The organism is Flavobacterium sp. JLP, from assembly GCF_015350755.1.
In the GTDB taxonomy this organism is placed as follows: Bacteria; Bacteroidota; Bacteroidia; order Flavobacteriales; family Flavobacteriaceae; genus Flavobacterium.
Map to the genome: position 1 here is coordinate 346,029 of NZ_JADKPS010000004.1, position 42,544 is coordinate 388,572.

The following is a 42,544-nucleotide window of genomic DNA, read 5'->3' on the forward strand; positions in this document are numbered from 1 at the left end:
ATGTGGATTTCGAATGCAGGTTTCTGCAGCGTTTTCATCGTTTTTGCCCGTATTGGAGATGATAAAAACATTACAGGTTTCATCGTAGAAAATGATCCGTCAAACGGAATTTCTATGAATGAAGAAGAACATAAATTAGGAATTCGTGCTTCTTCTACTCGTCAGGTTTTCTTCAACGATACAAAAGTTCCTGTCGAAAACATGTTATCTGAAAGAGGAAACGGTTTCAAAATTGCAATGAATGCCTTGAACGTAGGTCGTATTAAATTGGCTGCTGCTTGTTTAGATGCACAACGTAGAGTTACTTCAAATGCAGTAAAATATGCTAATGAAAGAATTCAGTTTAACACTGCAATTTCATCTTTTGGAGCTATACGTTCTAAATTAGCTGAAATGGCAACGAATGCTTACGCTGGAGAAAGCGCTTCTTACAGAGCTGCAAAAGATATCGAGGACAGAATTGCTGCTCGTGAAGCTGAAGGAACTTCTCACCAAGAAGCTGAATTAAAAGGTGTTGAAGAATACGCTATCGAATGTTCTATCTTGAAAGTAGCTGTCTCTGAAGACGTTCAATCTTGTGCTGACGAAGGAATTCAGATTTTTGGTGGAATGGGATTCTCTGAAGATACTCCAATGGAAAGTGCTTGGAGAGATGCCCGTATCGCTCGTATTTACGAAGGAACAAACGAAATCAACAGAATGCTTTCTGTAGGTATGCTGATTAAAAAAGCAATGAAAGGTCACGTTGATTTACTTGGACCAGCTATGAAAGTTCAAGAAGAATTAATGGGAATTCCATCTTTTGATACTCCAGATTTTTCTGAATTATTTGCTGAAGAAAAAGGAATCATCGCAAACTTGAAAAAAGTTTTCTTAATGGTTGCTGGAAGTGCTGTTCAAAAATACGGTGCAGATTTAGATGCTCACCAACAATTGTTAATGGCGGCTTCTGATATCTTAATCGAAATCTACATGGCTGAAAGTACTATTTTAAGAACTGAAAAATTAGCGAAAAATCAAGGAGAAGCTAAAGTACAAGAGCAAATTGCTATGGCAAAATTATACTTATACAAAGCTGTAGATATCGTGAACCAAAAAGGAAAAGAAGGAATTGTTTCTTTTGCTGAAGGTGACGAACAACGTATGATGTTAATGGGATTAAAACGTTTTACAAAATACACAAACATGCCAAATGTAGTGGCATTAAGAGAAACGATTACTTCTAAATTAGTTGCAGAAAACGAATACTGCTACTAATACAAAAATAGTTTTTAGCTTTTAATTTGTTTAAACCCGCACATGTCCGAAACTGTGCGGGTTTATTTTTTGCTTTTTTTTGAACCATATAAGTTCATTTAAATAAAGGCATTAGATATAAATTACTTTTATGATCTTATATAACTTATATGGTTTAAAAAAACATTTCACAAATCTTTATTAAAATTGCGTTTTTGATACAAGATTGATAGCAAAATTTAAATTCTAATGTTTTATATTTAGCGTTCTAAAACTTCAAAAAACATATAATGAAACAGATTACCGTAATTACCCTTTTATTCTGCTGCATATTTTCTACAGCTACATTTGCGCAGAAAAACAAAAAAATGGACATTATCGCTTATTATACAGGTGATTCGAAACTAATTGACGAATACGAAATCAATAAATTAGATCAAATTATTTTTAGTTTCTGCCACTTAAAAGACGGAAAACTAAGTGTTGATTCTCCAAAAGATTCTATTACAATTAAGCATTTAGTTTCTTTGAAAGCTAAAAATCCACAATTAAAAATCGTATTATCACTTGGTGGCTGGGGAGGCTGTGAACCTTGTTCTGCTGCATTTTCAACTGCAGAAGGAAGATTAAAGTTTGCAAAATCAGTAAAAGAAGTAAGCGATTATTTTAAAGTTGACGGTCTAGATTTAGACTGGGAATATCCGGCAATTGAGGGACTGCCTGGACATCTATTTCAACCAGCTGACAAACCTAACTTTACTGAATTAATTAAAATATTACGTTCTACTTTAGGCAAAAAATACGAATTGAGTTTCGCTGCAGGTGGTTTTCAAAAATATTTAGATGAATCTATTGATTGGAAAACTGTTTCACCGTTAGTTAATCGCATTAATATTATGAGCTATGATTTAGTAAATGGATATTCTAAAGTTACAGGTCATCATACGCCTTTATATAGTACAAATCCAAAAGAAGAATCTACAGACAGAGCTGTTACTTATTTGATAAAACACGGAGTACCTGCTGAAAAATTGATTATTGGCGGTGCTTTTTATTCTAGAACATGGAAAAATGTGGAAAACACAAACAACGGTCTTTATCAGCCTGGAGAACATATTCAAGGTGCTGATTTTAAAAACTTTGCTTCAACTTATACAGAAGCTAATGGCTGGAAATATTTTTATGACGAAAAGGCACAAGCGCCATACTGGTATAATGCCGGGACAAAAACATTTGCAACATCTGACGACCTGAAATCTATAAAAGCAAAAACAGAATATGTGAAGTCTAAAAAATTAGGTGGTATCATGTTTTGGGAACTTACACTAGACAGTCCGAAAAACGGAATGGTTAATGCTATTTACGAAGTAAAAACAGGAAAATAAATTACTTGAAGATCAATAATAAAAACGGCTGTCATTGTAAAATGACAGCCGTTTCTATTAAAGCTGAAACTAAATTTTTACTTTTGATTTGTCTAATTCTCCAATAAATGGAATTGAATTTTGAATTTCATTACGAATTGTAGTCTGTAGATACACTTCTAATTGAATAAATTTTGCTGCATTTATTGCTCCCACAGCTTTTTTTGCCTTGCCATACGTTTTGGTATATAACTTTTCATAAGCCATATTGTTTTTTAAAGTTGCTTTTGCAAGTTCATCGGCTTTAGCATCAGTAAGCGTATTATAATTGGCTGCATAATCATTGATCAATTGAAACTTTTTCTGTCCCAGCGCTTTACGTTCGGCTTCGTAATTTTCGTAGACTTTTGTAAAAGCCGTTGCCTGCGCATCAGACAGATTCATGTATTCTTTTACCAGATCACTTTTAGATTTTCCATAAACACTTTGCACAATTTCTACATCTTCTTTAAACGTAGATTGAGCATATGATGAAAACGAGGCTACAGCCAGAACTAGAACAACAATTACTTTTTTCATAGTTTTAATTTTAAATTAGTTAATCTTCTAAAAAACAAATTGATTCTTTATTGCTTTTTAACTTCTTCTGCTTTTGGTGCTTCAATTTCACCGTCATACGAAATCGCAGCTCTGTTGTTGCTATTTACGGAAAGCGTGGCATTACCATTAAAAAATATTGAAAATAAAAGATTATATACATCATTTTTTCCTTTAACAGTAGCTCGAACAATGTAGTTTTTCTTATTTTTTTCAATTTTGATATTTTCCGGCACGCCTTCAAACTTAATACCGCCGTCTCCGCCATAAGCAACATTATATGCCCTGCCAAAAAAAGGAAGATCGCAGGTTGTTTTTACTTCATTAAATTTTAGAAAATAAGTATTGTAATCTAAATTAAGAAATCTTCCTCCCTGTGGTGTGGCTTTCTGGGCTTCAAAAACAAAATTTTTCGAATCAATTAATGCTTCTATTTCTTTTTGTTTCTGCAGTTCTCTTTCGGTTTTAAGTTCTTTTTTTGTTTTTTCCTGTGCCAAAACTGGAAAACTTAAAAGCAATACTAACACTAATAAAATGGATATTTTAGTTTTCATAAATTATAATTTAATAGAGTTAAAATAATTTCTATTTTTTGGTAAATCGCATCATTGCAATATCTCCAGAAATAAGATTTAATGTTTTTCCGTCATCTGTAATATTATACGATGTTATTTTTTGAAGTGCAGCCATAAAAACCTGTTCTCCCTGTCCGTCCATACACATCATTTTTGTTACGGCCATGGGTTGCTTAAAATCTATTTTATTTTGAGTTACACTCAATTTTCCGGTAAACGAATTACAGCTGTTGTTTCCTGAAACTTGATTTTCCTTGATATTGAAATTAATGGCAGGCTTTTTATTTGGATATAAACCATCAAAAGCAATTCTTGGACCTGTAATATAATTAAGTTCCCAGCTTCCTTCAAGCTTAGAAACTGAATCGCTTTTTTTGCATTTAAAAATAGCACAAGATAACAGCATCGTACTTAGAAAAACAAGGATAAAAAACTTCTTCATCATAACTTTAAGTATTAAAATATTAATGAATTAGAAAAATGTATTCGGAAATTTTTCGTTAAAAACGTATACGAATTTAAGCAATATTTTCGTCTTTACATGGCAAGCAGCTATTAAATTATGGGTAATAGTTTTAGATTTTTTTAACTTTTAGCTTCCAGTATATCGGTTTTTTTATGTTAAATTTACTTAATCTTTAATTTAAAAGCCATACATATGAAAAAAGCAATTATTTCTTTCGCTATAATTACAGCCTTAATTATTGGCTGTAAGACTAATACAAAATCAAATGACGCCAAAACTTTAACCGTTAATTTAGAACCAAAAAGCAACAGTACCGTTAGTGGTACTGCAACTTTTACTGAGAAAAATGGAAAAGTAACTTTTGTAGCAAAAGTGGCAGGTTTACAGCCTGGAGTTCATGCAATTCACATTCATGAGAAATCAGATTGTACAGCTGCCGATGGAAGTTCAGCCGGCGGACACTGGAATCCTACTTTTAAAAAACACGGAAAATGGGGTTCAGCTGAATATCACAAAGGTGATATAGGAAACTTTACTGCTGATGCAAAAGGAAACGGAACCATCACATTAACGACTGACGAATGGTGTGTTGGCTGTGGAGACGAAACCAAAGATGTTCTAGGAAAAGGTTTAATCGTGCATCAAGGAACAGATGACTTTACGACACAGCCTACTGGAAATGCAGGAGGTCGAGTTGCCTGTGCGGGAATCATCAAATAAAAAAAAGCAATAACCACTATTTTTATAAAATCTAGTGGTTATTTCATTTAAAATGAATACTAAAACAATAAAAAAAATTAGCTTTGTATCCTCAAATAAAAGTTAATGATTAACCCATCGGCATCAGGCTGGATAGATAAGTTTTTTAGTGAACAAAAGTTTTCAGAAGCGATTCCTTTTGAGACTACAGATTCTTTTTACTATAAAGTAAGAGAAACTGGTTTTATTTACGGTCATATTATCTCTATTGATTCTCAAGTTCCAATTCCGATAAAAGGATGGTTTAAAACAGAAATCTCTAAAGTTGCTTTACTAAATACATTATATCATGTTTTTTGTTTAGAAAAAAGAAGTTCTGAACCTAATAACTTTATTTCAGAAGTTTTAAAATTCTACAACCAAATGAATCCTGAAGGATTTAATTTGTTCAAAATCTTACTTCCAAAAGACAGTCCGTCATTTTCTTTAGAAAATATAATCGATCAGCGAGTACAGACGAATGACAGTATTATCAGTAAAAACTTTTCGCATTTAGTAACTAATGCCTTGTTGTTTATTGATGTTTTAGCTTTTAGACAATATTTAGAACACGGTGCAATTCCGGATAAATATTTGAAAAGAATTGAAGAAACTGTTTTGGGTATTGTAGGTTTAGCACTAAAAACTAAAACTGTAAAATCGCAGCATGACGATTTACTAATCAAACTTTTTGAAGCTTCAATAAGATATTCAAAATTCTCTAAAGTTACGGTTGAAACTTTAGAAACCTTGCAATTAGACTATTTCAAAAATACGCTCGAACATTATTATTTGATCGATATGGCCGGAATGGCTTTATGGAGTGATGGTGTTGTAGAAAATGAAGAAGCTTATTTTCTATATTCATTAGGATCTTCTATGAATGTTTCTGATGCTTTTGTAGCTAAAAGCATTGCAACAACAAATACTTTTATTACAACTCATAAAAAGAAAATTCCATACTTTAATTATTCTAATCCTGTAAAACACTTTTACGATCAGATGACGCATACGGTCGTAAAACTAATTGTAAGAAATAAAAACAGACTGGTTAAGGAAATAGTTCAAAGTAAAGAATTAATGATTCTTTTGGCTTATTCTACAACCAGAGATCTGGACGCCAAAGAAAAAAAGAAAGTTAAAAAACAGCTCTTAGATATTTGTAAAACGATTCCGTCCCTGACAATATTTTTGCTTCCCGGCGGAAGTTTACTGTTGCCGATTTTAATAAAGTTTATTCCAACCTTATTGCCATCTGCTTTTAATGAAAATTTAGACGAAAACGAATAAAAAAAATCGCCCTTTTGAGGCGATTTTTTTTTATTATAGATTACTCAGCTGGTAAACATCATCAAGTTCATCATTCGAAGCAATTGTTACATTTAAATCGGTTACAAAACCAGAATTTAAACCGTAAACCCATCCGTGAAGCATTAAATCCTGACCATTTTTCCAAGCACTTTGTACAATAGAAGTTTTAGCTAAATTGTAAACTTGCTCTTTAGCATTGATTTCAACGAAAGCATTAAAACGCTCTGTTTCATCTTCAATTGAATTTAGATATTTATCATGCAAGCGGTATTCATCTTTAATGTGACGAATCCAGTTGTCGATAATTCCAACAGATAAATTCCCCATTGCCGCTTTTACACCACCACAACCATAGTGTCCGCAAACAATAACGTGTTTTACTTTCAAAACATTAACAGCATAATCAAGAACACTCAACATATTCATATCAGAGTGAACCACCATGTTGGCAATATTTCTGTGAACAAAAACTTCTCCTGGCTTAGCTCCAATAATTTCGTTTGCCGGAACACGGCTGTCAGAACATCCAATCCATAATAATGGCGGTGTTTGTCCTTTAGCTAAATCTGCAAAATAATTAGGGTCTTTTGCTAATGACTGTTCAACCCACTGTTTATTGTTTTCTAATATTTGCTTATAAAACTCTTTCATTATTTTTTATTTTTTTTGATTGATATTACTAGGTGATTAAAGATATCAAAAAGAAACTCATGTAAAGTTACCTAAATTTTGATATTTCATCATCGTTAGAAATACCTTTAATTTATATAATTTGTTTAAAAATTTTCTTTTGTTATTTCTTTTTTTACCAATGCTCTCTTTGCTACATCATAATAATGCTCTATCGAAACGTGATTATTGTTATCTGGAGTATTTTCTAACTCGTAAGCCTTTTTGAAACCTTTTAGTTTTACTTTGATATTTGCATCAACAGCCCGTGTTTCTTTAAACTCACGAATCAAATCTAAAACATCATGAGCAATATACTCAGTATCATGCGCATTGATAATCACTTTTGAATTTTCTGGAATATCATTCAAAGTCTGTTTAATTGCGGCTTTATTCAAAAACGAAACTTCTTGTGCTAAATCGATATGAATTACATCTCCATCTTCATATTCTTCTTTTTTGAAAACATAGGCTCTTTTTAAGTTACCTCTTAATACAAAAATAATACTGATGATGATTCCTAATGCAACTCCTTTAAGTAAATCTGTTGCTACAACAAATACTAAGGTTGCGATAAAAGGCACGAATTGGTATTTTCCTTTTTCCCAAAAATGAAAGAAAGTCGCTGGTTTGGCTAATTTATATCCAACTAAAATTAAAACAGTAGCTAGAGTTGCTAATGGAATTTTATTTAAAACTGCTGGTATAGCCAAAACGCTTATCAGCAAAAGTACGCCGTGAATAATTGCCGACATTTTAGATTTTGCACCTGCATTGTTATTAGCAGATGATCGAACGACAACTGATGTCATTGGCAAACCTCCTAAAAGTGAACTTACAATATTTCCAATACCTTGTGCTCTAAGTTCAACATTTGTATCTGTATAACGTTTTTGAACATCCATTCTATCAGAAGCTTCAATACACAATAACGTTTCAATAGAAGCTACAATAGCAATGGTAAGGGCAACTACCCAAACTTTCGGATTTGCAACTGCTGTAAAATCTGGGACAATCACAATAGATTTTAATTCCTCAAAGGATTTTGGAACTGGCAGAGAAACCAAATGGTCCTTTGCAATTGCCAATGAACTTCCTGAAGAAACAAAAATTTCATTTAAAACTATTCCAACAATAACCGCAACTAGTGCACCCGGAATTAATTTTAAGCGTTTTAAAAACGGTACTTTTTCCCAAGAAATTAAGATCACAAGTGAAACTAATGAAATTACTACCGCTCCTAATTTTATATGATTGATAACATCGAATAAAAATGAAAATGAATTGCTTCCGTCATTTTGAATGAATGCCTGATCGCCTTCAAAATCTGCATCGTAACCAAAAGCGTGAGGCAATTGTTTTAAGATGATAATGATTCCGATACCGGCTAACATTCCCTCAATTACATTGGTAGGAAAATAATTTGATATACTTCCGGCTTTTAAAAATCCTAATGCTAATTGAATTAATCCAGCGATAAAAACAGACAGCAAAAAAACATCAAAAGCACCCAAATCACTAATAGCGGTTAAAATAATCGCTGTTAATCCAGCGGCAGGACCTGAAACGCTAATATGCGACTGGCTCAAGTATCCTACTACTATACCACCAATAACACCCGCGATAATTCCAGAAAATAAAGGAGCTCCAGAAGCCATTGCAATACCTAAACACAATGGAAGAGCCACCAAGAAAACCACCAAACCTGAAGCAAAATCAGATTTAAGGTTAGCAAAAAGATTGATTTTTTTTGTCATAACACAATACTAAAAAAATTATTCATTAAAGATTAACCGCACTTATTCTAAATGCAGTATAGTTCAAAATAATCGGAAGTATTATGCCAAGTTGGGAGGTGGAGCAAATATGCTCGGTGAAATATTGTCTAACTTTACAATATTTTCAGACAGAATGGTCTTTTTTTCAATATAGACTGGCAATATAACTTCATGCTGAAGTATTGCCGGATAAACAGCAGCCTTAAGTTCTTTATGCGAATGCTCTTCTTCAGAAAAACTGAAAAACATAGAAGTATCATTGCTTTTCTTCATCAACGTTACAACAGTAGGCGTTGCCAAGAAAGCAATAAATATGAATAATAATATGCGAGCGATTAATTTCATTGGAGCAAAAATAGTGTTAAAGAAATAAAATCAAAGAGATTTTTATAGAAATTTAACAATAACAAAAAAGCAGTATAATCTAAAGAGATCATTCTGCTTTTAAATCTTTTATAACCAATACATTAAAGCTCTTCTTCAAGCCATGCATTCATCATCCAGATTGTTTTTTCCTGCTCAGCGATAAAGTCACTCATCATAGAATTTGTTCCTTCATCATTAATTTCTGCTGCTTTATTCAAGATTTCTCTTTCAATTTTTAATAAATCAGATAATGAATGAACAATCAATTGAACTGCTTTTTCATCATTCGAAATATTTTTGCCAACAGTTAATTTATTGTTTTTAAGATAATCTTCAAATGTATGCAAAGGAGTACCTCCAATTGTCAAAACTCTTTCGGCTATCATGTCTATTTTTAGCTGAGAATCTGTATATAATTCTTCAAATTTTACATGCAGGTCAAAGAAACGCTTTCCGCGGATATTCCAATGAATTCCTCTTAAATTTTGATAATATACCTGAAAATTGGATAATAAAATATTCAATTCTTTTACTACTAAGGCTGATTCTTTTACAGGCAATCCTAAAATATTTGTTTTCATGGTTTTCTTTTTTTACACTAAGTTTACTACAAATCTAAAGGAAGTTCTCGAAAAAAGTTATAAAAAAAAATTATATTTACTTATTTTTGCATCAAAAAATACTATCAAAATGACGATAACTCAATTACAATATGTGTTAGCTGTTGCCGAACATAAAAATTTTACACTCGCTGCTGAAAAATGTTTTGTAACACAGCCGACATTAAGCATGCAGATTCAAAAAATTGAAGAAGAACTTAATATATTAATATTCGACAGAAGCAAAAAACCTATTCAGCTTACCGATATTGGCCAGAAGATTGTAAATCAAGCCAAAAACATTGTTAATGAAGCCGACAGAATAAAAGATATTGTAGAGCAACAGAAAGGTTTTATTGGAGGAGAATTTCGTTTGGGAATTATCCCTACTATTATGCCAACGCTTTTACCAATGTTCCTTAATAATTTCATCAAAAAATATCCAAAAGTTAAGCTTTTAATTGAGGAACTGAACACAGATGAAATTATCTTAAAATTAAAAAACGGTCATTTAGATGCTGCAATTGCTGCTACCCCTTTAGAAGATGAAAAAATAAAAGAGATTGTTTTATATTTTGAGCCATTTGTAGCTTATATACCAGAACATCACGCTAGTTTTCAAAAAGAAGAAATTGAAGTTGCTGATTTAAATATCAACGAAATTTTACTTTTACAAGATGGACATTGTTTTAGAGACGGAATTCTGAACTTGTGCAAAAACGGTTCGGATATTGATCAAAACAATTTTCAGATTCAGAGCGGCAGTTTTGAAACACTTATAAAATTAGCAGATGAAGGCCTTGGTACAACGTTACTTCCGTACTTGCACACCTTGGATTTAAAAGATTCCGATAAGCTGAAACTGCGCAATTTTAAGGAACCAAAACCTGCTCGTGAGGTAAGTTTAATTTACCCAAAAAGCGAATTAAAAATGCAAATCATTGACGCATTGCGATCTACAATCGCCGGAGTTGTAAAAGGAGCAATTGTTTTTCAAAATGTTCAAATCATTAGTCCGCTGCAAAAGAAATAAAAATAAAAAAGGAGCCAATTGGCTCCTTTTTTTATACTTTAATTAGCAGTAAACTTTGTTTTAATTCTGGTTTTTCAATAATGAAATTTAATAACCATTCTTGCAATTGTTCCATTTCGTACGGTAACAGCGTTTTGATAGCTTTTTCTAACTCTTTGCAGAAAAGTATCGGATCGAAACTTACTCTCTCAAGTATTGATTTCGTGTAATCAAACATCATTTTTGACATAATAAAATAAGATTTTGGGGGGTTATCTATATTTTTAAACTCGCACCAAATTTAAACAAATAACCCATATAACGACTAATTTTAACTAATTTTTTTAAAATATTTATCAACGAAACCGTTTTCTTAGTAAATATAAATCAATTAAGAATTATTCTAAATTAATAATTTATACCTTTTTAAAGGCGCGAAACATCTCACGTTTTCCCGGAGGACCTGCTAATTTTTCGACTGTAAAGCCAACTGAAATCATGCTTCTTTTAACAACGCCACGAGCGGCATATGTTACCAAAACTCCATTTGGTTTTAAACAATTATACATTTTCTGAAAGATTTCAGTACTCCAAAGCTCCGGCTGTACGCGATATCCGAAGGCATCAAAGTAAATCAAATCAAAAATTTCATAATCGTTTATTTCATCAAAAAATTGTTTCCTTTTGGTTAACGAAAAGAGAGTGCTAATTTCGGTTTTCTTATTCCATTCAGATTTATGCATTTTCTGAAAAATGTTCTCAAATTCCAATGCCTTTAACTCCGCAACATAATTCATTGCTAAAACTTCTTCTGCATTTACAGGATAAGCCTCTACTCCTACATAATCAATCTTGTGCTGTTTTTCTTCAGACTCTAAAAAAGTGATAAAGGCATTTAAGCCAGTTCCGAAACCAATTTCAAGAACAGAAACAGGATTATTTTCAAACAACGAAAGTCCATTTTTTATAAAGACATGTTTTGCTTCTTGTATGGCACCGTGTTTTGAATGATAACTTTCATTCCATTCTTCTAAATGAATTGTAGTAGAACCATCTAGCGTTTTTATTATTTCTCTTTTCACTTTTTCGTAATTTATAGTCTGATAGTCTTGGCATTTCAGCCTTTTCATGAGTCAAATTTAGTCAAAACAAATGCGTAAAGCCTTAAAAATCGGCAGTTTTTTCATAAATTCTTTATAAAACAAAGCCTATTTTTTGAGTTTATTATAAGATAAATAAATCTCAGTTAAAGGCAGTAAATAATGCAGTTTTACTAAGTATTTTATATATTTTTATTTAATTTTGCATTTAATAAATTCTATTTTATACTATATCATTACTTTAGATATTTTCTATTGAGATGAAAATTACCTAAAAACTTACATTATTATGAGTACAACTCAAACCAGCAAAATTGAAATCAGAAAAGCCACTTCGTCTAAAATAAGCGGAGTAGACTTCGAAAACTTAAGCTTTGGTGCTGTTTTTACAGACCATTTATTTGAATGTGATTATAAAAACGGACAATGGCAGACTCCGGTCATTAAGCCTTATGCACCGATTTTAATGGATCCTTCATCAAAAGTCTTTCATTATGGACAAGCTATTTTTGAAGGTATGAAAGCTTATAAAGATGAAAATAATGATGTTTGGTTGTTTAGACCTGATGAAAACTACAAACGTTTTAACAATTCTGCTGTGCGTATGGCAATGCCAGAAATTCCAGAAGATATTTTCATGGAAGGTTTAAATGAATTATTAAAAATAGATCAAGAATGGATTCAGAGAGGAAACGGAAGCAGTATGTACATTCGTCCTTTTATGATAGCGACTGGTCCTGGTGTTATTGCAAATCCATCTGACGAATATAAATTCATGATTTTACTTTCTCCTGCAAAATCATATTATGGCGGTGAAGTAAAAGTTATTATTGCTGAACATTACAGTAGAGCTGCAAATGGCGGGATTGGTGCTGCAAAAGCGGCTGGAAACTACGCTGCGCAATTCTACCCAACTAATCTTGCAAACAAAGACGGCTTTCAACAAGTTATTTGGACAGATGATGCAACGCATACAAAACTAGAAGAGGCAGGAACAATGAACGTTTTCTTCAGAATCAATGATACTTTATTAACGGCACCAACAAGCGAGAGAATTTTAGATGGTGTTACCAGAAAAAGTTTAATTGCCATGGCAGAAAAAGAAGGATTAGATGTAGAAGTACGTCCTGTGATTGTTTCTGAATTAGTTGAAGCTGCTAAAAACGGATCTCTAAAAGAAATTTTTGGAGCTGGAACTGCTGCAGTTATCAGTGTTATTAAAGGTTTCTCTTATCAAGATGTTTATTACGAAATGGCTCCTATTGAGAACTCATATGCCTCATTCTTAAAAGAAAAACTGACAAGTCTTCAAAATAAACTTTCTGAAGACACTTATGGATGGACTGTTAAAGTTCAATAATCCAAAACCATATTAAAAAGCAAACCCGATAAATTTAATTTTATCGGGTTTTTTATTTGTAATAAAAATTATCAAATTTGCATTATGGTAAATTTAAAATATAACTTATTATATTTATGTTCGCGTATCTGGATTGAAGAAGACAATGAAAATCCAATCTACTTAAATATTCAGATTGATATTCTTGAAATTGCTCATTATTAAAAAGATGAAATAAACACAACTTTTAAAAAATCTTATAATGTCATTTTTGACACTATTTATTAGGAACAAAAATTAACGCAACTGATAAAAGAATTAGAAAATAAGTAAATTCAATTTGAAATTTTATCTTACAAAAGCTTCGAAAAATCAGGTTTAAAATAATTCGGGCCTTTCATTACTTTTCCGTCTTCACGATAAATTGGCTGGCCGTCTTCTCCTAATTTACTCATATTACTGCGCTGAATTTCATCAAAAACAGCTTCAATTTTATCTTGCAATCCATGTTCGATAATGGTACCGCACAAAATATACATCATATCACCAAGCGCATCGGCAATTTCAACCAAATCATTATTCTGAACCGCTTCTAGATATTCTTCATTTTCTTCCTTCATTAAATTATAGCGGAGCATTTTTTTAGTTTCACCCAAATCAGCAATTGGAGTTTGGCTGTGACCTATTTTAAAAGCAGTATGAAATTCAGTCACTGCATCAAGTTGTTTCTTCATGATTTTAATTGATTAAATGAGGTGGCAAATTAGCAACTATTCGTATACAATTCTCTAAATTTGTGAAAAATAATTTAAAGTATGTTTAGTCAAGGACAATTAATATTCGCAGTCTGTTTTTTTATCGCATTTGTAATCGTTATGATATTCGCCTATCGAAAAGATCTTGCTCTTCATAAAATTTTCTACAAAGGAAATTACAAAGTACTGCTTGTGTTTTTACTTTTTATAGCACTACTATTTGTAATTAAATTTTTCTTCAAACGATAGATCAAAAAATTATTTAGTATTTAGAAGTAAAATAAATTTCAAAAAACTACAATTAAACCATTTCAAAATCGTTTTATTTGAACATATTTTTGATCAAAATACAATTAAATACTATACTTTTATTTTTTGAAGCTATTCGTGTGACTAGTAATAAAATTTATAACTTTACGACACCAAACAACCTACTCCAATGAAGATTCTAAAATATTTATTTCTTTTATCGTTATTAAGCTTAGTTGCCCTAACCGTTTTTGTCGCTACCCAAAAAGGGATTTTTTCTGTCGAAAGAAGCAAAGTGATTAATTCGCCAAAAGCTACTGTTTACAGCTATTTAAATGATTTTAGAAACTACGAAGATTTTGAATCTTGGTCTGCAGAAGATCCTTCAATTCAAATGACGTATCCAAATAAAACGATTGGAAGCGGTGGTTCATACTACTGGAATGGTGAAGAAGGTGCAGGAAATGCAATAACACTTAAAACTAAAGAAGGAGAAAGCATTCAGCAAAAAATGAAATATGATGGAACAGAAGCTGATGTAAACTGGACCTTAAAAGATACTTTGAACGGAAAAACAAAAGTAACTTGGAAAGCGAAAGGAACAATGAGCTTTTTGTTTAAAATATACACTGCCTTAAACGGAGGGTCTGATAAAGTAATTGGAACTATTTACGAAAAAAGCCTTGCAAACATTGACAAAAATTTAGATTACGAAACTAAAACTTTTAATATAAAAGTGAACGGCGTTGTAAACAAAGTCGAAACAGCTTATATTAAACAAACCTTTACAAGCGAAATTCAAAAGGTTAATAAAAACGCTAGAATCGTAATACCGAAACTTATTCACTTTAGCGAAACCAATGGTTTAGGCACAAACGGAAAACCTTTTATTATTTATCACACTTACAACACTACAACTGGATTAGCAAAAATCTCTATTTGTCTGCCAACAAACAAAGAAATTACCACAACTCCAGGAAGTGATATTTTAGGCGGGAAGCTAAATGGTTTTGAAGCAGTAAAAACGACTCTAACAGGCGATTATACACACCTGAACGAAGCAATGGCAAAAACAATTGCTTTTATAAATAATCAAAAAATAACTCCAGAATTAAGCTGGTCGCATCTTGAGATTTTAACGCTCAGCAAACTAGATGTAAAAAGTCCGTCAAAATTAGTGACAGAAATATATTATCCAGTTAAACCAAAAATTGTTCCCGTTACTGAACCTATTCAATCATACGGAACTGAAAACCAAGCCGAAACAGAAGCATCGCCTGCTGATCCTGCAGCCGTAAAACCTGCACCGGTAAAACCTGCAGTAAAAAAACCGGTTACACCAAAACCTGTTACAACTCCAGCCAAAACTCCAGAAGAAGAACAGTCTGAATTCTAAAATAGGGCAAATTAAACCTTTTGTTCGAAATTCATTCTAATAATAAATCAAGAAATTTGACAGACGAGAAGGAATTTATACAACAACTATTAGATCCTAAAACGCAAAATACAGCGTTTCAAAAACTCTTGTCTGATTATCAAAAACCGTTGTATTCTCATATTCGAAACATTGTTCTGAATCATGATGATGCTGATGATGTTTTGCAAAATACTTTTGTGAAAGTATTTCAATACTTAAAAAATTTTAAAGGCGAAAGCAAGCTTTTTTCTTGGATGTATCGTATTGCAACCAATGAAGCTTTGACTTTTTTGAATCAAAAAGCAAAATTAAGCGGCTTGACATCAGAAGCTTTACAGAATAAAACTATCGATAATTTAAAAGCCGATGTCTATTTTGATGGAGATGAAATTCAGATAAAACTTCAAAAAGCAATTGTCGCCTTGCCAGAAAAACAGCAATTGGTATTTAAGATGAAGTATTTTGAAGAATTAAAATACGAAGAAATAGCAGAAATTTTAGGTACATCAGTAGGAGCATTAAAAGCATCTTATCATCATGCAGTAAAAAAAATTGAATTATATGTTACATCAAATTAAACCTTTTGTAACAAAACCTATCTTATAGATATTATGAAAGCATTTAAATTAGAAAACGAACCGAAAATCAAATCTGGATTTAAAACTCCAGACCATTATTTTGATGATTTATCGGCAAAAGTTTTACAGCAAATAGACAAAAGAGAAGTTAAAGTAATTCCGTTTTACAAACGTAAAAACGTAATATCGATGCTGGCAGCAGCGGTAGTCGTTATTGCATTAATGATTCCTATAGTAAACAATTATAACGCAACATCAAAAGAACTGGACGAAGATACTTTAGAAACGTATTTATCGTATCAATCGAATTTAAATCAATACGATCTGATTCAGAATTTAGACACTACAGATATTCAGAAACTGAATAAAAATGTTGCTATTGAAGAGGAAACGCTTGAAGATATTTTAGCATCAAACCCAAACATTGAACACTTAATTTCCGAATAAAAAATAAAACTTAAAAGATGAAAATCAAAAACATACTACCGATAATTCTATTCCTAGTAAGTTTTTCATTTTATGCACAAAACGGCAGAATAGATGAAAAGCGCGAAAAGGTTAAAGCTTATAAAGTTTCTTTTTTGACGACTGAATTGGAATTAACTCCAACAGAAGCTGAAAAATTCTGGCCAGTATACAATGCTTATGACGATAAACAATTCGAATTAAGACATTTAAAGATGAAAACGTATTTAAGCAAATTAGATGATGACAATATCAATTCGCTTTCAGAAAAAGAAGCTGGAACACTTCTAAGCCAAATCGAAAGCACTGATAAAGAATTATATCTTTTGAGAGAAAAATATAATACAAGTTTAAAAAAGATACTTTCAGCAAAAAAGATACTTAAGCTTAAAAAATCAGAAGATGATTTTAACCGAAAATTGCTAAAACAATATCGAGATAAAGCTGGCAAAGATTAAAAACAAGAAACAACAGCGATAAGACCCCTATATAATAATGCTTACTTTATTATTTAGGGGTCTTATTATTTTTAAATTACTTAAAGTTAAGTTTTGCCATGATATTGTAACCCGCTGCAATTGCGGTATTCTTATTTATAAAACGGATAGTAAAAAACTTAGGCTCAGGAGATAATTGCACCCAAGAAGCACCATTATCAGTAGAATAATAAATACCTGAAGCTCCTACGCATACTAGCTCTTTTCCTTCACCGCCAGGAACATATTGTACGCATGAAGCATATCCAAAACCTTGTTCTTGTCCTACTAATTTCCAAGTTTTTCCTCCGTCGATTGTAACCGCTTTATTGTCAGATTTTTTATCCGGAAGTTCGTAATCTCCTCCTGCTATAAATCCATTTTTTTCATCAAAAAAGTCAGCTGTAAAAATTCCGGTCATGCTTTTGCCCTGCGTTATTGGAGTATCAATAACTTTCCAAGTTTTAGCTTTGTCTGGAGAATAAAAAACACGTGCTTTTTTTCCGCCAGAAACTAGCCATGTATCATTACCTTTAATTACGATATTGGTGTTACTTGCTGCAAAAGCAGATTCGCCTGTTGCATTTGTAGGCAGTTTGTCTGATAATAATTTTGTCCAAGTCTCTCCTCCATCTCTTGTAACAATAATCGAAAAAGTATCTTCTGTAGGATCACCTATTGCTATTCCTTCTTTATCATTCCAGAATTGCATGCTGTCATAAAAAACTTTTGAATTAATCTCTTTGTAAACTAATTTTACTTTTTGCGTTTTTTTAGAAACTTGATACAGTAATGCAGGGTTTCCTACACTTAATAAAAATACATCATTTGAAGTTTGAGCAATACTTCTAAATTCTAATTTAAGCGTATCACGGTAAATATGCTCTTCGAATTTCTGATTTTTATCTAAATCATAGCTGCCAAAGCGAGAATTATCCCCACCATACCAAACTTTATTTTTATCAATTGAAATGGCGCGAATACTGATTTTATCCTTAAATAAAGTATCTATTTGCACTGTTGAAAACCAATTACCAACATTTGCCTTGTCACTGTTATTCAGTGTTTTAAAAGACATAAATAAAACAACAGCACCAAAAAACAACATTATTTTTCTCATAGTAGGTTAAAATTTATTCGGTGCTAAATTACAATTAATTATAAAATATATGCAAGTTTTGTTCTTTTTTATGGTATGATTTTTGAACAATTGAAATAAATTTTAACAAGTAAAATATGAAAATAATTGTAGGTTTTGTAAGCTTATTTTTCTTAAGTATAATTCAAGCCAATGCTCAAACGAAAGTTGTTGTATCTCCTAAAAATTCATACGTTAAAGAAAATTTAGATTTAGATGCAGTTTCTAATATTTATGAAGAATCATCTAATCTTCAAGATTTTGAAAATAGATTAAATAATCCGGGATATCGAATTTCAAATTTAGATTTAAACAATGACGAAAAAGTCGATTATTTAAGGGTAAGTCAAAAAATGGAAGGCAACATGATTAAAGTTATTATACAATCTGAAATCGAACCCAATACTTATGAAGATGTAGCAAGTATGAATTTGCTGATTCAGCCTAAGAAAAAAAGATCTAATCCTGTTGCCGTCATACCCGTACTATCTTCTATTTTAGACATAATATATAAAATAGTGATAATAAAAAACGAATTACAACCTTTATATCATTGATACACAACAAATTAAAAAATACAGATCATTAGTTATTTTTTGTGGCACAATAATTGGATAATTCAAAATACAAATCTTAATAAAAGATATCATGAAAACGAAATTACTTTTACTCGCACTATTAACATTAGGTATAAGTTCTTCTCAAGCTCAAGCAGGAGCAACAGTATACGCAAAAAATTCAGACATAAGCGATAATTTAGATTTAAGAGCTGTGGCTTCCATTTTTGGAGAATCTGCAAATCTTCAAGATTTTGAAAGACGCTTAAATGATCCAAAATTTCAAATTTCTAACCTTGATTTAAACGGTGATGATCAAGTTGATTATTTACGTGTAATTGAATCTGTAGAAGACAGAACTCACGTAGTAATTATTCAGGCTGTTTTAGATAGAGATGTTTATCAAGACATTGCCACAATCGATGTTGAAAGAGACAATTACAATAAAGTAAATGTTCAGGTTGTAGGAAACACATATTTATACGGAGCTAATTATATCTACGAACCTGTTTACAATGTAACTCCAGTAATTTACACATCATTCTGGATCACCAATTACAGACCCTACTATTCTAGCTGGACTTGGAATTACTATCCGACATATTATTATGCATGGAGACCTTACCCAATTTACAGATATAGAAACAACATTAATGTTTGTATCAATGTAAACAACCGTTACAACTATGTAGATCATAGAAGAAGTTACAGAGCTCCGGCTTTATACGAAACAAGACGTACATATGGTTATGAAAGAATGCGTCCTAACAATAGTTTTGCTCAAAGAAATTCTAGTGTTAACAACAGATACGAATTAGATCAGAGACGTGTTGCCAGCAGAGAATCAAACAGAAATCAAAACAATTATAACGTAAACAGACCTAACAATTCTAGAATTTCTAATACAGAAGGCAGAACATCTAACAGAAATTATGCTGAAAACAGACCTTCTTCTGGCGATAGAAACTATAACACAAATCGTCCTGCAAGCAGAGATAATAGTGTTACAGCAAGTAATCCTGTGAGAGTTGAAAACACTCCTAGAACAGAGCCTAGAAGAGATTACAGCCAAAATAATGGAAATGCTTCAAGAGGAAATTCTGAAAACAGACCAAATACAGAGAGACCTGCTGCAACTAGACAAGAACCATCAAGAACGTATTCTGAAAATAGAGGAAATAGTGAAAACAGAGCTTCTGCTTCGAGACCACAAAGCACTCAGAACACACAAAGATCTGAAGCTCCGAGAGCAAGCCAAGAATCTAGAGGCGGTCAGCCACAAAGAGAAAGCGGTTCTGGTTCAAGAGGTGGTGGAAGAAGAGGTTAATATCAAAATCGCATTTCTTTATAAAAATCGAAAGCAAAATTTAACGATTGTGCTTTTTTTTATCTTTTTAATTATAATTGATGCTAATTTGTTTTAAAACAGTAAATTTGCAACCGTCTTTTATAAAAATATACATGAGCGCATCGCATAAAAACTTACATAGTAAGTTGTCTATAGGGGGTTTATTGATCACATTAGGGATAATTTATGGAGATATAGGTACTTCCCCATTATATGTAATGAAAGCCATACTTGGTGAACATATCATTAATGCTGACATTGTTTTAGGAGGCATTTCGTGTGTTTTCTGGACTTTAACATTACAAACCACTATAAAATATGTTCTTATAACCCTAAGTGCTGATAATCATGGTGAGGGTGGAATTTTTGCTTTATACGCCTTAGTTAAAAAAACTAAGATTCAGTGGCTCATTGTGCCCGCCATTATTGGAGGAAGTGCACTTCTTGCCGACGGAATTATAACACCTCCCATTTCAATATCATCTGCAGTAGAAGGAATCAGAGCTTTTTATCCAACAATGAAAACTGACACAATCGTCGGCATTGTTATCGGAATTCTGTTCGTTTTATTCACTATTCAACAATTTGGAACTAAACTGGTTGGGAAGTTTTTTGCTCCAATGATGTTAATTTGGTTCGCCATGTTAGGAACACTGGGAGCTATACAGATTTCACATCATCCTGAAGTTATCAAGGCGATTAATCCTTACTATGCATATCATTTACTACAAATTCACCCTGAAGGCTTTTTTGTTCTTGGATTAGTATTTTTATGTACTACTGGAGCTGAAGCTTTGTACTCTGATATGGGGCACTGCGGTAGAAAAAACATCAGAATCAGCTGGATATTTGTTAAAGCCACTTTAGTTTTAAACTATTTTGGTCAGGCCGCTTATTTAACACATCACGTAGGAAGCACATTACAGCAATTAGGCGGTGAAAACGGAAATCCATTCTATTTGATTATGCCTCATTGGTTTTTGCCATTCGGAATTGTCGTAGCAACTTTAGCAGCTGTAATTGCTTCTCAAGCACTTATCAGCGGTTCATTTACATTGATTAATGAAGCGATGCGTTTGAATTTCTGGCCGAAAGTAAAAATTAAATATCCTACTGAAGTAAAAGGGCAATTATACATTCCTTCAATCAATTGGTTATTATTTTTTGGTTGTGTTGGGATTGTATTACACTTCAAAGAATCCGGAAATATGGAACATGCCTATGGTCTTGCCATTATTTTGTGTATGATCATGACAACCATTTTGCTGAATTATTATTTGATTATGAAACGCGTGAAATTATATTTCATGGTGCCGCTTATCACTATTTATTTGTTGATTGAATTTAGTTTCCTTATTGCTAATATCACAAAATTTATTGACGGTGGTTTTGTAACCTTAATTATTGCAATGCTTTTAATTTCAATAATGACGATCTGGTATTTGGCTAAGAAAATCAACAAGAGCTATACTAAAATCATCAAAATTGACGACTATAAAAAGGTATTGATGGAATTGAGTGAAGATTTATCGATTCCTAAATACGCAACGCATTTGGTTTATATGACGAATGCAAATCGTGTTGATGAATTAGAGGAAAAAGTAATTTATTCGATTTTACAAAAACGCCCAAAAAGAGCTGATATTTATTGGTTTGTTCACGTAAACATTCTTACTGAACCTTATAAGACACAATATAAAGTTACAGAAATCGCGAAAGACGACATTTATAGAATCGATTTTAATTTAGGTTTTAGAGAACCAACCAAAATCAATTTGATGTTTAGAGAAGTAATTCGCGACATGGTAAAACGTGGCGAAGTAGATATTACCAGCCGTTACGAATCATTAAACAAAAACAATATTATTGGTGACTTTAAATTTGTATTGTCTGAAAAATTCTTATCAAATGATAATGACTTAAGATGGCACGAAAACATCATCATGAACTCTTATTTCTTCATTAAAAAATTAAGCTTATCTGAAGAAAGAGCTTTTGGTTTAGATAGCAGTTCGGTTAAAATCGAGAAATTCCCGATGGTGCTTCACGCTCCTGAAAATATTGGTTTGACCAGAATTATAAAATAAACCTTTACAAAATACATTCAAAAAACACTCTTTTAACTTTATCAGAGTGTTTTTTTTCTTTTTAAACGAAAGTCAAAATAACATTCAAAATTAAAAATTTAACTTTCAATCAATTAATAGTACCTTTGCAACTCAAATATTTAAAATGAGATTACACAGAAATTTAGTTTATACTACCATCGATTCTTTGAACGCAATTTTCAATGAAGGCGAATATGCAGACAAAGTGGTAGCTAGAGCCTTAAAAAAAGACAAACGTTGGGGAAGTTCTGACAGGAAGTTTGTTGCTGAAACCATATACGAAATTGTTCGTTGGAAACGATTATACGCAGAAATTGCTGAAGTTAAAGAACCTTTCGACAGAGATAATTTATGGAGAATGTTCGCAGTTTGGGCAGTTTTAAGAGGATATCCTATTCCGGATTGGAGACAATTGGAAGGAACTCCAGAAAGAAAAATAAAAGGCCGTTTTGACGAGCTTTCAAAAATTAGAGCACTAAAAGAATCTATTCCAGACTGGATGGATGAATTAGGCGTTAAAGAATTAGGAGAAAAAGTTTGGTCTACAGAAATTGCAGCTCAAAACCAGCCTGCAAAAGTTATTTTAAGAACGAATACTCTTAAAGGAACTAAAGAAAGCTTGAGAAACACTTTGATGGATTTGAATATTGAAACAGAATATTTAAAAGATCAGCCTGAAGCTTTAGTTTTAAAAGAAAGAGCAAATGTGTTTTTGACAGATGCTTTTAAACAAGGACTTTTTGAAGTTCAGGATGCAAACTCACAATTGGTTGCAGGTTTTCTTGATGTAAAACCAGGAATGCGTGTTGTAGATACTTGCGCCGGAGCTGGAGGAAAAACATTGCATATTGCTTCTTTAATGGAAAACAAAGGACAATTGATCGCAATGGATTTATACGAAAGCAAGCTGAAACAATTAAAATTAAGAGCGAAAAGAAATGGCGCTTTTAATATTGAATATCGTATTATTGACACAACAAAAGTGATCAAAAAATTACACGAAAAAGCAGACAGAGTTTTAATTGACGCACCATGCAGCGGTTTGGGAGTTCTAAAAAGAAATCCAGATGCTAAATGGAAATTACAGCCTGAGTTTATCGACAACATTCGTAAAGTTCAGTCTGAAGTTTTAGAGAGCTATTCTAAAATTGTAAAACCAGGCGGAAAATTAGTATACGCAACTTGTTCTGTCTTACCATCTGAAAATCAAGAGCAAGTAGAAAAATTCTTAAAAACTGAGATCGGACAACAATTTACTTTTGTAAAAGATCGTAAAATATTAGCTTCTGAATCTGGTTTCGACGGATTTTATATGGCACTTATGGAGAGAAAAGCTTAAAAATAAATTCCAATCCCGAAGTTTCGGGATTAAAATAAAAATTCCAAATTCCAATTTTACAGTTGGAATTTGGATTTTTTATTTTGAGCTTTTGTTAAACTAAACTCGATTTACGGAGTAACTTTCCGTTTTCATTTTCTTTAAATTTAGGAACAAAAACAATTTCTTTTGGCTTTTCGAATTTACCTAAAACGTCAAAAAAATCAGGTGCGAAATCTTGTTTTTCGCCTTCAATAACCAAAATCAGTTTTTCTCCTAAAATAGAATCTGGAACGCCAGTAACAAAAAACCTATTGGTTATTTTGCCTATCAATTTAGATTCTATTTGTTCTGGAATCAGCTTTACCCCTCCACTATTAATCACATTATCGATTCTTCCTAAAAATACAAATTGATTGCCATTAATCAGTTCAACTAAATCATTCGTTACAATTGGCTCTTCTGAAATTGAAGAAACAAAAATTACCAGACAATCGCGGTCGTCTTTCGTAATTCTAACATTTGGCAAAATCGAAAAGGCACGCTCCCCTACTTTTTTAGCGGCGATATGTGTAATAGTTTCAGTCATGCCATACGTTTCGTAAATCTCAGTTTTTAACGGTAAGAGTTTTTCTTCAAGCGCACTATCTATTTTGGCTCCGCCGATAATTAATTTCTTTACATTTTTTAATTTTTCAATCGAATTTTGAACTTGTAAAGGAACCATCGCAACAAAATCATATTGTGTTGTATTTAAAGCTAAAGGTTCTGTGCTAGGCGACACTACATCAATATCTAATCCTAAAATTAAGCTTCGAACCAGCATCATCTTACCAGCGATAAATTGAGTTGGCAAACACAACAAAGCTTTATTGCCAGGCTCTAATCCAAAAAAATCTCCCGTGGCCAGTGCCGACTGGATCATGGCTTTTTTTTCTAACCTGACTAATTTTGGAAGCCCCGTTGTTCCCGAAGTTGTCATTTCAATATAATCTTTCTCATCAAACCAATCTAAGAAAAACTCTCCAATTGCCCTCTCGTAAACATCCCCTTCTTTGATAAAGCTATAGCCTACTCTGCATAAATCATCTGCATTTAAATGATAACCATTTAGCTTAAAATAATTGTGTACATTTTTATGTGTTAATTGAGACATGAGCATATTAATTTAATGGTTCTAAAACTTTTATATCACCAGTTAATTTTTCTTTCCAATTGGTCCAATTGTATTTTTTACTAAAAATAAAAAGTAAAATAGGATAAACGACTACAATAGGCAATATTACATCTAAGCCCGCTGAAGGTTCAGACATATCTTTAAAAATCGAATGTGTTTGAAAAACAGACCAATCTGAAGTAACCAATAGAGCTCCGACCAAATTATTGGCAGCATGAAAACCTAAAGCCAGTTCGAGTCCTTCATCCATAAGGGTAATAACTCCTAAAAACAAGCCTGTTCCGATATAATAAAACATAATGATATAGCCCATTTTAGCAACTTCTGGGTTAAAAATATGCATTGATCCAAATATTAGAGAAGTCATTAACAATGGAAACCATCTGTTTTTAGCCAAATTAGCGAAGCCCTGCATTAAATATCCTCTAAAAATATATTCTTCTGTACTGGTTTGTATCGGAATTAATACTGATCCAATCACGACTAAAATCAAGAATGGGATTAATTTAAAATTCCAAATGAAATTTTCAGGAGATTTAAAATAAACCGCTGCAAAGCTTAAAGCCGAAAAAATAGACCAAAGAACAAATGAAAACAAAATACGATTCCAGTCTACTTTTTTTCTAGACGTAGTAACCGATAGAAGAGTTTGATTATGAAGATATTTTAAAACAAAATAAATACCCGCAAAAGCAAAAGCAAACGAAATCATAACTAAAAACAAAGTTAGATTTGATTCGAACATTTTCATAACAGCTTCGTTATTTGTTGGAATTTCTTTTTTATTTATAAAGCTAGAATAAAGTACAGCGCCGGAAAAAGGAATTTGACCAATAAAAGAAGCAAGTATTATTAAGACAGATCCAACAAGATACAGCCAAAATTTATTTTGAGGTTTAATTCCTTGTTCTAAAAACATAGACATAAAATTTAAAAATGAGAATTCAGTTTAATAAGTAAATCTTACTTTTGGTCTTGCTAAAATACCTAATTTTTATTTTAGCAATCTTATAACACCTTAAATATAATAAAATGATACAAATTTACCATAATCCTCGTTGCGGAAAATCAAGAAATTGTCTGGCTTTTATTGATCAGACCAAACAAGAATATGAAATTATTCCGTATTTGACAGAAACACCAACTTTTGAAGAGTTAAAAACTGTACTTGGTAAATTAAATTTGGAACCAATTCAATTAGTTAGAACTAAAGAAAAAATCTGGATCGAAAAATACAAAGAAAAAACTTTGACTAATGAGCAAATCATTAAGGCTATGATAGATAACCCCATTTTGATAGAGCGCCCTATTGTTTTAAAAGACGGAAAAGCAATCATTGGAAGAGATTTAGATCTTGTTTCTTCCTTCTTAGATTGATTATAAAAAGGTAAATTAACATTTTTTTGTGATTTCATTCTTTAAACCAAAAGCTACATTTGCCGTCTAAAGAGAAATGAAACCAAAAATAACAATGAAAAAAATTAAATTTGCTGTATTGCTTGTACTTTTTTTGACAAGTTTTTACAACTATGCACAACAAGTACCTCCTGCTAAAAACAAGGTTAAAGTTACAGGAAAAGTTTTTGAAAAGGTTACTAAACAACCTCTTGAATACGCTACAATTTCGATAATGGCTCCAAATGACACTAAAGTTATTGCGGGCGGCATCACCAATCCAAAAGGTGAATTTGAAGTAGCTGTTGCTCCAGGAACTTATGATATAAAAGTTGAATTTATTTCTTTTAAGGCAACAGAAATTAAAGGAAAAGCTATTTCTGAAGATACTAATTTAGGAGTTGTAAATTTATCAGAAGATGCTGCACAATTAAACGAAGTTGTAGTTCGTGCAGAAAAATCGACTGTAGAAATAAAACTTGATAAAAAAGTTTACAACGTTGGTCAGGATATGATGGTAAAAGGAGGAACTGTGAGCGATGTTTTAGATAACGTTCCATCTGTTTCTGTTGATACTGAAGGAAATGTTAGTTTAAGAGGAAGTGATAACATCCGAATTTTAATTGACGGAAGACCCTCAAACGCGATTAATGTTGCTGAAGCATTGCGTCAGCTCCCTGCAGATGCAATTGATAAAGTAGAAGTTATTACGAATCCATCAGCTCGTTATGATGCTGAAGGAGGTTCAGGATTAATCAATATTATTCTTAAAAAAGGTAAAAATCAAGGTATTAACGGAACTTTTATTGCTTCGACAGGTATTCCTGAAACTTACGGATTAAGTGCCAATTTGAATTATAAAACTGAAAAGCTAAACTATTTTACGACTGCAGGTTATAATTACAGAACTAATGAAGGCGGTGGAAAAACAAATACTTCATACTTTAATGCAGATGGTTCTCCAAAAGGTTATTTAGATGAAGATCGTGATACAAAAAGAACATCTGACGGATTTAACGGAAGAGCTGGTATAGAGTGGTCCATTACTCCAACTACTTTTTGGACAAATGCGATCAATTACCAAAAAAATTCAGGGAATACTACAGACTTAATTAATTATACTAATTTTGATGCTGCTCATGCTTTAACAGGAACTTCATATCGTTTAAATGATGGAGATACAGGAAGTGAAAATGTAGAATATACATCAAACTTAATTAAAAACTTCAACGATAAAGGGCATAAACTTACTGCTGATTTATCGGTTTCAAGAAATACAGACGACAGCAACAGTATTATTACGGCTTCGCCAAACTTTAATACTACTTTAAACAATCAAGTACAAAAACAAGTACAATTGCAAGCTGATTATGTGTTGCCTTTAGGAAAAGGAAGCCAATTTGAAGCTGGGTATAAAGGAAGTTTTGGAGATTTAAATAACGAATATTTTGTTACTGATGAACAAGGTGCAATAGATCCAAATTTATCTAATACTTTAGAGTACAAAGAAAATATTAATGCACTTTACGCTTCTTACGGTTTTAAAGTAAACAAATTCTCTTACTTATTTGGTTTGCGTTGGGAAGACACTAATATTCAAGTTAATTTATTAGATACTAACGATTTCAATACTAAAAAATACAACAACTTGTTTCCAAGCGCTTTTATTAGTTATGAAATTTCAGATCAAAGCAATTTTACAGCGAGTTACAGCAAGCGTTTAACAAGACCAAGAGGACGTTTTATGAATCCTGCGGTAAACTATTCTAGTAATGTCAATATTTTTCAAGGAAATCCAGACTTAGACCCTTCTTTAACTGATAAATACGATATCGGATACATCAAACGATGGGACAAAGTAACTTTTACAACTTCGGCTTATTTTGAAGATACAAAAGATGTTTTCAGTTTTGTGAGAACTCCAAACGGCCAAGAAGTAAACGGAATTCCGGTTATTTTGAGCAGACCTATTAACTTAGGAAAAGAGCAAAAATTTGGTTTCGAATTTACATTGAACTACACACCGTTTAAATGGTGGAAATTAAACAGTAACTTCAACCTTTACAACGTAAAAACTACCGGAGAAAACACTTACACTGATACGAATGGTAATTTAGTAGTACAAAATCTTGACAACCAAGCTAATTCTTGGTTTGCCAGAATCAGCTCAAAAGTAACTTTACCATACAAAATCGATTGGCAGTTAAGCGGTGTTTATAATGGGGAACAAAAAACCGCACAAGGTAAAAACTTGGGTCAGTTTGGTATGAATACAGCATTAAGCAAAGATGTATTGAAAGACAAAGGAACAATTGCTTTCAACATCAGTGACATTTTCAACTCAAGAATCATGAGATCATATACATATCTTCAAAATGATACAACACTTGAGAGCCAAACTTCTTACGGTGAAATGCAGTTCCGTAAACGTCAATTCAATTTATCGTTTACTTACCGTTTCAATAAAGCTAAAAACGAAAGAGACAAAAATGCACAGCCTAAAAATGATAATGAAGGCGGAGGAGAATTTCCTGGATAATACAATCTAAAAATCAGTTTCAAAAATCCAAATTCTAATTTTTAATCAAATTGGAATTTGGATTTTTTTTATTGGAATTTATGAGATTATAGATTTTGAAATAAAAAAAAGGACTCGTTTTCACGGGTCCTTTTTTTATGAAGTCAATTTAAAATTAAATCGATTGTTCTTCTTGTCTCTTTTTTGCTCTTTTCTCTTTGAACATTTCCCAGCTAGCACCCGTAACCCAATAAGATACGAAACCTACTAAGAAAAACATCAACCAAAACCCTATAGTTAGTATGGTCAAGAAAAGTAAAAAGCCTAAGTACTGTGAAAATTCAAACATGTTTTCCGGAATTTTTGAATGTAAGCACAAATGTATGTTTTATATTTTTTCTTAGCAATAAAATCCAAATCAATTTTCGTTAAATAACATTTATCCGTATATTTATACTCATTTTAAATAAGCTTTTTTTACAAGCTGAAATGCTTTTAAATAAAGAGCTCACAGAAAACAATAATAATTTTCAGGAGCTTATTCCTGCTGTCCGCTGTATCTTTTTGTTTTTAAAGAAAAAACAAAAAGGATGCCGCTTCCATCAGGGCTAGAATTCATTTTCAAAAGAAGTTTCAATTTTAAATAACATTACATTTTACAAATAACATTTTACAAACAACAAAATGAAATACAGAATAGAAAAAGACACCATGGGCGAAGTTCAAGTCCCAGCTGATAAATATTGGGGTGCACAAACAGAACGTTCTAGAAATAATTTTAAAATTGGTGCTTCGGGATCAATGCCGCAAGAAATCATTGAAGGTTTTGCTTATCTAAAAAAAGCAGCTGCTTATGCCAATTATGATTTAGGTGTTTTGCCCATAGAAAAAAGAGATGCTATCGCTGCTGTCTGTGACGAAATTTTAGAAGGAAAGCTAGCAGATCAATTTCCGCTTGTAATCTGGCAAACTGGCTCTGGTACACAAAGCAACATGAATGTAAATGAAGTAATTGCAAATCGCGCTCAAGTTCTTAAAGGTTTTGAAATTGGCGAGGGCGAACAATTTATAAAAGCAAATGACGATGTCAATAAATCACAGTCATCAAATGACACCTTCCCAACCGGAATGCATATTGCGGCTTACAAAATGATTGTTGAAACCACAATTCCTGGAGTCGAAAAACTACACGCAACCTTAACTGCAAAAGCAACTGAATTTGCTTCTGTCGTAAAAATTGGACGTACGCATCTTATGGATGCAACACCTTTGACTTTAGGACAAGAAATTTCAGGTTACGCTGCGCAGTTAGCATACGGATTAAAAGCATTAAAAAATACGTTAGCACATTTATCTGAAATTGCTTTAGGAGGAACTGCTGTTGGAACCGGACTTAATACTCCAAAAGGATATGATGTAAAAGTTGCAGCATATATTGCTCAATTTACCAACCATCCGTTTGTAACGGCTGAAAACAAATTTGAAGCTTTAGCCGCACACGATGCCATCGTAGAAACACACGGTGCTTTAAAACAATTAGCAGTTTCTTTAAATAAAATTGCGAATGACATCAGAATGTTAGCCTCTGGACCGCGTTCTGGAATTGGTGAAATTCACATTCCTGAAAACGAACCAGGATCTTCTATCATGCCCGGAAAAGTAAATCCTACACAATGTGAAGCCTTAACAATGGTTTGCGCGCAGGTAATTGGAAACGATATGGCAATTGCCGTTGGAGGAATGCAGGGACATTATGAACTTAACGTTTTTAAACCTGTTATGGCGGCTAACTTTTTGCAGTCGGCTCGATTGTTGGGTGATGCTTGTGTTTCTTTCGATGAACATTGTGCTCAAGGAATCGAACCAAACTATAAACGCATCAAAGAGTTAGTAGACAATTCGTTAATGCTGGTTACGGCTTTAAACACAAAAATTGGCTATTACAAAGCTGCTGAAATTGCACAAACCGCTCACAAAAACGGAACAACTCTTAAAGAGGAGGCCGTTCGTTTAGGATACGTAACCCCAGAAGATTTTGATGCTTGGGTGAAACCGGAGGAAATGGTTTAGTTTTTTTGTTTCAGGTTTCAGGTTTCAGGTTTCATGTATGAAGTACTGAATGAGTAGAAATGAACTATTATTAAAAAAGGGAAAAAATTTAAACTTTTCTCCCTTTTTTAATAACGTGAAACTTGAAACCTGAAACAAAAACTCTTATTTCCCGTCTACATAGTCCTGTAAATAACTAAATCTTTCCGTTAATTTTCCGTTTTGTGTCATTTTTGCACGTTGCAGAATTCCATCTTTATCGTCGTTAAAGAAAGCTGGAATTACATGTTCCATAAACTGTTCTCCAAAACCTTCGCTGGCATCTTTTGGAATTTCGCATGGTAAATTATCTACTGCCATAACCACAACTGCTGCAGGATGAAAAACATCGACTTCTCTATCTTCTAAAGGAAAATAACCGTATATAGGTTCTGCAATTGTCGAAGCACGCAAAGTACAGGCAATTGGCCCCTTTACATCGCAAGAAATATCAGCAACAACTTTTAGCCTACAGTCGCCCGCATTCAGCATCTCTTTTGTCAAAATCATCGGCGCGCCGTTGGCATGAAAATGACCTGCAAAATAAATATCTGTAACTTTGGTAAACTTTTCAAAATCTGAAACGTATTCTTCAGGATGTGATACAAAATCTTTAAAATCAAGAATTTGTCCGTCAGTTCTTTTGTTGTATTCTAAAACATCCAACTGCACATAAACTGCTTGAGCGTATTTTTTAGTCAGATAATTGTCTACTGTAATTTCTTTTATTTTAATAGCATCAAGAATTTCTTTGGCACCGCTTCCTACTTTTCCAGTACCTGTAATAACAAATTTTAAAGCTGGCATTGTTATGCGTTTTAAGTGCATAATCATAGCATCTTTTCCTGCTAAAGTTTCTGCTTTTGGCAACTTAAACAATTCAAATTTGATTCCGAAAGCACGAATTCCGTTATAAACACCAACCATTCCAGCATATTTTCCAAAACCTATTAAGCGTCGATTTTCAGCATCAACAATAGTTTCATGATCGTATAACTCGATGTTTTTTTCTAAAATTGCCTGAAGTAATTTTCGGTTATAAGGCTGTTCTTTGATCGTATGAGAAAAGAAAAAATAAGCTTTATTTGGAATTAAATTTTCAATTGGCACTTCTTTCACACCAAATAAAACATCACAGTCAGAAACATCTTCGGTAACAGTAATTCCCATACTTTGATATTGTGTGTCCGAAAAAATTCTGATATCTGAACTCTCTACTGCTACAACTGCATCGTTATAAAGTTGTTTCAGTTTTACTAATTCATTTGGAGAAAATACAACGCGTCGATCTGGTGGATTTTTTCTTTCTTTTATAATTCCAAATTTCATTTAAATAAGTTTAAAGCAATTATTAATGTAACTTTTTGAATCGTATTTGTTTCAAATATAACAAATTTTGTTAAATTTTTGTTGTTAAAATTCATTTTAGAATCTTTAAAAACCGTTAAAAGCTGAAAAACAACCAAATAAAAAAAACAGTAGTTAAAATTTTGTTAAAGCAACCCTCTTAAGTCACTAAAAATTGACAAAACAACAAAATTGAATTCGATATATTTGTTTTTAAAGAACGATGCAAATGATTTTCCTTAAAAAAACAAAGATACCACAAATACTTTTTACTCTACTAGTTTTAAGTTCATGTGGCAAAGACAAAACAAAAAAAACAGCTGCTGCTCCTACAGTCGAAGATACTTTACCTAAAATGAAACCTTTAGGTCCTGAAAAGAAAATTTCAGAAGCTTATAAAAATTCAGTGATAGGCAGGATAAATCATTTCTACAATAAAAACTGGCCAAACAACAGCATGAACGGAAGTTTTTTGGTCGCTAGAAACGGACAAATTATTTTTGAACGCTACAATGGTTATGCTAATAAAAATGAAGGCACTAAAATAACACCTGACACTCCAGTGCAAATTGCTTCTGTCAGTAAAGTTTTAACTGCTACGGCAGTTTTAAAATTGGTTAATGCCGGTAAACTAGATTTGGATCAAAAAGTAAACACCATTTTAAAAACATTTCCATACGAAGAATGTACAGTTCGAATGCTGTTAAGCCATCGAAGCGGTATGCGTAATTATGCTTATTTTACAGATCACGACAAATCAGTTTGGGACAGACATAATCAGCTTACGAATAAAGACATCCTAGAAATTCTAGCCACAAAAAATGTTGGATTAGAATCAACAACCGGAACTCGTTTTGGGTACTGCAATACCAATTATGCAATGCTTGCCCTTATCATTGAAAAAATTACGGGTTTGACGTATAAGGAAGCAATGTCTCAAATGATTTTTAAACCATTGGGAATGACGCATACGTATGTTTTTGATGATGATAAAGACAGAAAAAAAATCGTTCCATCATACAAAGGAAATGGCGCAGAAATTGGTTTTGATTATTTGGATAATGTTTACGGCGATAAAAACGTTTTTTCGACTGTTCGAGATCTTTTAAAATTTGACAGAGCCAGAAATTCGCCTGACTTTTTAAAACCGGCTTTGCTAAAACAAGTTTATACAGGTTACAGCAATGAACGCAAGGGAACAAAAAATTACGGTTTAGGAATTAGAATGATCAATTGGGAAACTGGACAAAATTATTATTTCCATAACGGCTGGTGGCACGGCAATACTTCATCTTATATTCCGCTGATGAAAGAACACGTTACCATTATTGCCTTATCAAATAAAATGACTACAAAGACTTATGCAGTTAGAAAATTGGCTCCAATTTTTGGTGATTATCCTTTTAATTTTAAAGATGAGGAATAACAAAATTTTTCTGAAAATTTTATTACCAAACTAACTTCAAATAGTATAAATTTGCAAACTCATTTTTGGGGTCGACTGGTTTTGACAGCAAGTCGAATTGAAAAGTAAGCACGTCGAGCATTGAGACCTTGCTCGTAAATATAAGATCTTACAATTTTACACGGCGAAAATAACTACGCTTTAGCTGCATAATCTGAATTATAGTAAGATTAGCCACGTCCCTATCAGATAGGGAAGCTGGATTCTCCTTGAAAGCCTTGGTTTGTGGCGGTCAGTCCAGGAGAACCGTAAAAATAGACCTAGATTTCCATGAGCTTCGGGTGGATATCGAAATTAAGAAGATAAGTGTTGAGTGGTTGTTCCTGACCTAGCTTAACATCGAAAATCCAATCAGGAAATAAACGCGTAGAAAGCTCTTTAGTTGCTTGTTTGGACCCGGGTTCGATTCCCGGCGACTCCACAAAAAAAAGCCGTAATCACTAATAATAAAGTTGATTACGGTTTTTAATTTTTAATTATATACTATTAGTTAGCATTCAATAAAAGTTTTTTAAATCCTTACAAAGAGTAGTTTTTTAAAGGCTATTTTTAAAACGTTATTGATTGTGTTATATCGATTTTCCTAAACAGAAATTCAATATTTATATCCCCGCCGTTATCATATCCTCTTGACCTACTCTCAAGTATAGTTAAAAATCTACTGCCATCAGGAGATTTATCAGTTAATGAATTAATAAGTAATTTATTTTGTTTAGTATTAGTATCTTCTTCAAAAAGTAGACTTCTATTGGAGCGTGTAAAAACATAATTATTATAATAATGAATCAAATATGCTTCTAAATCGATGATTTCGTAATCAAAGTCGTCTTGACTAATAAAGTTAATAGTAGTCATAAATTCTATCTGCAAATCTTTTAAACTTAATTGTTTAAATTTTATTTTATTATAAAAAGCATTATTAAGAGTTTTAATATAAATCAAGAACAAAAACAAATTAGGAAACACAAAGTTATTATATGGGAATGATCTTAGAACTAAACGAGAATGAGCAAATATTTTTTCTTGTTGACGCAAAGAAACATTAGTGTTCTTAAATAATATTTTTGCTGTTTTAAGAAACGTCATACCATCATAATTCAATTGACTAATTCTTGACCTTAAATCAGAATTAAAAAATTCATTAAGCCCAAAATAATTATACAAATAGTCACAATATTTTTCCGAATCAGGTTCAGGAATTGAATATTCAATATCTATAAAACGTCTTAAATATTCTTCAGCATCAATCTGCTCGCTACCATAAACGCCACGAACAGCATTACCCAATTGTCCTTTATCTATTGATAAAACAAAAACAATATTAGGAACAGAAAAAAAATGCTTTATTTGTTCCAGAATCGCAACTGCATAATCTGGACGACAGCGATCTAATTCATCCACAATAAAAATTAAGGGCTTCCCTTCATTTGTGTCCGCAATAAATTTTGAAAGGCTTGTTCTAAATTCAGTAATACCTTTTTTCTTTTCTGCATAGTCATTTACTTCATTTTCAAAAATATTTGTTACGCCTTCAGTAACCTTCTCAATCGCTTCTTTTATACCATCTGTATTGATATACCGATCTGCAATAGCTTTTACAACTACTGGGGCAATATGTTTGGACAAAATGGCAGCCCTATTTAGTACAGTTTTAAATTTAGGCTCTGTTTCCTCCTTAGTTAATGTTTTCAATTCTCCCATTAAAGCAGTAAGCGGATTGTTTTCAAAATCATTTTCCCAAGCATTAAAATAAACTGTTTGATATTTATTATCTTTTAAATCTTGCTCCCACATTTTTACAAATGTTGTTTTTCCAGTACCCCATTTATTATTTATAGCTAAAACAAAACCATCTGCGTAAGTATCTACAATTGATGTTAAAACTTTAGCATATTGGTGCCTATCAAGTTTACAATTAGCAAAGGGATTTCCAGCAACAATATCAATTTCTTTATGTTTAATCATTTTTCAATAGTGTTTATTATTTTTTTAAAGGCAAAATGTTGTTATCCATGTAAAGCCATATACTAAACTAAAGCTTAAAAACTTTATAATAAAACTTGTAATTATCTCAATTCCACATTTATGTTTAGTTATTTTATATATGTGTTTAAAATATCTCTTATGTGATTAATCAAAATAAAACAATATAACCATTCAAATATAAAAAGAACTTAAGATCTAATGTAATTTACATATATCAGTTTTAAGAAAAAAATACACATATCAATTAGAATTGTTGAAGAAATCAAAATTTACTTTTTTATAGTATTTTTACACTACTTTAAATGTTCAAAAAAGATCCTCTAACTGTAATTTCCAAAATTATAGTCTCGCCAAATTCGAAGTATTAAATTTTTATCACTTAAATAAATAGGTTTAAATATGAAAAAAATTCACTTTGCTTATTTAGTAATAATACTCAACATCTTTACAATATCTGGACAGACTGCGAAAGCCAAATATCATTCTCGCTTGGATCAAATGACAGATTCGATAGTAAATAATTATTACTCCGGAATTCATAGTGTTCTTATTGCAAAAGACAATCAATTGCTGTATGAACATTATTTTAATGGTTACACCAAAGATTCACTTCATGACACCCGTTCTTCTTTTAAATCAATCACCAGTCTTTTGGTTGGAATTGCGGTTGATAAAGGATTTATAAAAGATATTAACCAGAAAGTTTATGAATTCTTTCCAGAATATCCATCGCTGAAAACAGATCCGCTCAAGAAGCTTTTGACTATAAAAAATCTTTTGGAGATGAAATCCGGTTTTGATTGCGAAGAATTTAATGATACTAAAGATTGTGAAGACACGATGAGTTTAAGCAAAGACTGGGTGAAATATGCCCTGAATCTTCCGATGAAAAACAAACCTGGTGAAGTCTGGGCTTACACCTCTGTTAATCCAATGATTTTAAGCGGGATCCTAAAAAAAACCACCAAAATGTCTGTCAAGGATTTTGCGAAAAAATACCTTTTTGAACCTCTTGGTATTTTCTCTTATCGATGGACAGTAGATCCGAGCGGTAACGCTATGACAGCTGGTTCGTTTTATATAAGACCTTTTGATATGCTAAAAATTGGAGAGCTGGTAAATAACAAAGGGGTTTATAATGGAAAACAGATTATTTCAAAAAAATGGATTGAACAATCTACGGTATGCGATATTGCAATTCCTGATTTTTCCTATATGAAATCCAGTAAAAGTAAGATTGGAATTCCACAGCCTGCCTATTATGGTTATTACTGGTATCGCGAAACAATAAAGACAAGGGATTTAGAGGAAAATGTGCTTTTTGCATCAGGCAACGGAGGCCAATATATTTTTATAATAGAAAACTTAAATTTAACCGTTGTTTTTACGCAAGGCAATTACGGCTCTTTTAAGGCGAAACAGGCTTTTGAAATTTTAGCCAAATTCATTTTACCGAATTCTAAAAACTGAAAAAAACTTTTGCATATGACAAAAGCCTGTAAACAATAAAGTCTACAGGCTTTTCAAATTAAATCATTAAGTCATTGCTTAACACGAAGTTTAATTCATGCTAAATGATTTCAGTCATTAAGAAGCAATATTTTATTTCATTGAAACAATTACAAACTCGCTTCTTCTATTTAACTGATGCTCTGCTTCTGTACAATTTACATTATCAGAACATTTATTTACTAATTGGCTTTCACCGTATCCTTTACCTGAAATTCTTTCAGCAGAAATACCTCTTTTTACAAACCATTCGATTGTAGCTTTTGCTCTTTTAGTAGACAAAATCATATTGTAATTTTCGGTCTGTCTGCTATCGGTATGAGAACGGACATCTATTTTCATTTCTGGATATTGTTTCATCACAGCCAAAACTTTCTCTAACTCAAAAGCCGCTTCTTTTTGAATAATCGCTTGATCTAAATCAAAATAAATAATCGGAATATCTAATGTCTTAGCCAAATCTGTTCCAACCTCAATTGGTTTAATCTGTTTTTCTAACTTCACATTCAGCTCCGATTTATCATTTGACGGTGCAACGGTAATCACACTTTCATTAGTTTCATAATCTTGTTTTCCAACTCTTACATGATAGGTTTTCTTGCATTTTACATCAAAAGTATACATTCCGTCTTTATTTGTTAAAGCTTCTGAAATTTGGGCAAACTTATCGTCAAGCAAAATTACTTTTGCATCGCTTAATGCTTCATTCGTTTGAGAATCTGTTACTAAACCTGATAATTTTTTCTCGCAATCCAGTTTTCTGGTTTCAAGAAATCTGTAAATATCATCACTTCCAATGCCGCCTTCTTTGTTTGAAGAGAAAAATCCTTTTCTGGTTGTACTGTTTATTATAAAAGCAAAATCATCGAATTTGGTATTAACCGGCTCTCCAACATTTTGTACATAATCAAAACTGGAATCGTCTTTAATTTTCGCCACAAAAACGTCAAGACCTCCTAATCCCGGACGGCCATCAGTTGCAAAATACAATTCATTATCACCTGAAACAAAAGGAAAAGTTTCTCTTCCTTCGGTATTAATCGCTACACCAAGATTTTCTGGTTTTCCAAATGTTCCGTCAGTATTAATCGTCACGCTGTATAAATCAGATTGTCCTTGACCTCCCGGCATATCTGATGCAAAATATAATTTCTTTTCGTCAATACTCAAAGCAGGATGCGCAACACTGTATTGATTGCTGTTGAAAGGCAATTCGACAACATTTCTCCATTTGCCTTTTACAAATTCTGCTTTGTATAATTTCAGCAAGGTGATTTTGTTATCGTTTTTTCCTTTTTTTCCAGCTAAAAAATTATTTCTGGTAAAGTACATTGTATTTCCGTCTTTAGTAAAAACCGGAGTCGATTCGTTGAATTTTGAATTGATCTTTTTGTCAAATCGTGTTGGGGCTTCTAAACTTCCATCAGACTTTACTACCGCGCTATATAGGTTGGTAAAAGATTTATTTGTCCATCGAAATGTTATTTTATTTACTTTTCCTGTATCTCTTGCAGAGGCGAATACCAATTTATCATTGAGCATTGTACTGCCGTAATCAGATTCTTTAGAGTTAATTCCGGCGCTTGAAATTTCAAATCTCCCCGAATTTAACTTAATCTGTTCTAAATAATTTTTATTATTTTCGAATAAAATACCTCTGCTGTCAGACTTCATTTTTTCATTAAAGATCTCCAGCATTTTATCTGCTTTTGAGTAATCGCCAACAGATTTTAGAGCTTGAGCATATCTATAATAATACTCAGAATCTTGCTGATTGTTTAAAGAAAAAAGTTCATCGTACCATTTTACTGCTTTTGTCAATTCAGCATTAAAATAATAAGCGTTTCCTAATCTTTGAAACATTTTCTCATCCTTATAACCGCTTTCAGCAACCTTCTCATAAATGGAAATTGCATCAATATATGCGTATTTATTATAATCTTTTTCCGCTTTATTTAATACAGCTTTTTGAGCAATTGCATTAAAAAATGAAAGACAAAAAAAGAGGGTATATAGTAAGTTTTTAATTTTCATAGTTAGAAGAATCTTGGTGAAGTGATACGGCTGTATTTGTTTAGGAATTCAAAACGAAGAAATATTTCATGCGATCCTGAACTGTAGTTTACCAACTTGGTTGTTTCACGATCATACGCATAACCAAGATATAAGCCATCAGTTATTTGAAATCCTGCCATTGCACTTACAGAGGCACTCCATCTGTATGCAACTCCCAAAACAAATTTTTCGTTAAACATAAAATTGGCAGAAGCATCAACCTGCAATGGCGAACCATCTACCATTTTTGCCAATAAAGCTGGTTTGAATTTTACCATTTCATAACGATCTAAATTGAATACATAACCTGCAATAAAATAATAATTTATTTGCTCTTTGAAAATAGCAACATCATTATCATCATAACGATTGGTCTGAATAAAATTCGGAACTGATAATCCAACATACGCTTTATCACTATGCCAATAAATTCCGGCACCTACATTGGGTGTGAATTTATTTTCGAAATCCTGAAATTGTGGATCTCCCTGATCTTCTTGAGATAATTTTGTTGGATCCAGTTTAAAAATATTGGCCGATCCTTTTATACCAAAAGAAAGTTGCGCATTTGCAGATGTTGGAATAGAATATGATAAATCGGCAGAGATATTGTTCTCATTTGTGGGTCCGATTTTGTCATTCACTAATGAAACTCCAAGTCCTAAATTACTGTTATTTAAGGGTGTATTTACTGAAAAACTGCTTGTCTCAGGTGCGCCGTCAAGTCCGACCCATTGGGTACGGTACAATCCGAAAACACTCATTACTCCACGTGAACCAGCATAAGCAGGATTTATATTGATAGTGTTATACATGTATTGTGTAAACTGCGCATCTTGCTGAGCAAAACTTGCAGCTGAACAAAACAATAAAACTAAAACTAATTTTCTCATTTCTTTTATTTTTAATAATGGCTTAGCCGTAACTAAGCCATTTTATTAGTGTGGAATATTATTTGGTCAAGTATAAATAACCGGCCTGTTCATGCGGATTAGATTGAGCGTCTTTATATTTAAGAACATAATAATACGTTCCTTCTGGCAATCCGTTCGATTCTTTAATGGTCACTCGGCCTTCTGAAAATCCTCTAAAAGCAACATCATTATTATTGTAATGATCTCTTTCGAAAACTAGAACACCCCAACGATTGTAAATTTGAACCGTATTTTCAGGATAACATTCTAAACCTTGAATATAAAATCTCTCATTTTTACTGTCTCCATTTGCAGAAACAGCGTTAAAGACTTTAATTACACAACCGCTTAATTCTAAAACAGTCGGTTTGTCTCCTCCTAAATCATCAGAATCCGATTTATCAAAAACTATGATACCACTTTTAGATAGTCCAGATGCAGTAGCCTGATTGCTTATACTTCCAGCATTTACATCTGCCTGAGTTAATGTATAATTTCCAGTAAACGAAGAATCATCGTTTTGACCAACCGCTAAATTGATTGAGCTTCCGCTCATCACAATTCCTGGCAAAGGATCTGCAACCAATATGTTTTCGAGGTCAACATTTCCTGTATTTTTGATTGAGAAGCTATATGTTAAAGTCTCTCCTGCTTCTGCATAGCCATTTCCGTTAGTATCGTTTAATACTACTTTTTTAACGATTGCAAGCGCAGGAACTTCAACAAATATTTTCACTGTTGCAGTGCTGCAATTATTTGAATTGGCAACTTCGCAGATTTGATAAGTCAATGTATAATTACCGCCTTTTGTATTTGGTGCTACATCAATTGTTCCATCTGTATTCAAGGTCATTCCTGCTGGAATATTTGTTCCAGTTAAAATAACATCTGAAGATTTAACAGGAACACCATTTAATCTATCATTAGCTAAAACATTTACTATTGCTAATGCGCCATTAATTCCGTCCGCAAGAATCACATCATCTTCATTTCCTGCTGCAATTCCAAATATTGGCATTGCATTACAACCAGCTGTTGGAGCAGGATAATTCACTATTACAGATCGAGTTGGGTTTAGCGTAAACTGCATTGTAACTGCTGGTCTTGTTAACCCAAACCCATCATTACCTTGTGTCCATTGTCCATTTACAAGTACCCATCCTGGCCAATCTGTTGGGTTATTGCTGGCATCAACAGTTGCTCCAGGCCACAATACATTGCCGCTTAATGGCAAATTTGTTTGTGTTGCAACAATATTATTTGCACTGTCAATCCAATTAATTGTCAATAATCCTGTTGGAGTAAAGTTATCTGCAACAACATTATAAGAAACGTAAGGTGTATTGTTAGAGCAATATGCACTTGCAGTAACTGTCATAGTTGGAGCTACAACTGAAACCGAAACTGTAGCAGAACTGCAATTTGAACTATTCGCTTTTTCGCAAATTTCATATGTCAAAGTATAAGTTCCAGCTGGTGCATTTGGTGCTAATTCTATAGTTCCATCAGGTTTTAATGTCAAAACACCTGTCGGGTCTGGCGTCAGTACATTTAAATTAACATCAGAAGGCACAATTGGATTATTATCTAAAGTATCGTTGCTAAATACATTTAGAACACTTACAACCTTATCAATACCCACCACATTGCCAATTTGATCTGCAGCTAGATTAAGAATAGCTTTTTCAACAACAATCGTAATTGTACCTAGAGTAAGATCAGTATCACCAGCATTATCAGTTGCAGTAAAAGTAAAAGTATCATTACCTGAGAATGCGCCGCTAGGGTCATAGGTTAACATACCTGCTTCTAAAGGTGTGAATATTTGATTAACTGATACTGGTACACCAGCTAGTGCTAAAATTCCGTTAGCCGGCAAACTTAAAACAGTATAACTTGCTATACTTCCATCTGTATCCGTTGCTGTTAGAGCATTGATTGCTGTTGCGCCTGATCGTGATGGAATATTACCACCTGTCGCATCATTTACAATTGGAGCATTATTTCCAACTGGAATGGTGAAAGCAGTAGCTAAAGCTGAACTTCCAAGATTATCTGTCGCTGTAAATGTGAAAGTATCGTTTCCTGTGAATGTACCACTTGGAGTATACGTCAACATTGCTGCTTCAGCAACTGTCAATATTTGATTTACTGTTATTGGAGTTCCTGATAAAGCTAGAATTCCATTAGCAGGTAAACTTAAAACTGTAAAACTTACAATAGTCCCGTCTACATCTGTTGCTGTAAGCGCATTTATTGCTGTCGCTCCTGCTGTTGATGGTATATTTGGATTATTTTGATTGTTTACAACCGGAGCATCATTTACCGGAGCAACAGTCAAATTAACCGTTACTGTGTTTCCGTCAGCTGTTCCGTCGTTTACTTTATAAGTGAAGCTGTCCGTCAGGGTCTCGCTTCCATTGTGCGTATAGCTGAATGATCCGTCTGAATTTAATGTAAGGGTTCCGTTTGACGGGCCTGAAACTAAAATCGCTGTAAGCGCATTTCCTTCCGCATCCGTGTCATTTGCC

Annotated in this window: 38 protein-coding genes and 1 other RNA gene (1 of these 39 running past the window's edge); 21 read left to right on the forward strand and 18 right to left on the reverse strand. The window is 32.6% G+C overall.

What is annotated here, in order from left to right; translation table 11 throughout:
- A protein-coding gene (locus tag IRZ83_RS12910) for an acyl-CoA dehydrogenase family protein (RefSeq protein WP_194569306.1) crosses the window boundary here: on the forward strand, positions 1 to 1,257 show its 3' portion. The gene continues 549 nt to the left of window position 1, outside the view; 1,257 of the gene's 1,806 nt are visible here — the last part of the coding sequence; the start codon falls outside the window, past its left edge; the stop codon is at positions 1,255 to 1,257.
- Positions 1,258 to 1,526: 269 nt separating this feature from the next.
- Positions 1,527 to 2,621: a glycoside hydrolase family 18 protein gene (locus IRZ83_RS12915; protein WP_194569308.1), complete on the forward strand. Its 1,095-nt coding sequence runs from the start codon at positions 1,527 to 1,529 to the stop codon at positions 2,619 to 2,621.
- Between the two features lie 69 nt (positions 2,622 to 2,690).
- On the opposite strand, the gene IRZ83_RS12920 is transcribed toward IRZ83_RS12915, so the two are convergent.
- From IRZ83_RS12920 to IRZ83_RS12930, 3 genes are read right to left on the reverse strand one after another with little or no spacing between them, the layout of a single operon-like run.
- Positions 2,691 to 3,179 (reverse strand): hypothetical protein, encoded by a 489-nt coding sequence (locus IRZ83_RS12920; protein WP_194569310.1) that lies wholly within the window; start codon positions 3,177 to 3,179, stop codon positions 2,691 to 2,693.
- A 47-nt stretch (positions 3,180 to 3,226) separates the two neighbouring features.
- Entirely contained in the window at positions 3,227 to 3,751 is a 525-nt protein-coding gene (locus IRZ83_RS12925; protein ID WP_194569311.1) for a DUF4251 domain-containing protein, read from the reverse strand.
- 31 nt (positions 3,752 to 3,782) lie between these two features.
- Complete coding sequence (locus tag IRZ83_RS12930; protein ID WP_317174458.1) at positions 3,783 to 4,217, reverse strand: META domain-containing protein; 435 nt, start codon at positions 4,215 to 4,217, stop codon at positions 3,783 to 3,785.
- A gap of 213 nt (positions 4,218 to 4,430) precedes the next feature.
- On the opposite strand from IRZ83_RS12930, the gene IRZ83_RS12935 reads away from it, so the two are divergent.
- Both IRZ83_RS12935 and IRZ83_RS12940 read left to right on the forward strand, forming a co-directional pair.
- A complete protein-coding gene (locus IRZ83_RS12935; protein WP_029272933.1) occupies positions 4,431 to 4,958 on the forward strand; it encodes a superoxide dismutase family protein in 528 nt (175 codons plus the stop codon).
- Between the two features lie 105 nt (positions 4,959 to 5,063).
- Positions 5,064 to 6,266, forward strand: coding sequence for an LETM1-related biofilm-associated protein (locus IRZ83_RS12940; protein ID WP_029272932.1), 1,203 nt, complete (start codon positions 5,064 to 5,066; stop codon positions 6,264 to 6,266).
- A gap of 33 nt (positions 6,267 to 6,299) precedes the next feature.
- On the opposite strand, the gene can is transcribed toward IRZ83_RS12940, so the two are convergent.
- The 4 genes from can to IRZ83_RS12960 all read right to left on the reverse strand — a co-directional run bounded on the left by can (position 6,300) and on the right by IRZ83_RS12960 (position 9,681).
- Positions 6,300 to 6,938 carry a carbonate dehydratase gene (gene can / locus IRZ83_RS12945; protein ID WP_029272931.1) on the reverse strand — a complete coding sequence of 213 codons (639 nt, stop codon included), beginning with the start codon at positions 6,936 to 6,938 and terminating at the stop codon, positions 6,300 to 6,302.
- A 125-nt stretch (positions 6,939 to 7,063) separates the two neighbouring features.
- Entirely contained in the window at positions 7,064 to 8,713 is a 1,650-nt protein-coding gene (locus IRZ83_RS12950; protein ID WP_194569313.1) for a SulP family inorganic anion transporter, read from the reverse strand.
- Positions 8,714 to 8,794: 81 nt separating this feature from the next.
- Positions 8,795 to 9,079 (reverse strand): hypothetical protein, encoded by a 285-nt coding sequence (locus IRZ83_RS12955; protein ID WP_194569315.1) that lies wholly within the window; start codon positions 9,077 to 9,079, stop codon positions 8,795 to 8,797.
- A 122-nt stretch (positions 9,080 to 9,201) separates the two neighbouring features.
- Entirely contained in the window at positions 9,202 to 9,681 is a 480-nt protein-coding gene (locus tag IRZ83_RS12960; RefSeq protein WP_029272928.1) for a Dps family protein, read from the reverse strand.
- Positions 9,682 to 9,790: 109 nt separating this feature from the next.
- Here IRZ83_RS12960 and IRZ83_RS12965 point away from each other — a divergent pair, with 109 nt between their 5' ends.
- On the forward strand, positions 9,791 to 10,732 hold the full coding sequence (locus tag IRZ83_RS12965; RefSeq protein ID WP_029272927.1) for a LysR substrate-binding domain-containing protein: 942 nt from the start codon (positions 9,791 to 9,793) through the stop codon (positions 10,730 to 10,732).
- Between the two features lie 31 nt (positions 10,733 to 10,763).
- Here the strand turns inward: IRZ83_RS12965 and IRZ83_RS12970 are convergent, their stop codons facing one another.
- A complete protein-coding gene (locus tag IRZ83_RS12970) occupies positions 10,764 to 10,961 on the reverse strand; it encodes a hypothetical protein (RefSeq protein ID WP_017496117.1) in 198 nt (65 codons plus the stop codon).
- Between the two features lie 166 nt (positions 10,962 to 11,127).
- Positions 11,128 to 11,793 (reverse strand): tRNA (5-methylaminomethyl-2-thiouridine)(34)-methyltransferase MnmD, encoded by a 666-nt coding sequence (gene mnmD / locus IRZ83_RS12975; RefSeq protein WP_194569355.1) that lies wholly within the window; start codon positions 11,791 to 11,793, stop codon positions 11,128 to 11,130.
- Positions 11,794 to 12,100: 307 nt separating this feature from the next.
- On the opposite strand from mnmD, the gene IRZ83_RS12980 reads away from it, so the two are divergent.
- Positions 12,101 to 13,171 (forward strand): branched-chain amino acid aminotransferase, encoded by a 1,071-nt coding sequence (locus IRZ83_RS12980; protein ID WP_029272925.1) that lies wholly within the window; start codon positions 12,101 to 12,103, stop codon positions 13,169 to 13,171.
- Between the two features lie 332 nt (positions 13,172 to 13,503).
- Here IRZ83_RS12980 and IRZ83_RS12985 read toward each other — a convergent pair whose 3' ends face one another.
- Complete coding sequence (locus IRZ83_RS12985) at positions 13,504 to 13,884, reverse strand: nucleoside triphosphate pyrophosphohydrolase family protein (RefSeq protein WP_029272924.1); 381 nt, start codon at positions 13,882 to 13,884, stop codon at positions 13,504 to 13,506.
- An 81-nt stretch (positions 13,885 to 13,965) separates the two neighbouring features.
- Here IRZ83_RS12985 and IRZ83_RS19520 point away from each other — a divergent pair, with 81 nt between their 5' ends.
- The 5 genes from IRZ83_RS19520 (at position 13,966) to IRZ83_RS13005 (ending at position 17,072) form a co-directional block, all read left to right on the forward strand.
- Positions 13,966 to 14,154 carry a hypothetical protein gene (locus IRZ83_RS19520; RefSeq protein ID WP_029272923.1) on the forward strand — a complete coding sequence of 63 codons (189 nt, stop codon included), beginning with the start codon at positions 13,966 to 13,968 and terminating at the stop codon, positions 14,152 to 14,154.
- 190 nt (positions 14,155 to 14,344) lie between these two features.
- Complete coding sequence (locus tag IRZ83_RS12990; protein WP_194569317.1) at positions 14,345 to 15,550, forward strand: SRPBCC family protein; 1,206 nt, start codon at positions 14,345 to 14,347, stop codon at positions 15,548 to 15,550.
- 56 nt (positions 15,551 to 15,606) lie between these two features.
- On the forward strand, positions 15,607 to 16,149 hold the full coding sequence (locus tag IRZ83_RS12995; protein ID WP_029272921.1) for an RNA polymerase sigma factor: 543 nt from the start codon (positions 15,607 to 15,609) through the stop codon (positions 16,147 to 16,149).
- 33 nt (positions 16,150 to 16,182) lie between these two features.
- Positions 16,183 to 16,596 carry a hypothetical protein gene (locus tag IRZ83_RS13000; protein ID WP_029272920.1) on the forward strand — a complete coding sequence of 138 codons (414 nt, stop codon included), beginning with the start codon at positions 16,183 to 16,185 and terminating at the stop codon, positions 16,594 to 16,596.
- Positions 16,597 to 16,613: 17 nt separating this feature from the next.
- Complete coding sequence (locus IRZ83_RS13005; protein WP_194569319.1) at positions 16,614 to 17,072, forward strand: sensor of ECF-type sigma factor; 459 nt, start codon at positions 16,614 to 16,616, stop codon at positions 17,070 to 17,072.
- A 76-nt stretch (positions 17,073 to 17,148) separates the two neighbouring features.
- Here IRZ83_RS13005 and IRZ83_RS13010 read toward each other — a convergent pair whose 3' ends face one another.
- Positions 17,149 to 18,210, reverse strand: coding sequence for a WD40/YVTN/BNR-like repeat-containing protein (locus tag IRZ83_RS13010; protein ID WP_029272918.1), 1,062 nt, complete (start codon positions 18,208 to 18,210; stop codon positions 17,149 to 17,151).
- Positions 18,211 to 18,326: 116 nt separating this feature from the next.
- Here IRZ83_RS13010 and IRZ83_RS13015 point away from each other — a divergent pair, with 116 nt between their 5' ends.
- The 4 genes from IRZ83_RS13015 to IRZ83_RS13030 all read left to right on the forward strand — a co-directional run bounded on the left by IRZ83_RS13015 (position 18,327) and on the right by IRZ83_RS13030 (position 23,580).
- Positions 18,327 to 18,785 (forward strand): hypothetical protein, encoded by a 459-nt coding sequence (locus IRZ83_RS13015; RefSeq protein WP_194569321.1) that lies wholly within the window; start codon positions 18,327 to 18,329, stop codon positions 18,783 to 18,785.
- 91 nt (positions 18,786 to 18,876) lie between these two features.
- Complete coding sequence (locus IRZ83_RS13020; RefSeq protein WP_194569323.1) at positions 18,877 to 20,112, forward strand: hypothetical protein; 1,236 nt, start codon at positions 18,877 to 18,879, stop codon at positions 20,110 to 20,112.
- 134 nt (positions 20,113 to 20,246) lie between these two features.
- Positions 20,247 to 22,220: a KUP/HAK/KT family potassium transporter gene (locus tag IRZ83_RS13025; RefSeq protein ID WP_029272915.1), complete on the forward strand. Its 1,974-nt coding sequence runs from the start codon at positions 20,247 to 20,249 to the stop codon at positions 22,218 to 22,220.
- 145 nt (positions 22,221 to 22,365) lie between these two features.
- Entirely contained in the window at positions 22,366 to 23,580 is a 1,215-nt protein-coding gene (locus tag IRZ83_RS13030) for an RsmB/NOP family class I SAM-dependent RNA methyltransferase (protein WP_029272914.1), read from the forward strand.
- Positions 23,581 to 23,674: 94 nt separating this feature from the next.
- On the opposite strand, the gene IRZ83_RS13035 is transcribed toward IRZ83_RS13030, so the two are convergent.
- Positions 23,675 to 24,715, reverse strand: coding sequence for an AMP-binding protein (locus IRZ83_RS13035; protein WP_194569325.1), 1,041 nt, complete (start codon positions 24,713 to 24,715; stop codon positions 23,675 to 23,677).
- 7 nt (positions 24,716 to 24,722) lie between these two features.
- Positions 24,723 to 25,655, reverse strand: coding sequence for a CPBP family intramembrane glutamic endopeptidase (locus IRZ83_RS13040; protein ID WP_194569327.1), 933 nt, complete (start codon positions 25,653 to 25,655; stop codon positions 24,723 to 24,725).
- A gap of 113 nt (positions 25,656 to 25,768) precedes the next feature.
- Here IRZ83_RS13040 and IRZ83_RS13045 point away from each other — a divergent pair, with 113 nt between their 5' ends.
- From IRZ83_RS13045 to fumC, 3 genes are all read left to right on the forward strand, one after another.
- Positions 25,769 to 26,113, forward strand: a complete 345-nt coding sequence (locus IRZ83_RS13045) for an arsenate reductase family protein (RefSeq protein ID WP_194569329.1) — start codon at positions 25,769 to 25,771, stop codon at positions 26,111 to 26,113.
- A gap of 94 nt (positions 26,114 to 26,207) precedes the next feature.
- Positions 26,208 to 28,670 (forward strand): outer membrane beta-barrel family protein, encoded by a 2,463-nt coding sequence (locus IRZ83_RS13050; RefSeq protein ID WP_029272910.1) that lies wholly within the window; start codon positions 26,208 to 26,210, stop codon positions 28,668 to 28,670.
- A 663-nt stretch (positions 28,671 to 29,333) separates the two neighbouring features.
- A complete protein-coding gene (gene fumC, locus IRZ83_RS13055) occupies positions 29,334 to 30,719 on the forward strand; it encodes a class II fumarate hydratase (protein WP_029272909.1) in 1,386 nt (461 codons plus the stop codon).
- 144 nt (positions 30,720 to 30,863) lie between these two features.
- On the opposite strand, the gene IRZ83_RS13060 is transcribed toward fumC, so the two are convergent.
- On the reverse strand, positions 30,864 to 32,066 hold the full coding sequence (locus tag IRZ83_RS13060; protein ID WP_194569330.1) for an NAD(P)-dependent oxidoreductase: 1,203 nt from the start codon (positions 32,064 to 32,066) through the stop codon (positions 30,864 to 30,866).
- 241 nt (positions 32,067 to 32,307) lie between these two features.
- Between IRZ83_RS13060 and IRZ83_RS13065 the strand changes: the two genes are divergently transcribed.
- Together IRZ83_RS13065 and ssrA are read left to right on the forward strand one after the other, a co-directional pair.
- Positions 32,308 to 33,510 carry a serine hydrolase domain-containing protein gene (locus IRZ83_RS13065; protein WP_029272907.1) on the forward strand — a complete coding sequence of 401 codons (1,203 nt, stop codon included), beginning with the start codon at positions 32,308 to 32,310 and terminating at the stop codon, positions 33,508 to 33,510.
- Positions 33,511 to 33,577: 67 nt separating this feature from the next.
- Positions 33,578 to 33,973: a transfer-messenger RNA gene (gene ssrA / locus IRZ83_RS13070) on the forward strand.
- A 125-nt stretch (positions 33,974 to 34,098) separates the two neighbouring features.
- Here ssrA and IRZ83_RS13075 read toward each other — a convergent pair.
- Positions 34,099 to 35,514, reverse strand: coding sequence for a P-loop NTPase fold protein (locus tag IRZ83_RS13075; RefSeq protein WP_194569332.1), 1,416 nt, complete (start codon positions 35,512 to 35,514; stop codon positions 34,099 to 34,101).
- Positions 35,515 to 35,934: 420 nt separating this feature from the next.
- Between IRZ83_RS13075 and IRZ83_RS13080 the strand changes: the two genes are divergently transcribed.
- A complete protein-coding gene (locus IRZ83_RS13080) occupies positions 35,935 to 37,005 on the forward strand; it encodes a serine hydrolase domain-containing protein (protein WP_194569334.1) in 1,071 nt (356 codons plus the stop codon).
- A 132-nt stretch (positions 37,006 to 37,137) separates the two neighbouring features.
- On the opposite strand, the gene IRZ83_RS13085 is transcribed toward IRZ83_RS13080, so the two are convergent.
- The 3 genes from IRZ83_RS13085 to IRZ83_RS13095 form a co-directional block, all read right to left on the reverse strand.
- Entirely contained in the window at positions 37,138 to 39,078 is a 1,941-nt protein-coding gene (locus tag IRZ83_RS13085) for an OmpA family protein (RefSeq protein WP_194569336.1), read from the reverse strand.
- 2 nt (positions 39,079 to 39,080) lie between these two features.
- Complete coding sequence (locus IRZ83_RS13090) at positions 39,081 to 39,992, reverse strand: type IX secretion system membrane protein PorP/SprF (RefSeq protein ID WP_194569338.1); 912 nt, start codon at positions 39,990 to 39,992, stop codon at positions 39,081 to 39,083.
- Positions 39,993 to 40,050: 58 nt separating this feature from the next.
- On the reverse strand, positions 40,051 to 42,544 hold a 2,494-nt coding region (locus IRZ83_RS13095; protein ID WP_194569340.1), incomplete at its 5' end, for an Ig-like domain-containing protein.

What these genes read in the sequence shown, in the direction of transcription:
- IRZ83_RS12915 (WP_194569308.1), top strand. Translation starts at nt 1,527, where the DNA reads ATGAAACAGATTACCGTAATTACCCTTTTATTCTGCTGCATATTTTCT.
- IRZ83_RS12920 (WP_194569310.1), bottom strand. Translation starts at nt 3,179, where the DNA reads ATGAAAAAAGTAATTGTTGTTCTAGTTCTGGCTGTAGCCTCGTTTTCA.
- IRZ83_RS12925 (WP_194569311.1), bottom strand. Translation starts at nt 3,751, where the DNA reads ATGAAAACTAAAATATCCATTTTATTAGTGTTAGTATTGCTTTTAAGT.
- IRZ83_RS12930 (WP_317174458.1), bottom strand. Translation starts at nt 4,217, where the DNA reads ATGATGAAGAAGTTTTTTATCCTTGTTTTTCTAAGTACGATGCTGTTA.
- IRZ83_RS12935 (WP_029272933.1), top strand. Translation starts at nt 4,431, where the DNA reads ATGAAAAAAGCAATTATTTCTTTCGCTATAATTACAGCCTTAATTATT.
- IRZ83_RS12940 (WP_029272932.1), top strand. Translation starts at nt 5,064, where the DNA reads ATGATTAACCCATCGGCATCAGGCTGGATAGATAAGTTTTTTAGTGAA.
- can (WP_029272931.1), bottom strand. Translation starts at nt 6,938, where the DNA reads ATGAAAGAGTTTTATAAGCAAATATTAGAAAACAATAAACAGTGGGTT.
- IRZ83_RS12950 (WP_194569313.1), bottom strand. Translation starts at nt 8,713, where the DNA reads ATGACAAAAAAAATCAATCTTTTTGCTAACCTTAAATCTGATTTTGCT.
- IRZ83_RS12955 (WP_194569315.1), bottom strand. Translation starts at nt 9,079, where the DNA reads ATGAAATTAATCGCTCGCATATTATTATTCATATTTATTGCTTTCTTG.
- IRZ83_RS12960 (WP_029272928.1), bottom strand. Translation starts at nt 9,681, where the DNA reads ATGAAAACAAATATTTTAGGATTGCCTGTAAAAGAATCAGCCTTAGTA.
- IRZ83_RS12965 (WP_029272927.1), top strand. Translation starts at nt 9,791, where the DNA reads ATGACGATAACTCAATTACAATATGTGTTAGCTGTTGCCGAACATAAA.
- IRZ83_RS12970 (WP_017496117.1), bottom strand. Translation starts at nt 10,961, where the DNA reads ATGTCAAAAATGATGTTTGATTACACGAAATCAATACTTGAGAGAGTA.
- IRZ83_RS12980 (WP_029272925.1), top strand. Translation starts at nt 12,101, where the DNA reads ATGAGTACAACTCAAACCAGCAAAATTGAAATCAGAAAAGCCACTTCG.
- IRZ83_RS12985 (WP_029272924.1), bottom strand. Translation starts at nt 13,884, where the DNA reads ATGAAGAAACAACTTGATGCAGTGACTGAATTTCATACTGCTTTTAAA.
- IRZ83_RS19520 (WP_029272923.1), top strand. Translation starts at nt 13,966, where the DNA reads ATGTTTAGTCAAGGACAATTAATATTCGCAGTCTGTTTTTTTATCGCA.
- IRZ83_RS12990 (WP_194569317.1), top strand. Translation starts at nt 14,345, where the DNA reads ATGAAGATTCTAAAATATTTATTTCTTTTATCGTTATTAAGCTTAGTT.
- IRZ83_RS13000 (WP_029272920.1), top strand. Translation starts at nt 16,183, where the DNA reads ATGAAAGCATTTAAATTAGAAAACGAACCGAAAATCAAATCTGGATTT.
- IRZ83_RS13005 (WP_194569319.1), top strand. Translation starts at nt 16,614, where the DNA reads ATGAAAATCAAAAACATACTACCGATAATTCTATTCCTAGTAAGTTTT.
- IRZ83_RS13010 (WP_029272918.1), bottom strand. Translation starts at nt 18,210, where the DNA reads ATGAGAAAAATAATGTTGTTTTTTGGTGCTGTTGTTTTATTTATGTCT.
- IRZ83_RS13015 (WP_194569321.1), top strand. Translation starts at nt 18,327, where the DNA reads ATGAAAATAATTGTAGGTTTTGTAAGCTTATTTTTCTTAAGTATAATT.
- IRZ83_RS13020 (WP_194569323.1), top strand. Translation starts at nt 18,877, where the DNA reads ATGAAAACGAAATTACTTTTACTCGCACTATTAACATTAGGTATAAGT.
- IRZ83_RS13025 (WP_029272915.1), top strand. Translation starts at nt 20,247, where the DNA reads ATGAGCGCATCGCATAAAAACTTACATAGTAAGTTGTCTATAGGGGGT.
- IRZ83_RS13030 (WP_029272914.1), top strand. Translation starts at nt 22,366, where the DNA reads ATGAGATTACACAGAAATTTAGTTTATACTACCATCGATTCTTTGAAC.
- IRZ83_RS13035 (WP_194569325.1), bottom strand. Translation starts at nt 24,715, where the DNA reads ATGTCTCAATTAACACATAAAAATGTACACAATTATTTTAAGCTAAAT.
- IRZ83_RS13040 (WP_194569327.1), bottom strand. Translation starts at nt 25,655, where the DNA reads ATGTTTTTAGAACAAGGAATTAAACCTCAAAATAAATTTTGGCTGTAT.
- IRZ83_RS13045 (WP_194569329.1), top strand. Translation starts at nt 25,769, where the DNA reads ATGATACAAATTTACCATAATCCTCGTTGCGGAAAATCAAGAAATTGT.
- IRZ83_RS13050 (WP_029272910.1), top strand. Translation starts at nt 26,208, where the DNA reads ATGAAAAAAATTAAATTTGCTGTATTGCTTGTACTTTTTTTGACAAGT.
- fumC (WP_029272909.1), top strand. Translation starts at nt 29,334, where the DNA reads ATGAAATACAGAATAGAAAAAGACACCATGGGCGAAGTTCAAGTCCCA.
- IRZ83_RS13060 (WP_194569330.1), bottom strand. Translation starts at nt 32,066, where the DNA reads ATGAAATTTGGAATTATAAAAGAAAGAAAAAATCCACCAGATCGACGC.
- IRZ83_RS13065 (WP_029272907.1), top strand. Translation starts at nt 32,308, where the DNA reads ATGCAAATGATTTTCCTTAAAAAAACAAAGATACCACAAATACTTTTT.
- IRZ83_RS13075 (WP_194569332.1), bottom strand. Translation starts at nt 35,514, where the DNA reads ATGATTAAACATAAAGAAATTGATATTGTTGCTGGAAATCCCTTTGCT.
- IRZ83_RS13080 (WP_194569334.1), top strand. Translation starts at nt 35,935, where the DNA reads ATGAAAAAAATTCACTTTGCTTATTTAGTAATAATACTCAACATCTTT.
- IRZ83_RS13085 (WP_194569336.1), bottom strand. Translation starts at nt 39,078, where the DNA reads ATGAAAATTAAAAACTTACTATATACCCTCTTTTTTTGTCTTTCATTT.
- IRZ83_RS13090 (WP_194569338.1), bottom strand. Translation starts at nt 39,992, where the DNA reads ATGAGAAAATTAGTTTTAGTTTTATTGTTTTGTTCAGCTGCAAGTTTT.